This is a genomic window from Taibaiella lutea, assembly GCF_008629695.1.
GTDB lineage: Bacteria > Bacteroidota > Bacteroidia > Chitinophagales > Chitinophagaceae > Taibaiella > Taibaiella lutea.
Genome location: NZ_VWSH01000001.1, coordinates 1,589,448 through 1,647,118 on the forward strand (window position 1 = coordinate 1,589,448; position 57,671 = coordinate 1,647,118).

At 38.0% G+C, this 57,671-nt stretch carries 55 protein-coding genes (2 of these 55 cut by a window edge); 27 read left to right on the plus strand and 28 right to left on the minus strand.

Annotation, left to right across the window (positions count from 1 at the left end):
* The 3 genes from mqnC to F0919_RS06805 all read right to left on the minus strand — a co-directional run.
* Positions 1 to 103, minus strand: partial view of a cyclic dehypoxanthinyl futalosine synthase gene (gene mqnC, locus F0919_RS06795; protein ID WP_150031953.1) — the start only. It extends 1,019 nt beyond the left edge of the window; only the first 103 of its 1,122 coding nucleotides appear in the window; it begins with the start codon at positions 101 to 103; its stop codon lies beyond the left edge, outside the window.
* Positions 104 to 263: 160 nt separating this feature from the next.
* Entirely contained in the window at positions 264 to 1,169 is a 906-nt protein-coding gene (locus F0919_RS06800) for a helix-turn-helix transcriptional regulator (RefSeq protein WP_150031954.1), read from the minus strand.
* 120 nt (positions 1,170 to 1,289) lie between these two features.
* On the minus strand, positions 1,290 to 1,760 hold the full coding sequence (locus tag F0919_RS06805; RefSeq protein WP_150031955.1) for a hypothetical protein: 471 nt from the start codon (positions 1,758 to 1,760) through the stop codon (positions 1,290 to 1,292).
* Between the two features lie 249 nt (positions 1,761 to 2,009).
* On the opposite strand from F0919_RS06805, the gene F0919_RS06810 reads away from it, so the two are divergent.
* Positions 2,010 to 3,212, plus strand: coding sequence for an AI-2E family transporter (locus F0919_RS06810; RefSeq protein WP_150031956.1), 1,203 nt, complete (start codon positions 2,010 to 2,012; stop codon positions 3,210 to 3,212).
* Between the two features lie 85 nt (positions 3,213 to 3,297).
* On the plus strand, positions 3,298 to 4,155 hold the full coding sequence (locus F0919_RS06815) for a mechanosensitive ion channel family protein (RefSeq protein ID WP_150031957.1): 858 nt from the start codon (positions 3,298 to 3,300) through the stop codon (positions 4,153 to 4,155).
* Positions 4,156 to 4,264: 109 nt separating this feature from the next.
* Here the strand turns inward: F0919_RS06815 and F0919_RS06820 are convergent, their stop codons facing one another.
* Both F0919_RS06820 and fabG read right to left on the minus strand, forming a co-directional pair.
* On the minus strand, positions 4,265 to 5,254 hold the full coding sequence (locus tag F0919_RS06820; RefSeq protein ID WP_150031958.1) for a beta-ketoacyl-ACP synthase III: 990 nt from the start codon (positions 5,252 to 5,254) through the stop codon (positions 4,265 to 4,267).
* Between the two features lie 121 nt (positions 5,255 to 5,375).
* Positions 5,376 to 6,122: a 3-oxoacyl-[acyl-carrier-protein] reductase gene (gene fabG / locus F0919_RS06825; protein WP_150031959.1), complete on the minus strand. Its 747-nt coding sequence runs from the start codon at positions 6,120 to 6,122 to the stop codon at positions 5,376 to 5,378.
* A 142-nt stretch (positions 6,123 to 6,264) separates the two neighbouring features.
* Between fabG and F0919_RS06830 the strand changes: the two genes are divergently transcribed.
* On the plus strand, positions 6,265 to 6,948 hold the full coding sequence (locus F0919_RS06830) for a hypothetical protein (protein WP_150031960.1): 684 nt from the start codon (positions 6,265 to 6,267) through the stop codon (positions 6,946 to 6,948).
* A gap of 43 nt (positions 6,949 to 6,991) precedes the next feature.
* Positions 6,992 to 9,106, plus strand: coding sequence for a prolyl oligopeptidase family serine peptidase (locus F0919_RS06835; protein ID WP_150031961.1), 2,115 nt, complete (start codon positions 6,992 to 6,994; stop codon positions 9,104 to 9,106).
* A 91-nt stretch (positions 9,107 to 9,197) separates the two neighbouring features.
* Here the strand turns inward: F0919_RS06835 and hpt are convergent, their stop codons facing one another.
* The gene (hpt, locus tag F0919_RS06840) at positions 9,198 to 9,731 is read right to left on the minus strand and encodes a hypoxanthine phosphoribosyltransferase (RefSeq protein WP_150031962.1); all 534 of its coding nucleotides are present in this window, start codon (positions 9,729 to 9,731) and stop codon (positions 9,198 to 9,200) included.
* Between the two features lie 58 nt (positions 9,732 to 9,789).
* A complete protein-coding gene (locus tag F0919_RS06845; RefSeq protein WP_150031963.1) occupies positions 9,790 to 11,100 on the minus strand; it encodes a MutS-related protein in 1,311 nt (436 codons plus the stop codon).
* 185 nt (positions 11,101 to 11,285) lie between these two features.
* Here F0919_RS06845 and F0919_RS06850 point away from each other — a divergent pair, with 185 nt between their 5' ends.
* Entirely contained in the window at positions 11,286 to 12,287 is a 1,002-nt protein-coding gene (locus F0919_RS06850) for an NAD(P)H-dependent glycerol-3-phosphate dehydrogenase (protein ID WP_150031964.1), read from the plus strand.
* Positions 12,288 to 12,366: 79 nt separating this feature from the next.
* Here the strand turns inward: F0919_RS06850 and F0919_RS06855 are convergent, their stop codons facing one another.
* Positions 12,367 to 12,744: a DUF1634 domain-containing protein gene (locus F0919_RS06855; RefSeq protein WP_150031965.1), complete on the minus strand. Its 378-nt coding sequence runs from the start codon at positions 12,742 to 12,744 to the stop codon at positions 12,367 to 12,369.
* Between the two features lie 77 nt (positions 12,745 to 12,821).
* The gene (locus F0919_RS06860; protein ID WP_150031966.1) at positions 12,822 to 13,325 is read right to left on the minus strand and encodes a TlpA family protein disulfide reductase; all 504 of its coding nucleotides are present in this window, start codon (positions 13,323 to 13,325) and stop codon (positions 12,822 to 12,824) included.
* 278 nt (positions 13,326 to 13,603) lie between these two features.
* On the opposite strand from F0919_RS06860, the gene F0919_RS06865 reads away from it, so the two are divergent.
* From F0919_RS06865 to F0919_RS06905, 9 genes are all read left to right on the plus strand, one after another.
* Positions 13,604 to 15,211, plus strand: coding sequence for a DUF6029 family protein (locus F0919_RS06865; protein ID WP_150031967.1), 1,608 nt, complete (start codon positions 13,604 to 13,606; stop codon positions 15,209 to 15,211).
* A gap of 167 nt (positions 15,212 to 15,378) precedes the next feature.
* Positions 15,379 to 16,140, plus strand: coding sequence for a DUF4476 domain-containing protein (locus tag F0919_RS06870; RefSeq protein ID WP_150031968.1), 762 nt, complete (start codon positions 15,379 to 15,381; stop codon positions 16,138 to 16,140).
* A 281-nt stretch (positions 16,141 to 16,421) separates the two neighbouring features.
* Entirely contained in the window at positions 16,422 to 17,867 is a 1,446-nt protein-coding gene (gene sufB, locus F0919_RS06875) for a Fe-S cluster assembly protein SufB (RefSeq protein WP_150031969.1), read from the plus strand.
* A gap of 20 nt (positions 17,868 to 17,887) precedes the next feature.
* Entirely contained in the window at positions 17,888 to 18,094 is a 207-nt protein-coding gene (locus F0919_RS06880; protein WP_150031970.1) for a DUF2683 family protein, read from the plus strand.
* A complete protein-coding gene (locus F0919_RS06885; RefSeq protein WP_150031971.1) occupies positions 18,085 to 18,363 on the plus strand; it encodes a Txe/YoeB family addiction module toxin in 279 nt (92 codons plus the stop codon). Before F0919_RS06880 ends, F0919_RS06885 begins: the two co-directional genes overlap by 10 nt.
* Positions 18,364 to 18,435: 72 nt before the next feature.
* Positions 18,436 to 19,188: a Fe-S cluster assembly ATPase SufC gene (gene sufC / locus F0919_RS06890; RefSeq protein WP_150031972.1), complete on the plus strand. Its 753-nt coding sequence runs from the start codon at positions 18,436 to 18,438 to the stop codon at positions 19,186 to 19,188.
* A 71-nt stretch (positions 19,189 to 19,259) separates the two neighbouring features.
* A complete protein-coding gene (gene sufD, locus F0919_RS06895; protein WP_150031973.1) occupies positions 19,260 to 20,621 on the plus strand; it encodes a Fe-S cluster assembly protein SufD in 1,362 nt (453 codons plus the stop codon).
* 171 nt (positions 20,622 to 20,792) lie between these two features.
* Positions 20,793 to 22,511, plus strand: coding sequence for a gliding motility-associated ABC transporter substrate-binding protein GldG (gene gldG / locus F0919_RS06900; RefSeq protein WP_150031974.1), 1,719 nt, complete (start codon positions 20,793 to 20,795; stop codon positions 22,509 to 22,511).
* A gap of 64 nt (positions 22,512 to 22,575) precedes the next feature.
* Entirely contained in the window at positions 22,576 to 23,622 is a 1,047-nt protein-coding gene (locus F0919_RS06905) for a tryptophan 2,3-dioxygenase family protein (RefSeq protein ID WP_150031975.1), read from the plus strand.
* Positions 23,623 to 23,674: 52 nt separating this feature from the next.
* On the opposite strand, the gene F0919_RS06910 is transcribed toward F0919_RS06905, so the two are convergent.
* The 9 genes from F0919_RS06910 to F0919_RS06950 all read right to left on the minus strand — a co-directional run bounded on the left by F0919_RS06910 (position 23,675) and on the right by F0919_RS06950 (position 33,961).
* Complete coding sequence (locus F0919_RS06910; RefSeq protein WP_190277294.1) at positions 23,675 to 24,118, minus strand: hypothetical protein; 444 nt, start codon at positions 24,116 to 24,118, stop codon at positions 23,675 to 23,677.
* A gap of 21 nt (positions 24,119 to 24,139) precedes the next feature.
* Complete coding sequence (locus F0919_RS06915; protein WP_150031976.1) at positions 24,140 to 24,946, minus strand: DUF4249 domain-containing protein; 807 nt, start codon at positions 24,944 to 24,946, stop codon at positions 24,140 to 24,142.
* Positions 24,947 to 24,966: 20 nt separating this feature from the next.
* Positions 24,967 to 27,288, minus strand: a complete 2,322-nt coding sequence (locus F0919_RS06920; RefSeq protein WP_150031977.1) for a TonB-dependent receptor — start codon at positions 27,286 to 27,288, stop codon at positions 24,967 to 24,969.
* Positions 27,289 to 27,379: 91 nt separating this feature from the next.
* Positions 27,380 to 28,396, minus strand: coding sequence for a UDP-N-acetylmuramate dehydrogenase (gene murB, locus F0919_RS06925; protein WP_150031978.1), 1,017 nt, complete (start codon positions 28,394 to 28,396; stop codon positions 27,380 to 27,382).
* A gap of 212 nt (positions 28,397 to 28,608) precedes the next feature.
* Positions 28,609 to 28,968 (minus strand): DUF4288 domain-containing protein, encoded by a 360-nt coding sequence (locus F0919_RS06930; protein WP_150031979.1) that lies wholly within the window; start codon positions 28,966 to 28,968, stop codon positions 28,609 to 28,611.
* 213 nt (positions 28,969 to 29,181) lie between these two features.
* Entirely contained in the window at positions 29,182 to 30,366 is a 1,185-nt protein-coding gene (locus F0919_RS06935) for a hypothetical protein (protein WP_150031980.1), read from the minus strand.
* A 65-nt stretch (positions 30,367 to 30,431) separates the two neighbouring features.
* The gene (locus F0919_RS06940) at positions 30,432 to 32,222 is read right to left on the minus strand and encodes a carboxypeptidase-like regulatory domain-containing protein (RefSeq protein WP_150031981.1); all 1,791 of its coding nucleotides are present in this window, start codon (positions 32,220 to 32,222) and stop codon (positions 30,432 to 30,434) included.
* A 128-nt stretch (positions 32,223 to 32,350) separates the two neighbouring features.
* Positions 32,351 to 33,322, minus strand: coding sequence for a FecR family protein (locus tag F0919_RS06945; protein ID WP_150031982.1), 972 nt, complete (start codon positions 33,320 to 33,322; stop codon positions 32,351 to 32,353).
* A gap of 15 nt (positions 33,323 to 33,337) precedes the next feature.
* Positions 33,338 to 33,961 (minus strand): RNA polymerase sigma-70 factor, encoded by a 624-nt coding sequence (locus F0919_RS06950; protein WP_216629377.1) that lies wholly within the window; start codon positions 33,959 to 33,961, stop codon positions 33,338 to 33,340.
* A gap of 220 nt (positions 33,962 to 34,181) precedes the next feature.
* On the opposite strand from F0919_RS06950, the gene mscL reads away from it, so the two are divergent.
* The 5 genes from mscL to F0919_RS06975 all read left to right on the plus strand — a co-directional run bounded on the left by mscL (position 34,182) and on the right by F0919_RS06975 (position 39,154).
* A complete protein-coding gene (mscL, locus tag F0919_RS06955) occupies positions 34,182 to 34,616 on the plus strand; it encodes a large conductance mechanosensitive channel protein MscL (RefSeq protein WP_150031983.1) in 435 nt (144 codons plus the stop codon).
* A gap of 65 nt (positions 34,617 to 34,681) precedes the next feature.
* The gene (locus F0919_RS06960) at positions 34,682 to 35,446 is read left to right on the plus strand and encodes a geranylgeranylglyceryl/heptaprenylglyceryl phosphate synthase (RefSeq protein ID WP_150031984.1); all 765 of its coding nucleotides are present in this window, start codon (positions 34,682 to 34,684) and stop codon (positions 35,444 to 35,446) included.
* Positions 35,447 to 35,510: 64 nt separating this feature from the next.
* Positions 35,511 to 36,380 carry a tetratricopeptide repeat protein gene (locus F0919_RS06965; RefSeq protein WP_150031985.1) on the plus strand — a complete coding sequence of 290 codons (870 nt, stop codon included), beginning with the start codon at positions 35,511 to 35,513 and terminating at the stop codon, positions 36,378 to 36,380.
* Between the two features lie 537 nt (positions 36,381 to 36,917).
* Positions 36,918 to 38,474: an Rne/Rng family ribonuclease gene (locus F0919_RS06970; RefSeq protein ID WP_150031986.1), complete on the plus strand. Its 1,557-nt coding sequence runs from the start codon at positions 36,918 to 36,920 to the stop codon at positions 38,472 to 38,474.
* A gap of 149 nt (positions 38,475 to 38,623) precedes the next feature.
* Positions 38,624 to 39,154, plus strand: coding sequence for a hypothetical protein (locus tag F0919_RS06975; RefSeq protein WP_150031987.1), 531 nt, complete (start codon positions 38,624 to 38,626; stop codon positions 39,152 to 39,154).
* Positions 39,155 to 39,156: 2 nt separating this feature from the next.
* Here F0919_RS06975 and F0919_RS06980 read toward each other — a convergent pair whose 3' ends face one another.
* A complete protein-coding gene (locus F0919_RS06980) occupies positions 39,157 to 41,145 on the minus strand; it encodes an LTA synthase family protein (protein WP_150031988.1) in 1,989 nt (662 codons plus the stop codon).
* A 143-nt stretch (positions 41,146 to 41,288) separates the two neighbouring features.
* Between F0919_RS06980 and F0919_RS06985 the strand changes: the two genes are divergently transcribed.
* Entirely contained in the window at positions 41,289 to 41,858 is a 570-nt protein-coding gene (locus tag F0919_RS06985; RefSeq protein ID WP_190277295.1) for a phosphatase PAP2 family protein, read from the plus strand.
* 44 nt (positions 41,859 to 41,902) lie between these two features.
* Here the strand turns inward: F0919_RS06985 and F0919_RS06990 are convergent, their stop codons facing one another.
* The 4 genes from F0919_RS06990 to F0919_RS07005 all read right to left on the minus strand — a co-directional run bounded on the left by F0919_RS06990 (position 41,903) and on the right by F0919_RS07005 (position 45,100).
* Entirely contained in the window at positions 41,903 to 42,565 is a 663-nt protein-coding gene (locus F0919_RS06990; RefSeq protein ID WP_190277296.1) for an SdpI family protein, read from the minus strand.
* Between the two features lie 25 nt (positions 42,566 to 42,590).
* Complete coding sequence (locus F0919_RS06995; protein WP_150031991.1) at positions 42,591 to 42,845, minus strand: autorepressor SdpR family transcription factor; 255 nt, start codon at positions 42,843 to 42,845, stop codon at positions 42,591 to 42,593.
* Between the two features lie 102 nt (positions 42,846 to 42,947).
* Positions 42,948 to 44,021 (minus strand): oxygen-dependent tRNA uridine(34) hydroxylase TrhO, encoded by a 1,074-nt coding sequence (gene trhO, locus F0919_RS07000; protein WP_150031992.1) that lies wholly within the window; start codon positions 44,019 to 44,021, stop codon positions 42,948 to 42,950.
* Positions 44,022 to 44,107: 86 nt separating this feature from the next.
* Positions 44,108 to 45,100 (minus strand): tetratricopeptide repeat protein, encoded by a 993-nt coding sequence (locus F0919_RS07005; RefSeq protein ID WP_190277297.1) that lies wholly within the window; start codon positions 45,098 to 45,100, stop codon positions 44,108 to 44,110.
* A 149-nt stretch (positions 45,101 to 45,249) separates the two neighbouring features.
* Between F0919_RS07005 and F0919_RS07010 the strand changes: the two genes are divergently transcribed.
* Positions 45,250 to 46,134 carry a hypothetical protein gene (locus F0919_RS07010; protein ID WP_150031994.1) on the plus strand — a complete coding sequence of 295 codons (885 nt, stop codon included), beginning with the start codon at positions 45,250 to 45,252 and terminating at the stop codon, positions 46,132 to 46,134.
* On the opposite strand, the gene F0919_RS07015 is transcribed toward F0919_RS07010, so the two are convergent.
* The 3 genes from F0919_RS07015 to F0919_RS07025 form a co-directional block, all read right to left on the minus strand.
* Entirely contained in the window at positions 46,098 to 47,297 is a 1,200-nt protein-coding gene (locus F0919_RS07015) for a 3-deoxy-D-manno-octulosonic acid transferase (protein WP_190277298.1), read from the minus strand. The two genes, F0919_RS07010 and F0919_RS07015, sit on opposite strands and share 37 nt — an antisense overlap.
* A 65-nt stretch (positions 47,298 to 47,362) precedes the next feature.
* Positions 47,363 to 48,133 carry an MBL fold metallo-hydrolase gene (locus F0919_RS07020; RefSeq protein WP_150031996.1) on the minus strand — a complete coding sequence of 257 codons (771 nt, stop codon included), beginning with the start codon at positions 48,131 to 48,133 and terminating at the stop codon, positions 47,363 to 47,365.
* Between the two features lie 2 nt (positions 48,134 to 48,135).
* On the minus strand, positions 48,136 to 48,444 hold the full coding sequence (locus tag F0919_RS07025) for a hypothetical protein (protein ID WP_150031997.1): 309 nt from the start codon (positions 48,442 to 48,444) through the stop codon (positions 48,136 to 48,138).
* Positions 48,445 to 48,527: 83 nt separating this feature from the next.
* Here F0919_RS07025 and F0919_RS07030 point away from each other — a divergent pair, with 83 nt between their 5' ends.
* The 5 genes from F0919_RS07030 to ispG all read left to right on the plus strand — a co-directional run bounded on the left by F0919_RS07030 (position 48,528) and on the right by ispG (position 55,470).
* Positions 48,528 to 49,250, plus strand: coding sequence for an outer membrane beta-barrel protein (locus F0919_RS07030; RefSeq protein ID WP_150031998.1), 723 nt, complete (start codon positions 48,528 to 48,530; stop codon positions 49,248 to 49,250).
* A 2-nt stretch (positions 49,251 to 49,252) separates the two neighbouring features.
* Positions 49,253 to 49,696, plus strand: coding sequence for a lysozyme inhibitor LprI family protein (locus F0919_RS07035; protein WP_150031999.1), 444 nt, complete (start codon positions 49,253 to 49,255; stop codon positions 49,694 to 49,696).
* A gap of 143 nt (positions 49,697 to 49,839) precedes the next feature.
* On the plus strand, positions 49,840 to 52,188 hold the full coding sequence (locus F0919_RS07040; RefSeq protein ID WP_150032000.1) for a gliding motility-associated C-terminal domain-containing protein: 2,349 nt from the start codon (positions 49,840 to 49,842) through the stop codon (positions 52,186 to 52,188).
* A 32-nt stretch (positions 52,189 to 52,220) separates the two neighbouring features.
* Positions 52,221 to 53,342 (plus strand): LamG-like jellyroll fold domain-containing protein, encoded by a 1,122-nt coding sequence (locus F0919_RS07045; protein WP_150032001.1) that lies wholly within the window; start codon positions 52,221 to 52,223, stop codon positions 53,340 to 53,342.
* A gap of 127 nt (positions 53,343 to 53,469) precedes the next feature.
* Positions 53,470 to 55,470 (plus strand): (E)-4-hydroxy-3-methylbut-2-enyl-diphosphate synthase, encoded by a 2,001-nt coding sequence (gene ispG / locus F0919_RS07050; protein ID WP_150032002.1) that lies wholly within the window; start codon positions 53,470 to 53,472, stop codon positions 55,468 to 55,470.
* A gap of 59 nt (positions 55,471 to 55,529) precedes the next feature.
* Here ispG and F0919_RS07055 read toward each other — a convergent pair whose 3' ends face one another.
* A complete protein-coding gene (locus tag F0919_RS07055) occupies positions 55,530 to 56,540 on the minus strand; it encodes a dipeptide epimerase (protein ID WP_150032003.1) in 1,011 nt (336 codons plus the stop codon).
* Between the two features lie 106 nt (positions 56,541 to 56,646).
* On the opposite strand from F0919_RS07055, the gene F0919_RS07060 reads away from it, so the two are divergent.
* Positions 56,647 to 57,354 carry an outer membrane beta-barrel protein gene (locus tag F0919_RS07060; protein ID WP_150032004.1) on the plus strand — a complete coding sequence of 236 codons (708 nt, stop codon included), beginning with the start codon at positions 56,647 to 56,649 and terminating at the stop codon, positions 57,352 to 57,354.
* Positions 57,355 to 57,432: 78 nt separating this feature from the next.
* Here F0919_RS07060 and F0919_RS07065 read toward each other — a convergent pair whose 3' ends face one another.
* Positions 57,433 to 57,671, minus strand: the final stretch of a protein-coding gene (locus F0919_RS07065) for a RapZ C-terminal domain-containing protein (RefSeq protein ID WP_150032005.1). It continues 1,225 nt past the right edge of the window; the window shows 239 of its 1,464 coding nt (coding positions 1,226-1,464); its start codon lies off the right edge, out of view; its stop codon occupies positions 57,433 to 57,435.

Below are 57,671 nucleotides of genomic sequence, written 5' to 3' on the forward strand. Positions count from 1 at the left end.
AAGCAATTTCAGCAAGCGGTGCATGTTCAAACATATAGGCTCCTTCTTCTGCAGAAAGAAACTCAAAATTGAGCGCACGTCGATATAGTTCGGAAAGATTCATTGTCGCAATTTATCTGTAAAAATTTCACCGGTCATTCAGTGAAACGCTGTTGAAAAGCAAAGTTAAGATAAAAATGCGCTGAGGCATGAAAGATTGACAATAGGCCTATCGATATTAATTCTTATCAGAATATCATTAAACAAGAAAAATATAAATATTCCTAATAATATTGTTCTGCTCCTTTCAAAATTGTCTTTAAAGATTTCCGCAATTGCTGTGGTTGTAATACTTCCACCTCATCGCCATGTTTCAGGATTTCCATTACAAAGTCATGGGTAATGAATAATAATAATTTCACCTGTAATTCCTTTTCGTCTTCTTTAATAATTTGCTGGGAAATGTGTAGCGGAAGGCTTTTGATATATTTGCCTTTATTACCTTTAAACGAAAGAATAATTTCTTCCGGTTTTGCATTGGTTTCAGAAGGTCTCACAATACCAAAACAATGTTCAAAATAAGTATTTACATTAAAATTCTTATCAGCCTTGAAACGCTGTTTCGTTGTTTCCGGATAACTCATTCTATCCAGAGCAAAAATCTTTATGGTATTATCCTTCAGGTCCTTTGCCAGTAAATACCAGCGACTTTCAAATTCTTTTAGTGCCAACGGTTCTGCCCTTCTTGCCGTTGCATCGCTGTTATCATATTTTTCGTATTCAAACTTAATGATGAATTTCCCTTTTAATGCCTGCATAAGCTCACTGAAATGTTCCATGCCTTGCGGACGTCGCTTTTCAAGATGTACAAAATCGGCAATACTTTCCATCATATTCAAAGCAAGGTAAGTATTGTAAGTATCGGCAATTCTGCCGCCAAAATCATCCTGAATTTCTTCTTCTTCCAGGTAATATTTGTTCAGCGATTTATTATAACCGATTTCCCTTTTGAACATGGAAAGGATTTCATTTTTATCTCTTATGAATGTTCGTTTTGAAAAACTGAAAGCATAGCCATGTGTCTCGCATTCCAGCTCATAATAATCCTGAATTTCCTCCAGGCTTGCAGGCGCTTTCTGAAGTTTACGGAGAATGCATTGATGACGAAAATAATAATCGGTATGCGACATAGTTTTTGCAATTGTATAAATAAAAACAAAGTTCAAATCTAACAATAAAAAGAAAGAAAAGCCGACAACCCCTCCTCGGGTGCCGGCCTCCTGATGACAGGAATTTAATGGGGTTAGGGTTTAATTATAAATAATATCAGCAGGGCCCATCAGGCCACCTAAGGTTTTATATTTACTTTCAAAATGATTGGTATTCCAATGGCTGCGAATCCAATTCAACCATGATTCAGATTTGTTTTTATCCATTAACGGGGAAGGATGAAAAGTATTTTCTTTCTCGAACTGCGCAGCAATAGCTTCGTCAAAAAACAAGTCGTGCAGGCAAAGTATATGTTGCTTTTCATAGTCTTCATTCTTTCTGAACCGGAACAGCGTTTTATGCCTCAACTTACCACTGAGTATATATTTAGCTTCGGTATAGTAGATTACATTATCTGTGTTTTTATTTTCAAAAAGATGAATGGTCAATTCCAAAGCCTCTCCGTTTCTGACACAGTAAAAATGCCTTGGGTGGGTAACCGCTCTGAAACCTAACCTGCTGATTAAATCCTGAGAAACGTTGATTGTTTCGTAAACTTGCATTGTCTCCATATTGAATATGTTTTAATGGTGAATACTTTGTTTCATTTGATAAATCAAAGGTAGTTTTGCTGTACGCCATTTTGCGGCGTAGTAAAATAAAAGTAGTATTCAGGGAAAAAATTATTCCTATCAGGTGTCTTTGGTCAACTATTTGTAACAAACTGTGTTTCTTTGGCTTTATAAAACATTCATATCAAAACATACTACTCTTCTTTTATTTAATTAGCTTTATGCAATACACGTTCCAAACCGAAGCTCATGGGATTTTTTACATTTAAGAAACAACGGCCCTCCAATGAGGAAGCCGAATTAACAGTTCAGCCCAGACCCAGGAATTTCCCGTTTTATATAAAGGCGCCACTTGTCCTGATTGGTCTTTACCTGTTCTTTTATATTCTGTCTTTATTACAGGATATTTTAGTTCCGTTTGCATTTGCAGGTCTGATTGCAATATTGCTGAATCCGCTTTACAACAGGCTGGAGAAATGGAAGGTGCCTAAGATACTTGCAATAATCTTAACCTTACTGACGGCTATTATTGTTCTGGCGGGGGTTATGCTTTTCCTATCTACCCAGATTATTCAGTTTGGCGACATGTTGCCCCAGTTGAAACAAAAGTCATTAGGGCTGTTGAATGAAGCTCAACAATGGGTAAGCATGAAGTTCAATATTCCGCTGGACAAACAGATGAAGATGCTCAATGATACTTTAAATAACAGCAAAGGTTATCTGGGGCAGACTTTAAATACTGTTTTTGGTATCGTAAGTTATTTTGTACTGATACCGTTGTATGTGTTTTTATTACTTTTCTATAAGCCGTTATTACTGAATTTTATTTTTGAAGTATTCAAAGAAGATAATAAAGAACAGGTAGCCGACATTTTACAGGAAACGAAAAGTGCCGTTCAAAGTTATATTGTAGGCCTGATGATAGAGGCTTGTATCATTGCAACACTGAACTCAGTTGCATTGATGATTCTGGGTGTAAAATATGCTATTCTGATTGGTGTTATAGGTGCTATCTTAAACGTTGTACCATATATCGGCGGAGTTATTGCAATAGCCATTCCGGTACTTATTTCTTTTGTAACGAAAGATGACGGTCTTACAACGCCGGTTTTAATTGTAATTGCCTACCTGGTCATTCAATTCATAGATAATAATATTGTTGTGCCGCGTGTAGTATCATCAAAAGTATCTGTCAATGCGCTTGTTTCCATAGTTATTGTTTTGCTTGGCGGAACGCTCTGGGGAGTCAGCGGGATGTTTCTTTCCATACCTTTTGTTGCAGTGCTGAAAATTATTTTTGACCGCATAAATGAACTGAAGCCCTGGGGCAAATTATTGGGAGAAGAAATGCCAAAAAATATCCCTCATAAGGTGGTTATTAAAGAAGAGCAGGGAAATGAGAATTCAGAAGACAAAACTCAAACTAATGATACAAAGGAAAATATGGAGTAGTTAAAAAAATATTTTAAAATTTTATGAGTTTGGCATAAAAGTTGTAGTGGTATATCTGTATTATTTTCACAAAATCATAACTGATATGACTTATTTACAAATCACACAAAGTTTACCTACTCCAAACGGTGTCGTAAACACAGGAAAAGAGTGGCTTACGAGCCTCCAGGTCTTAGCGCTTGATTACGGGCCCAAGATAATTGGCGCGATCTTAATTTACATAATTGGTTCCTGGTTGATAAGGAAGGCCAATGGGGTATTACAGAAGTTATTTGCGACGAAAAATTTTGATGCCACTCTTCAGCGTTTTCTGCTTTCGGTTATAAAAGCAGCCCTTACTATTTTATTGTTCCTTGTTATTGTAAGTAAAATCGGGGTTGACATTACCGGTTTTGCTGCATTATTGGCGGGAGCAGGCCTGGCAATCGGCGCAGCACTAAATGGTTCACTCGGTAACCTTGCCGGAGGAGTAATGATTATGATATTCAAGCCGTTCAAAGTACATGATATGATTGAAGCGCAGGGAATGACAGGCATCGTACAGGAAATAGGTATTTTTAATACCACTATGCTTTCGCCGGAAAATAAAGTCATCATTCTTCCAAATGGCGGCTTGTCAACAGGTGTGATTACAAATTATACAACCCACGGAAATTTAAGAGTGGATTTATCTATGGCGATTGCATTAGATATGGATATTGATAAAGCCCGTAAAATAGCAACTGAAGCTATGTTGCAGCATCCAAAAGTACTTACGGCACCATCACCGGAGGTGAGTGTCCTGAAAGTAGGAGATGGCATGGTTTCTCTTGCTATACGGCCATATACCTTGCAGGCAGATTATTGGGATGTTTATTTCGGCGTTCAGGAGCGTGTCAAAAAAGCCTTTGATGAAAACGGAATAGCAGCACCTATACCGACAAGGGTTCTTATCAATAAATAATTGGTTTAACAGAACGATAGCTTGTGCTTTTTGCAACAGGGCAAAATAAAAGAGAGGTTAGTTGAATGTTCAACTAACCTCTCTTTTATGATCGAATTAAATTATTGACTTAGTAAGCCCATTTAATATAGGTAGAACCCCATGTAAACCCACCGCCAAAAGCAGCAAGAATAAGGTTATCGCCTTTTTTCAATTTACTTTCCCACTCCCATAAACACAATGGAATAGTACCGCTTGTGGTATTACCATAACGCTGAATATTCAGCATCACTTTTTCTTCCGGCAAGCCCATTCTATCTGAAGTCGCGCTGATGATGCGCAAGTTAGCCTGATGTGGCACCAGCCAATCAACATCTTCTGCGGTAAGTCCGTTACGTTCCATTATTTCGGCAGAAACATTGGCCATATTTGTAACAGCAAATTTAAAAACCGTTTGTCCTTCCTGATAAATATAATGTTGCCTTGCCGTAACAGTTTCAATAGAAGCCGGCATTTTAGAACCTCCGGCTTTTTGGTGTAAATGCACCCAACCTTTACCGTCGCTTTTCAATATAGAATCCAGCACGCCATTGCCTTCCTCGTTTGGCTCTAACAACACAGCACCAGCGCCGTCGCCAAAAATAATACAGGTAGAACGGTCAGTATAATCTACTATAGAACTCATTTTATCGGCACCAACTATAATCACTTTCTTATTACGGCCGCTTTCAATAAATTGAGCGCCTGTATTCAGGGCGTATATAAAACCACTGCATGCAGCACTTACATCATAACTGAAAGCGTTAGTCAAACCACAATTGGCAGCAACAAGGTTTGCCGTAGCCGGGAATTGCATATCGGGTGTTGTAGTTGCGCAAATAAGCAAATCGATAGATTCAGGATCAATGTTCTTTTTCTTCAAAAGATCTTTCACGGCTTCTGTGGCCATGAAAGAAGTTCCCAATCCCTCACCTTTCAATATTCTGCGCTCTTTGATGCCCGTTCGGGCTGTTATCCATTCGTCTGTGGTGTCGACGATCGTTTCTAATTCCTTATTGGATAAAATATATTCCGGCACATAGCCACCGACAGCTGTAATTGCTGCGTGCATTTTTCCCATTCAATAATTTATTTTAATAGCAGACAAAGGTAGTCTAAAATGAAATTCCAAGTTATAAATCAAAAATTCCAAATCTCAACTTCAAATTGCTTGTCCCTATTTCTAATTTCCAATTTCAATATTATATATTCATCCCGCCGCAGGCGCTCAACACCTGACCGGTCATATAAGCACTCATATCGGAAGCCAGGAATAATGCAACATTTGCAATTTCTTCAGGCTTGCCAAAACGCTGTAACGGTATTTTTTCAAACCACTGGCTTGCATCGCCTTCTTTTAAATAATGTGTCATGTCTGTTTCTACAAACCCCGGAGCAATAGCATTGCAACGTACATTACGGCTACCCAATTCCTGTGCAACCGATTTTGTAAAACCAATAATACCTGCTTTGGAAGCGGCATAACTGCTTTGACCTGCATTACCTTTTACACCAACTATGGAGCTCATATTGATAATACTGCCGCTGCGGGCTTTCATCATGGTACGGATTACCTGTTTTGTAAGATTGAAAACAGATTTCAGATTTGCATGCATTACTTCATCCCACTGGTCGGAGGTGACACGCAATAATAAATTATCGCGGGAAATGCCTGCATTATTTACACAAATATCAATAGCACCAAATTCTTTTACCACATCGTTTGCCAAAGCTTCCGCCGCCGCAAAATCCGCCGCATCACTTTTATACGCTTTTGCTTTTACCCCCATTGCCGTTAATTTATCTTCAAGGGCTTTTGCTTTTTCATCAGAAGATAAGTAAGTGAACGCGACATTGGCGCCATGTTCAGCAAACTTCAAAGCAATGGCTTCACCGATTCCACGGCTGCCACCGGTTACAATAGCGGTTTTATTTTCGAGTAGTTTCATTTAGTGGATTGTTTGCAAAATTAACTTCATAAGAATGACACATATCAAAGAATAATCATCCTTTCTGTTTCAGGCCGCTAAAATAAACCATAAAATTGAAAATCGTACTTTTGGAAGAAATCAGCCAATATCCGAGCCTTACATGAAAGTAGTTTTCTATAGCCTTTTATTCGTTCTTATTTCGAAAGCTGCTTTAGCACAAACATACGATCCGGTCAAATTATTTGACATGGGGTCCTGTGCCGAAGTCATAACATACGGTACTATTTCAAAACTTGATGATAAATACTATTACCTCGATTGTATCATTAATAAAGGGAAAATAAGTACGCTTAAAATTCAAAAATATATTGGCCGTTCCGGTTCTTTCCGATATACAAAATATGAAACGGGCCAAAAGCTTTTTGTTTTCCTGAAAAAAGTAAACGGCGAATATCAGTTATACAGCACGGGTATTGAATCTGAAATTCCCGTTATCCATGATTCTCTGGTGATTGATATGAATTGCTTTCTTCCAAAGACGGCTGAAAGCCTTGCACCAAAAGGATATACAGCTGAATATAGGAAAATACAAACATTTACGGTTGGTAATAAAACAGTATTCGGCTTAAGGTTTTCGCCTAAATATTTGTACGAATCTATTACGGCTTTTAACAATTGCTATCAGGTAATTTTGAAAAGACCTAATACTTTCCCGAGTTTTTTCTGTTTCAATTTTTTCAACAGGCTGACAAGAGAACGTACAGATATGTCCAAACGCAAATCGAAACTGATGAAACTCATGTTTATGGACATGGAAGAAGCACAACTCAAAAACTGTAAGTAAATTTGACCCAATAATTTATTATTCCGCAAAAAACAAACAAGGAATGAACAAAAAAATACTCCCGCTATTCGCTATTGCAGCCTGTAGCAGCTTACAAATGAATGCACAATTAAAATACCCTGAAACCAGAAAGGTAGATCAAACCGATAATTACTTCGGTAAAAGTATTACAGATCCTTACCGGTGGCTGGAGAACGACACCGCAGCAGAAACAACGCAATGGGTGAAGGATGAAAACGTTGTTACGCAACTATATTTGTCCAAGATTCCTTTCAGACAAAAAATACACGAGCGATTAACTAACTTATGGAACTATGAACGTATTTCCGCACCAACAAGGGAAGGAAAATGGCTTGCATTTTACAAAAATGATGGCTTGCAAAACCAATCAGTCTTATACGTAAAGAAAGGCTTTGAAGGCGCACCGGAAGCATTCATCAATCCAAACAACCTTTCCACCGACGGAACTGTTGCGTTGCAGGCAACGGCATTTTCAAAAAATCAGAAATACTTTGCTTTTGCTACCTCATCATCCGGCAGCGATTGGCAGGAGATCAATATTGTTGACTTTGAGAAAAGGACATCGCTGAAAGACAAACTGCAATATGTAAAGTTTACCGACATCAGCTGGAAGGGTGATGAAGGTTTTTACTACAGTGGTTATGAACGTCCGAAAGATGAAGCAACAAAGTACAGCGCCAAGACAGAATACCAGAAAATATATTTCCATAAAATAGGTACTGAACAGAGCGAAGATGTATTGATCTATGAAGACAAAGAACATCCCTTGCGTTACGTTGGCGGTGGCCTTACAGAGGATGAACGTTTCCTTGTATTAAGTATTTCTGAAGGGACGGATGGCTCTGAAATTAAAATAAAAGACCTGAAAGATAAAAATGCGACAGGGTTTATAACTATTGTGCCCGGATTCAAAACCAATGCTGCAGTAATTGACAATATTGGTGATAAGATTATAATACAAACTAATTTTGAAGCGCCGAACAATAAGGTCGTTCTGCTGGATCCGAAACATCCTGAAGCAAGTAACTGGAAAGTATTGATTCCTGAACAAAAACAAACATTACAAAGTGTAGGAAGCGGAGGCGGAAAACTTTTTGCAAACTACCTTAAAGATGCATGTACGGAAATAAATCAATACAACTACGAAGGGAAACTGGAGCATGTGGTTGAATTGCCGGGCCTCGGAACCGCAACCGGTTTTGGTTGTAAGAAAGACGAAAATTCATTCTTCTATACCTTTACTTCTTATACTTACCCGCCAACGGTTTTTAACTATAATATTAAATCAGGCAAATCAGATTTATATGCCAAGCCACAGTTGAAATTTAATCCGGACGATTTTGAAACAAAAAAGGTATTCTACCCAAGTAAAGATGGCACACAGGTTCCGATGTACATTACTTATAAAAAAGGATTAAAACTGGATGGCAATAACCCTACAATGTTGTATGCTTACGGCGGTTTCAACATCAACATGACGCCTGCATTCTCCGTTTCCAATATTGCATTTATGGAAATGGGCGGTGTTTATTGTGTTGCCAATATCCGTGGTGGCGGTGAATATGGCGAGGACTGGCACAGAGCAGGTATGCTTGCTAATAAACAGAACGTATTTGATGATTTTATAGCAGGTGCAGAATATTTGATCAGAGAAAAATATACAAGTACACCTAAGTTAGCTATTAAAGGCGGCAGTAACGGAGGTCTTTTAATAGGCGCTTGTTTAACCGAACGTCCCGATTTGTTTGGCGTTGCTATTCCACAAGTGGGTGTTTTAGACATGTTGCGTTACCACAAATTCACTGTTGGCTGGGGATGGGCTGTAGAATATGGCAGCAGCGACAACGAAGAGCAATTCAATTATCTGATAAAATACTCTCCGTTACATAATATCAAAAAAGGTACTTGTTATCCGGCAACTATGATTACAACTGCCGATCATGATGATCGTGTGGTTCCTGCGCATTCATTTAAGTTTGCAGCAACGCTTCAGGAAGCGCAAGGATGCGATAAACCAACTTTGATTCGCATTGATAGCAAAGCGGGGCATGGAGCCGGCAAACCGACTTCCAAATCTATTGATGAACAAACTGATATCTGGAGTTTTGTACTTTATAATATGGGCGTGAAAATCTAACCCTGAATTATATATCTCCATAAATAAAAATCCTTGCTCTTACTGAGCAAGGATTTTTATTTTCTTGTAGAATCTGCATTTCGTAATCAATCTATCCTAACTGGTATATTCCGGGAATATTCCGGCCCAGCCCATCATAATCCAGACCGTAGCCAACAACAAACTTATTAGGGATTTCAAAACCTGAATATTTAGGATGAACAGGAAATTTCAATGCATCCGGTTTTGTCAGCAATGCGGCAACTTCAATAGATGCAGGACCCTGATGCTGTAGCTGTGGCAAAAATTCGTGTAGTGTTTTTCCTGTATCGATAATGTCTTCCAATAAAATCACATGACGTTGGTGCAACGATTCCTCAAGGCCAATCGCAGTGATGACATTGCCTGTAGATGTTGTCCCTTTGTAGGATGCGAGTTTGATGAAAGATATTTCGGCATCTATATTTAACCGCCTGAATAAATCGGAAGCAAAAATGAAGGATCCGTTTAACACAGCAATAAATAAAGGCCTTTTGCCTTCATAATCTTTACTAATCTGAGAAGCAATCTCTTTTATCTTTTCTGCTATATCGGCAGCGGAAATATATGGTACAAATGTTTTATCGTGCACTTGAATAGCATCCATCGTCATTAAATTTATCTGCAAAGAAACGGGAAATTAAAAAAGCTTTCAATTTGGATTATTATGCTTTCAATAAATCTAGCACACCTTCATTTCTCAAAACGAGGTAACCTATCCTGTCTTTAGATACGCCTTCCTTTAATTGATAAGTAAAAGTATATTGGCCATTGGTTGTGATGTCGGTGTAGCAATAGCGGAACCAAACATTAGGTTGTGTTTTCAGGTTTTCGGAAAGTTCATTCAAATGCGTCGAAAGTGCCATTAAATTATCCTTTTGTTTCAACAATCCATCTATCACAGCTCGGCTGCATTCATAAGCATCATGTACATTAGTGCCTTTAAATAGCTCATCCATCAAAACCAGATAATAGCGATTCTTGTTTAATTTTTGTGCGGTTAATTTCATGCGCTGCACTTCTGCAAAGAAGTAACTTTCACCCAGAAAGATATTATCCTCAACCTGCATATTGGTAACAATGCCTTCCAGAAAACTTATCTGCATTGACTTTGCCGGGACACCCATTCCTAAATGCGCCAATAAAGCGCCAACGCCCATCGCTCTTATCAAAGTACTTTTACCCGACATATTTGCTCCGGTGAGAAACAGGAAATTTTGTTCTTTCGAATAATTAATATCATAAGCCACCGGATTTTTCAGTAACGGATGATGCAATTGTTCTGCCTGATATTGCAATAATGCAGACGGTTTCAGCTCCGGCATTGTCCAGCCCTTTTTCAAAGTAACGTTTGCCATTGACTGTAATGCATCCAGTTTTGCATAACGGTCGATCATCTGCAATACTATGTGCTTTATCTCCCTTCTTGCCTTGTAACTCAGTTCCAATAACTGTGGTTGTGGTGCATTGTCAGATGTATTTACAAGTTCCCTGCATAATGGCAATGCTATTACTTCTTTAAAAGATTCTAAAATAACAGCGATAATTTTTGGTGGACGGTGCTCCAATAAAACAACCAATTCATTACATCCTTTTAAAAAGTCAATGAGATGTGAAATGGAAAAACGCACAAAAGAATAAGCATTTCTATTGAATAATTTTTGCATGACGGAGTTCATGAAAAGACCTATTGAATTGCTTTTACCGTGAAAAGCATCGGCAGATTCATAGAATTTCTCAATCATTACCAATGTCCCGTTTGAAATTTTAGATGTCCATGCATCGGGATATTGCATCCAGAATTTTACAGCGTCTTGCTGTTCTCTTAATTTTTCAAAGTCGGAGGGAGGCATCTGAACTATTTTCTTCAAAACATCACTGCCGGCCTGAGTCGTACATTGATTTATAAGTGCAAACACAGAATGCTCTCCTTGTAAAAAAGAAAGGTCATGTAAGGTTGTTTTATCTAATATCACACTGCTGATTTGAAAGCCAAAAGTAAAAATTTAAAAACGGATATAATGTAGACACGGAAAATATCATATTTCATATCATCTTTATTGTTCTTATTTCATCTCGCACAAGGTTGCTATTATAGAGTTTTACGTGTGGTTTTTGATTTTAATTTCTACATTTGGCCTTTGAATTTTAAACTAAAGAAATGTTTGGCATTATAGGAAATGGGAGCTGGGCTACAGCATTGGCAAAAATGCTTACTGACAATGGCAACACTATTCATTGGTGGATGCGAAATGAAAGTTCTGTTACTCATTTATTGCAAAAGCATCATAATCCGCAGTATCTCACATCGGTTTCATTTGCTGCAGATAAAATAAAGCCAACTACAAATTTACAGGCGGTTTTGGATGCGTCTGATATATTGGTGTTCTGCGTTCCGTCTGCATTTGCAATGGATATACTGCATGCCATTCCAAAAGATGCACTTAAAAACAAAACTGTCATCTCCGCTATAAAAGGCATTTTGCCTGAAAAATATGTTTTATTGAATGATTACCTGGCCAGTGAATTTGATTTTGAATTGGACCAATATGTAGCTATTACAGGACCTTGCCATGCCGAAGAAGTGGCACAGGAAAGGCTTTCCTATCTTACTTTTTCAGGATTGGATGATGCTGCAACCATAAAGTGTGCCCGGGCATTTGGTACCGATTATATTCGCACAACTTCCAACCATGATCTCTGGGGTGCACAATATGCGGCCGTTTTAAAAAATATTTATGCTGTTGGCGCAGGCATAGCACATGGTATTGGGTATGGTGATAATTTCCTTAGTGTGTATAATACTAACTGTTATCGTGAAATGTACCGTTTTCTGGAACTGCAATTTGAAAAGGTACATCCGTCAAATGAAGTGCCCGATTTCCATACAAGCGCCTATCTGGGCGACTTGTTGGTAACATGTTATTCACCTCACAGCCGTAACCGCGCTTTCGGGACTTTGATTGGCAAAGGTTATTCGGTAAAAGCTGCAACAACCGAAATGAGCATGGTTGCAGAAGGTTATTTCGCAGTAAGAGGCATGAAAAAGATTGCAGCGGAACTAAACATTGAAATGCCGATTATGCAATGGATACATGATACGCTTTGGGCACAAACATTACCTGCAGAGGCCTTTAAAGAAATAGAGAAACTGCTCTCTTAGAAAGAAAAATTGATAACGCTAAAAAGCCAAGATGTTATAAAACAATCGTGGCTTTCTAATTTGTTACTATTTAAATTAATCAATGCGATGTTACGCCGAAAAACAAGCTGTAAGCTATTATACAAAGAACAATAAAAGCAATAATGGTGTACATCCTGTCTTTTTCCAGCCAAAAACCGATCATGGTAAAAAGGACTCTTGCAATCGGAATGACAATCAAAACAATGACACCTAATTCCATAATGGCACTGCTGTTACCGCTCATTAATCTTTGGTAAAAATCTGCAAATTTAAAAGCATTTTCTGCCTTGAAAGTGCTGTAATGTATCGTCTCGTGACCATATTGAAACATGTAAAGTACAATACCGATCACAACAATCGTCATTGCAGTCAGTACTCCGACACGAAGCAGATTACCAATAAACGACTGCAAATCTTTATCCTGAAATGATTTCATAATGGCAAAAATAACAAATCCTTTTCCGCAAAACAGAAAAGGATTTGATGGTTCTTTTGTAAATATTTTTTAGAAAATTATTTAGCTGCGATTTCTTTCATTTTTGTAAAAAGAATTTCTTCGCCACCAGCTTCGTAACCGCTTTGCATATAGGCGATTTTACCATCTTTGCCTACAATGATACTAAAAGGAACATTCTGAAAATTCAAAGAACGCTTTAAATCGGAATTAGGATCCTGATAATAAGGAAAATCCCAGCCCTGAGATTTTGCGTAAGCCTTAACCTGAGCTGTAGCGCGGCTATCATCGACAGAAACGGTTACATAATTAAAATCAACTTCTTTTTTCCAGCTTTCCATATTGTTTCTAACGGCAATAATTTCTTTTTTACAAGGAATACACCATGTCGCCCAAAAACTTACAAGTGTAACTTTGCCTTTTTCAAAAGATTGGTTAAATGGAATAGAACTACCATTCATCTGCTTTACCGGAGTGTTTGGTAAATCCATCTCCGTAGCATTTTGTGCATTTGCACTAAACCCGAAAATTGCCATCGCAGCAATTGCAATTAATTTCTTCATACCTTTAGTAATAATTTATTTTCGATTTTCAATTAAAAAATACGCCCTGAAAAACAATCAGCGTAAGAGCAAATATACGTTTTTATAAATTGGATTTACACCAATAGAAGTGCTATATTAACACTTACTTTACGCAAATTGAGGTTATTGCTTAAAATCAAGATGATAATGGTCTTTCATTAAAATAAGAGTAATAAGTAAAAAACAAAGTAAAAAAAATATACCTTAGCGTCCATATTTTCAGTTTGATTAAAATTTCCACTCATTGTTTAATACTAATGAAAAATAAATTTTTACGCCTTTCTGCATTATCTGCAGTTTCATTATTGGCATTTTCAGAAGCAAAGGCTCAAAACGGAGGCTCCTTTTCGGGTGATTTGATGATGAATGCCAATTTTTATCAGAGAGATTCTGCCATCGGAGCAGATAACGATTTATATAACCATTATTTAAGTGGTGGCGAAGGATGGCTAAGCTTAAGATATTCCAATTATGGATTTACGGGATTCTTAAGATTAGATGTTTTCGGAAATTCAAATCTGAAAGATCCGAGTGCAGGAACAGGCTTTACCGGTTTTGGCATCGGAGCCTGGAATATCAGCAAAGAAGTAAAAGGACTGACCATTACCGGTGGTTATATTTATGACCAGGTTGGTAGCGGGATAATTTTCCGTTCTTACGAAGACAGAGGTTTGCTTATTGACAATGCGTTGAAAGGATTGCATTTGAAATATCAACTGACCAATAACATTACATTGAAAGCATTTACCGGTCAGCAAAAAAATTATTTTGAAACCTACCAACCTATTATAAAAGGTTTTAGTGCGGAAGGTGATTTTCAATTAAGCGATAACGTACATATAACGCCGGGAGTTGGTGCCGTGAACCGCACATTGGATGAAACGAGTAGAAATGAAATAAAAAGTACGGTGGTGACTTATGATTCTGCAGAAATATTCAACCCTGTTTATAATACTTATGCATTTACGGGATACAATACTTTGACAGCAGGAGATTTCACATGGTATGTGGAAGGCGCTTATAAAACACATGAAGCCATTTATGACCAAAGTGGGAATACTTTGGTTGATAAACCGGGCAATGTTGTTTTTACAACCTTAGGCTATGCGCGTAAAGGGTTTGCATTAAACATTACGGCAAAACGCACTGAGAATTTTATCATGAGAGTTTCACCTTTTGATAATGCGCCCAACAGTGGTATGGTTAACTGGCAACCCGTTACGGCACAAATTCGCCCTCAACGTCTGATTGCACGTTATACGCCTGCTACTCAGGATTTAAGTGAAAAGGCATTTAATGCAAACATGATAGTGTCTCCCAATAAAAATCTGGATTTAAATTTCAGCTTTACTTATTTAAATACGCTGGAAGATGTAGGCCTGTATCGTGAAGGTTACTTTGAAGCAAATATCCGTAGCGTTAAAAACTTTTTGATTGATGTTGGCGCACAATATATGTACTATAACAAAACCTTTTATCAGGGGCATGGTGATATCATAAAAGCATTTACGCCATTTACTGAGATAACTTATTTGATTGATGACAAAAGATCTTTAAAACTTCAGGCGCAATACATGAATACCAAACAGGATAACGGTAGCTGGGCTTTTGCAAGTCTTGAATACGCAGTTGCCCCTAAATGGTCATTTGCATTGTCAGATATGTATAATGTAAATCCGGAAGACGCTGCGCAACAGTATAAAGGCAAACATTTTTACAATATATTTCTTGCACGTACCCAAGGCGCACATCGCATTTCGCTGGCTTACGTAAAACAAGTTGATGGTATTAACTGTACCGGTGGTGTTTGCCGCTATGAGCCCGGGTTCAGTGGTTTCAAAGTGATGATTACTTCAAGTTTCTAATATCTGCAAATTCTTATAACAATGCCCGGACCAAAATTCCGGGCATTGTTGTTTCAAAGGGTATATTCTTTAATTATTATCCAATAAATCATTCAGATTTACGTTTTAACTTTACATGAAACTAAAAGTCTAAGTTTAATTGCTCAAATTATAAAAAATCAATTCAGATGAAACGGATATTAATGCTGATAATGGCTTTATTCTTTATCGTTCCGGCACTTTTTGCAGGAGCAAGGAGCACTATCAGAATTAGATTAAGTGATGGGAGTCCATTAATGGTTAGTATTAATGGCCGCGATTTTAAAAAAATCGGCAGAACAGTTACTATTGGCGACATTCCAGGGAAACGTCAATATTTACAGGTTTACAGATACAGAATGTATGCTGACGGGAAAGGTGGCAAAGCCGAGCTGGCATATAGCGGCAATATCAAAATCGAAAAGGGCGGAACTTACGATTGCATTGTAGATTTGAGAACCCAAAAATTAAGAATGAAAGAAGTTGCTTCTTTACAGCCTATTGCAAATACCCCGCCTTTTAATCCTAACCTGAGTCAGCCATTAGATCAGACTGAAAATCAAACTGATAATCAGGTCCAGAATGAAAATACGGATAATGACACTCCTTTAGAATTACCGGTAACGCAAGAAGTAAATCCCGGGCTTTCATCTTTGAAAAAATCGATGGAAAGTGTTGATGCTGATAGTAAAAAACTGGCTATAGCTTTGGCTTATACCAATAAAAACACTTTTAATTCACAGGATGTGAGCAATATTGCAAGCTGGATATTTTTTGATGACAATAGATTAAAGTTTGTAAAACAAGCTTACGCAAAAGTCAGCGATAAAAGCAATTTCGCTATTGTAGCAAATGTGTTTACACTGGACGACAGCAAAAAGGACTTTAACAGTTTCCTGAATCAACAATAAAACTAATTAAATGCCCTCTTTTGAGGGCGTTTTTCGTAATAGGCATTCCGGCTGATTACTTATCTCCTGAAACGGGCTTATTTTCAATTTTCAGCTGAAATTTATAAAAATCCGCACATAGAAAGCATTTATCATAAATCTTGGTAAATGCCGCTTTTTGGTTGTAACTTTGCAGGCTTATCAGGGGTAAATAGGGTTGTTTTCAACATTTTTGGCTTCGTAAGATTCCATTAATCTTGCTGAAACAACAAATGTAATTGCCTCTGTAGGATTGTGAAATTATGGAAAATAGTACAGAATTTTTAGAAGAGATAACCGGTAAGGAGTACGAACATGGGTTCATTACCGATATCGAACAGGATATATTGCCGCCGGGCCTCAACGAAGAAACCATTCATTTTATTTCCAAAAAGAAAAATGAACCGGAATGGCTGTTGGAATGGCGTTTGAAGGCTTTTCGTGCCTTTCAGAAAATGGAAATGCCTGCATGGCAAAACTTTAAAATGCCCGAAATGGATTTTCAGGCTATCTCTTATTATGCCGCGCCCAAACAAAAGGCAAAATTAAACAGCCTTGATGAAGTTGATCCCGAATTATTAGCCACTTTTAAAAAATTAGGCATCTCCTTAAATGAGCAAAAAGCACTGACTGGCGTTGCTGTGGATGTAGTATTTGACAGTGTTTCTGTAGCAACGACTTATAAAGAAGAATTAAAAAAATTAGGTATTATTTTTTGTTCTTTCGGGGAAGCGGTTCAGGAACATCCTGATTTGGTAAAACAATATCTGGGAACTGTAGTACCGCATTCTGATAACGTGTTTGCAGCTTTAAATGCAGCCGTTTTTTCTGATGGGTCCTTTGTTTATATTCCAAAAGGTGTTCGCTCGCCTATGGAATTAAGCACTTACTTCCGTATCAACGCAGCTAATACAGGCCAGTTCGAACGTACCCTTATCATTGCTGATGATGATGCTTTTGTAAGTTATCTCGAAGGCTGTACGGCTCCTATGCGGGACGAGAATCAATTACACGCGGCGGTTGTTGAAATCATTGCCAATAAAAATGCAGAAGTAAAATATTCAACTGTTCAAAACTGGTATCCCGGCGACAAAGATGGGAAGGGTGGTGTTTTTAATTTTGTAACCAAACGCGGTGCCTGTCGTGGTGCCAATTCGCATATTTCCTGGACACAGGTAGAAACAGGTTCTGCCATTACATGGAAATATCCGAGCGTAATTTTGCAGGGCGACAATAGTTATGGTGAATTTTACAGCGTAGCAGTTGCCAAAGGCAAACAAATTGCTGATACGGGAACGAAAATGTATCATATCGGTAAAAATACCCGTAGCCGTATTATTTCCAAAGGTATCTCTGCCGGAAACGGTCAGAATAGTTACAGAGGTTTGGTTCAAATCGGCGCGAAAGCAGATAATGCAAGAAATTTTACCCAATGCGATTCTATGTTGATTGGTGACAGATGCGGTGCACATACATTCCCTTATATCGAATCGAAAAACAGTACTGCAACATTAGAGCACGAAGCAACGACTTCCAAAATCGGTGAAGATCAGATTTTCTATCTGAATGCCCGTGGCATTGATACGGAGAAAGCCGTTGAATTAATTGTAAATGGTTTTGCGAAGGAAGTTTTAAATAAATTACCAATGGAATTTGCTGTGGAAGCACAAAAGCTTTTGGCTATTTCTCTGGAAGGAAGTGTGGGTTAATTTTTAAGTTAAATTTTATTATGGAAACGATATTAGCGCATCCGGAAAACCAAGAGCAATTGGAAGCCATAAAAGCTTTCTTGAAAGCTCTGAAAATAAAATTTGAATCAAAAAAGGAAGAAAAACCAAATTATGATCCTGAGTTTGTAAAAATGTTGCTGGAAGGGAAAAAGCAGATTGAAGAAGGAAGAGGGGTCAAAATTTCTTTGGAAGATTTATGGAAATAGAATTTTCGGATAAAGCGAAAGACGATTTATTATTTTGGAAAAAATCGGGAAATAAAGGGGTACAAAAGAAAATTTCTGAGTTATTGGAAGATATTGTCAGACATCCATATTCAGGCATAGGTAAACCGGAAGCATTGAAAGAAAACCTATCCGGACTTTGGTCCAGAAGAATTACAAAAGAAGACAGGTTGGTTTATAGCATCATTTATAAAGTTGAGAATGATGTCATTTCTGTTCTTTCGTTGAAAGGTCATTATGAAGGACTATAAAAATAAAAAAGTAAATAAGGTTTGAAATTCAAATCTCAAATCTAACATCTCAAATCTAATATCTATTTATAAGTGTTATCAATAAAAAATCTCCATGCCGGAGTTGAAGAAAAGGAAATATTAAAAGGATTGAACCTTGAAGTTAAACCGGGCGAAGTTCATGCTATAATGGGACCAAACGGTGCAGGTAAAAGTTCTCTGGCTTCTGTACTTTCAGGACGTCCTAATTACGAGGTAACAGAAGGAAGTGTGATGCTGGACGGCAAGGACCTTTTAGAAATGTCTCCCGAAGACAGAGCTCGTGAAGGTGTATTTCTGGCATTCCAATATCCGATTGAAATTCCGGGCGTATCCAATATCAATTTCCTGAAAACAGCTATGAACGAAATGCGTGCTTATAAAGGCTTGGAGCCCTATACCGCAAAAGAATTTTTAGCTTTATCCAAAGAAAAACAAAAGTTGGTTGAGTTCGATGCCAAATTGGTAAACCGTTCTTTGAACGAAGGTTTTTCGGGTGGAGAAAAGAAACGCAATGAAATTTTCCAATTGGCAATGCTGGAACCGAAACTGGCTATTCTGGATGAAACGGATTCAGGTCTGGATATTGATGCATTGCGTATTGTAAGCCGCGGTGTAAACAAATTGCGCAGCGATAAAAATGCCTTTATTATCATTACCCACTACCAGCGTTTACTGGATTATATCGTACCGGATTTTGTACACGTTTTGAGCGATGGTAAAATTGTGAAGACAGGTGGCAAGGAATTGGCTTTGGAACTGGAAGAAAAAGGCTACGACTGGATTAAAGAAGAAGCTGTAAGTTAGTACTGAGTGTTCGTATAAGATTTTAAACAACACTACATAATACCAATACAGTGCATACAACACAAACAAAAATGATTAATCAATTGGAAACGCCGTTATATGAGAGCATAGTTGCCAAATTTGAAATTGCAGCCCTTCAAAGCCGCAATACTCAAATCGGTGATTTGCGCCAGCAGGCGTTTGATATATTTAAAGCATCAGGTTTTCCTTCTCCCAAAAATGAAGAATGGAAATATACCAATGTACTGCCTTTTCTGAAAGATGAATTTGAACTGGAAATTAGCCAGGATGAATTATCCGAAGCCACTTTTGATAAGGTTGCAAAGATGGTGACAACTCATATCGAAGCTATTCAAAATTCTATCAAAGGCGAACAAAAAGGTGCTTATCGTTTGATTGCGGTAAATGGAAAGTTTAATGAAACGTTGTCCATCCTTCCTGAAGCCGGTAAAATAAAAATTCAGGCATTATCTGCCGCAACCGAAGAACCTGCATTTATTCAGAATTTCGGAAAGATAGCAACAATAAAGGACAATGCTTTTGCGGCTTTGAACACTGCGTTGTTTCATGATGGCTTATTCATTGAGGTACCTAAAAATGTTTCTTTGGACAAGCCGCTGCATGTAATCAATGTTTTACTAGCTGATGCAAATGTATTTATACAACCACGTAATTTGTTTGTGATTCATGCAAATGCCTCTTTGGAAATTATTGAAACAACTATTACAAACGAAGCCGGTCATACCATCTTTGCAAATGGCGTTACGGAAATTGCAGTAGCTGAAAATGCACATTTACATCATTACGATATCCAAACAGGACATAAAGGGTTACGGTTGGTGCAAAGAACAGAAGCTACACAAGAGCAACACAGTAATTACAGCAATTACACATTCACGCTACCGGGAACGGAATTGGTACGGAACAATCTTATCCTACATTTGAACGCCAAAGATCTGGAAAGTCATTTATATGGTTTGTATCTGACTGCAGATAAGCAATTAGTGGACAATCATACTGAAGTACACCATAAAATGCCGAATGGCGAAAGCAACCAGCTTTATAAAGGTGTATTGATGGATAATTCCAAAGCAGTGTTTAATGGCAAAATATATGTGTATGAAGATGCACAAAAGACCAATGCTTTCCAGCAGAGTAATAATATCCTGTTCAGCGAGAAAGCTACGGTAAATGCAAAACCACAATTGGAAATTTTTGCTGATGACGTGAAATGCAGCCATGGTACTACCATTGGTCAAATGAACAAAGAATCTTTATTCTATCTGCAAAGCCGTGGAATCAGCGAACAAACGGCCAAGAATATGATGGTAAATGCATTTGCATTTGATGTAACACAAAAGATAAAAATTGCCCCTGTACGCGTTTATCTGGAGAAATTGATTGCAGCCGAGATGGAGAAAAATGTTCATTAACCTATAACGGAATACGATTCAATAAATAAAGGGCAATATCCTCCTGTGATATTGCCCTTGTTATTAATCATGCTTACTTTTATTTAATTATCAGAGTTTATAGCTTAATTCTAAAAGTAAAATTAGCTTTTCCACAATGCTTTCAATATTTTTGCCTCATTTAAGAAAGCAATGTCTGCAACCAATTCAACTATAAATAAAAGAAAGGCCGCCCCCGGCAAAAAATTAATAACCGTAATTGCTATTTTAATTGCGGCCAATATTACTGCCTGGTTTTTTTATGGACAGATAGACCTCACTAAAGATAAACGATACACCATAACGGACGCCACACAGCACATGCTGAAGGGCCTGGATAAGAAAATGGAGATTACGGTCTTCTTGGACGGCGATGATTTACCCGCCGCATTTCAAAGCCTGGCCAACAGCACAGATGCTATGTTGCGTCATTTCAGGGATATCAGTGACAATAAAGTCACCTATCATTTTACAGATCCTTTAGGCAGTGATACGGCTGCCTTGCAAATATTAAAGCAGTATCACATGACCGGTCTTCCGGTTACTGTCAGCGAGGGGAAAAAAGGAACTTCGCAAAAAATGATTTTCCCCTGGGCTTTGGTAAGCACCGTTGATGCTAAAGGCAAGGCAATTGACTATCCTGTTTTTCTTCAGGAAACTAACACTTTAAATTTCAACAGACATACCTTATTGAAGTCTGAAATTTTGCTCGAATACAATCTTGCAAATGCTATCCACCAATTATCAAAAAGTGAAAAAACAAATGTAGCATACCTTTTGGGGAATGGCGAACAGTTTGATTCGCACATTGGCAGCATGGCAATGACTCTGGCACAGGCATACAATTTTGATACACTCGATATTAACGGGCAAAATAGTATTCCGTCAAAAATCAAAACGGTTATTATACAAAACCCCACAGTTCCTTTTACAGATGAACAAAAGTTCAAACTGGACCAATATGTAATGCATGGCGGACATATTTTCTGGAGCTTAAATATGGTTACCGGTACAATTGACAGCCTGCGTAGCGGACAGTTTTCTGCAATGCCAATAGATGTAAATCTCAACAACCTGTTGTTTAATTACGGTGTAAGAGTTAATACAAATATGGTGGAAGACGCAGTCGATCATGCTTTTGTTCCGCTGGAAGCGCAAAGCAAGAAATCGGAGACCACAATGTTCCCCTGGGTTTATTTTCCGGTTTTAAATCCGGGAAGCGATCATCCTATTGTAAAAAATCTGAATGGTGTTTTAGCGCGCTTTGTCAGTAGCATTGATACGGTTGGCAGTAATGCCGCTATTCAAAAAACTGTATTATTATCATCGGGCAGATACAGTAAATCGGAGCCTACACCAATGCCTGTTATTCTGGAATCTGCGATTGTACCGCCCAATCCTGCAGAATATCCGCAACATAATTTGATAGCCGGAATATTACTGGAAGGCAATTTTAATTCTGCCTATAGCTCTAATCGTCCGGTGGCATTGAGCGATTGGATTACTGCCTCCGGCGTTAATATAAAAGATCAATCCGGCCCTGCAGGAAAAATGATCGTATTGAGTGATGGAGATATATTGACAAATGACTTTGGTCAACAGTCCGGGCCATTGCCGATGGGTTCCTTTATATTAGATCCTTCTTATAAATTCGACAATCAGGCATTCCTGCTGAATTGTATGGAATATCTGAATGACGATGAGAATCTTTTGGAAGCAAGAAATAAAAATTTTGATAACCGGATTCTGGACCCCAAAGTAGTGGAAGATGAAAGAACTAAATGGCAGTTCATTAATATAGGATTACCTGTTATTGCCATTTTAATATTCGGTGCTGTTTTCTTTTTTATACGCAAAAGAAAATATGCCTGAAACAATGTAACAAAATAGCTTTCAGTCTCGTTTAGTTGATGCCTGAATCGCCAAATATTATTGTATGGAAAAGAAACAACGACCGCCTGTTTATTACAGTGAATATCTACAGCTTGACAAAATATTAAATGCTCAAATGCCTGAAAGTGCAAAAGAAGGTATCAAAGCAGATGATGAAATGCTGTTTGTAATCATTCATCAGACGTATGAGCTTTGGTTTAAGCAAATTCTACATGAGCTTGACATTATCAGGGAAATTTTCAGACAACCTAATGTGGCCGATAATTCACCTGATATATATAATTCAGTTCATCGTTTGAAACGTATCTGTACTATTCTTACGGTATTGGTCGATCAGATTTCGATTATCGAAACTATGACCCCGCTTGACTTCCTTGATTTCCGCGATCTGTTGCGCCCCGCCTCGGGTTTTCAAAGTATTCAGTTTAAAATGATTGAAGCCGCGTTAGGTTTGAATTACGAAAACAGGTTTGGTCAGGAATATTATCTTTCTCAGTTGAACCAGACTGACATCGACAGAGTGAAAAAAGCAGAAGATGAAGAATCGTTACTTGTGTTGCTGAACAGATGGTTGGAACGCATGCCTTTTAGCAACGATGAAGCTTGCTGGTCGGGTAATGCCGGTGAAAATGGCAATCATCCATTCTGGGATTCTTACCGTAAAACCTATGCAGAAGGTTTATCTCCGGTAGAGCAACAGAATCTGGCAACATTCGATAAGCTGTTCATGAATGAAAATGAATATCCTTCAGACAGAAGATTAAGCAGCAAAGCAAGCCGCAGCGCCTTCTTTATAATGTTGTACCGCGATTTTCCATTACTACAATTACCGTTTGAATTGTTGAGTATGCTTCTTGAAATTGACGAATTGTTGTCACTCTGGCGACACAGGCATATTCATATGGTACAACGCACCATAGGCAAGCGTGTAGGAACCGGCGGAAGCACAGGGGCAGGTTACCTTAAATCTGCAGCAGACAACCATGCTATATTTAAGGAAATTGCAGAACTTACCTCATTCCTGCTGCCAAGACACGAAATTCCTGAATTACCTGCTAAGCTGAAGGACGCTTTGAGCTATAACAGATAATCAATTTAGCAGTTATAAACAGAAGCCGCGCCTGTAATAGGTGCGGCTTCTGTTATATTGTATTAAGTGTCTTTTTATTTTCTTCCGGTATGTTTTTCTTTGTAGCCAAAACATATAAAGAACCAATAACCCAGCTCAGCCAGAAAAGATAAAAGCCAAGATGAAACTTTTCTTTCATGAGTTTATGCGTAAACGTAGACTGAAAGTCATTGTAGGTAAAATAAAGACCTGCGATACCAATTAGTAAAAAAACAAGTATCGTAACAAATGCAGCCTTTCTGGATGCTTTTCTTTTTACCATCCATTGAATAATCAGCACAATAACCTGGACAACAAATAAAATGATAGCTGTTTGCCACCAGGATTTGAACACTTTATACTGAGGCATAAACCAAGTAACACCAATACGTCCAATCCAGGACATCTTGGAAATCAGGAATCCGGAAATAACAGAAAGGACAGCTTGTAATAAAAAGATATACGGACTGAGTTTCATTATGTTTAAGAATCAAAAATATTATGGTGCAATAATAATCTTAGTTTGTGTATTCTGTGCACTGAAATAACCCAATGCATCTCCTTTAATATTACTGACAGGATTTGCCGGTGCAGCAGAGCCTTGCCCGCCAGAAGCACTTTGTTCAAAGCTAAACCAATATTGGTAAGTAGGACGATCAATGCCTAACAGATCGATTCTTATTTCGTCGCCGGATTTTATACTGTCCACGTCATTTTGGTCAAAATATAAAGTGGATTCAAAACGTTTGCCGTCACTGTAATCATCATCCAGAATAAAATTTCCTTTTGTACGCTTGCCATTCACATATTGAATACAACGATAATTATTTTGTGTATCAACAGGGTCTTGCAGCATAACTGTTGCAAAAGTATAGTTATTGCCAAAGAAAGATTGTGTTTCTGCATAAGCGCTGTCGAATGGCACCAAATAAGGCATGGTAGAAACGGCAGTATAAGACTTGCCATTCAGAACTACAGAAAGCTCGTAAGCCTTACCATAATTACCTTTCAAATCCGAATCGACATATACACCTTGTGATGTTTCATGAAGTGTAGACAATAATTGGCCATTAGAGGAAATAGTAACTTGTGCGCCACTGATTCCTGTAAAAGAATTATCATCATAAAACTCTTTAGTTTGGGACAGTTTCACAACGCAACCGCCTTTTTGGTCAGTAAGCACCGCGTCAATTACAAGTTTTTTATCAGTTTCTTTCAGGTTAACATTAATCACCTTCTGACAGGAAACTGTTGATAAGACTAAAAGCGCTGCTATTAAATAATGATATGATTTTATAAACTTCATAATCTGTTTCAATATTTTATTTAGAATTTAAAATTGTAGGAAATGGACGGAATGAACTTAAACAATGCAATTTTCACTGCTTCTGTTTTATTCGGATCGTCTTTATTGTCACGGAAGACGATGGTATAAGCATTCTCACGTCCATAAGCGTTGTATAAACTGAAAGCAAGCTCGCTGCTCCATTTTTTCCTTTGAGCCAGTTTGCAGGTCGCGCCTAAATCCAGGCGATGATATGCCGGCATCCTGTATGCATTTCTGTTGGTATAATAATAAACTGTTTGTCCGTCAACCTGATATTTGCCTGCGGGGAAAGTAATTGCGTCTCCTGTATAATAAACCCAGTTGGCACTCAATGTCCATTTGCGGGAAAGCTCATAAGAAGCAACTATAGCAAAATCATGCGTTCTGTCCTGACGGGCATTATACCATTGGTTATTATTGATGCCGTCAATCTGTCTTTCTGTTTTTGATAAAGTATAGCTTATCCAGCCCGATAACCTTCCCACTTTTTTCTTAAGTAAAAATTCAAGACCATAAGCGCGGCCTTTTCCAAAAAGCAATTGACTTTCAATAGCATTGGAATTTAAATAAACATTTGCGCCATCACGATAATCAATCTGATTTTGCATGGTTTTATAATAGGTTTCTACTGTTAATTCATACTTGTCATTCGCAAAATCCCTGTAATAGCCCAACGAAACCTGGTCGGAAATTTCAGGCTTAATAAGATTGGTACTTGCCAACCACTTATCCGTAGGACTTGAAGAAGTTGAATTGGAAATCAGATGCAGGTTCTGCGTATTCCTTGCATACGAAGCTTTTAAGGAAGAAACCGTATTCAGCATATAACTTGCAGATAACCTTGGTTCAAGATTCAAATATGTTTTAATAGCCTGTCCGCTATTATAATGCATCGTATCATTTACATTTCCGTTGGCATCCAATCCATAATAATCACCGGGCCCAAGAATAGTGAATGTTCCCAATCGCGCGCCGTATTCCACATTCAGTTTATTACTTACTTTCCATGCATTGCTTGCATAGATAACATTTTCCAGGGCATATCTGCTTTCCAATGCCGTGCTGTTAAGGCTTGTTAAATCATTGGATTTTACTTCACCCGGTTTGATATCATGATGGATAAGGTTGTATCCAAATTTGATAGTGTTATTATTATTCAGATACCATTGTATTTCTTCTTTAAAATTCAAATCCTGAATACGGGACTTGATGTCGAAGTCATAGGCGCCCGATTTAATAGAAATATTATAATTGTAATTGCTGAAGATTAAAGAAGTGTTGGAGAATAAATTGTTGTTGAAAATATGGTTCCATCTTAATGTTCCTGTTGCATTGCCCCAATCCAGACCGAAGCCTTCTCCATCACCGAAACTTGCGCCCAGCTTATCTTTCCCGAAATAACCCGATAAATACAATCTGTCTTTATCTCCCAGAATATAATTGACCTTTGCATTTAAATCATAGAAATACAAAGAATTGTCTTTATACTCGTTAGATAATTTCAGGAACATATCAGCGTATGTTCTGCGGCCGGTGATTAAAAAAGAAGATTTATCTTTTTGTATTGGTCCTTCTACATTTAATTTGGCAGAAATCAAGCCGACACCACCGCTCACATCAAAATCCTGATTATTACCGTCATTCATTTTTATATCCAATACCGATGATAAACGTCCACCGTATCTTGCAGGCATACCACCTTTATAAACAGTAATGTCTTTTAATGCATCGGAATTAAAAGTAGAGAAGAACCCTAACAAATGCGAAGCATTGTAAACAGGCGCTTCGTCCAATAAAATTAAATTCTGATCGGCAGCACCACCCCGTACAAACATGCCGGCATTACCATCGCCTGCGGATTTAATACCTGGCAATAACTGAATAGCCTTCATTACATCTTTCTCTCCGAACAGGACAGGTATGTGCTCAATTTCTTTCATGGAAAGCTTCTCCACGCTTGTTTGGGCGCTTTTTAAGCTACGACCGCCTGTGCTTTCTGTAATAACAACTTCTTGCAAACTACTGGATCCATCTTCCATTTTAATATTGATGGTAGTGTCTTTTGTAATGGTCAGCGGCATTTTTATTGTTTCCATTCCAACCGATGAAATCTCCAGAACATACGTACCTGAAGGAACATTCAAAGAATAGAAACCATATTCATTACTAACTGTTCCGGCAGTTGAATCGGCTTTCACGGTTGCACCTATGACAGTTTCGCCGTCTGATTTGGATTTAATAATTCCGCCAATGGTGACTTTTTGGGCATAAGTAATACTTGCTGATACTAATAACAGTAATCCTGAAATGTATTTTTTCATATTGTTTTTTGAATCGGGAATTCGCTTCTTATATCCCAGACAGGTTCATTGAGCTTTACCCCTATCACTGTAAAAAAAATTATGGGAAATATTATACAATCTGAACTTCACGTTCGAGATCAATATTAAATTTATCATGCACAGATGCCATTATCCTTTCAGAAAGTGCTGCAATCTGCGCTCCTCTTGCTTTTGAATAATTGACCAATACCAATGCCTGATGTTGATGAACGCCGTAATCATTCTCCCTGAAACCTTTCCAGCCACATTGCTCTATCAGCCAGCCTGCCGGAACTTTAGTAATAGTTTCATTGATTTTATAACCCGGCATATCCGGATATTTCATTTTCAATTGTTGATATTGCGAGGAGGGAATCTCCGGGTTCTTAAAAAAGCTGCCTGCATTGCCAATAACTTTTGGATCCGGCAACTTCGAACTTCTGATGCTGATAACCGCATCTGATATTGCTTTAATAGAAAGTTCCGTAATCCCTTTAGCATCCAACTCCTGCTGGATATTCCCGTAACTTGTATTATAAACGGGTACTTTATTCAACTTAAAAACAACGGAAGTAATAATAACCTTTCCTTTTAGCAATCTTTTAAAAACACTATCTCTGTAGCCAAATTGACAAGCTTCGTTATTGTACTCTTCAAAAGTTCCTGATTCTATATTAAAAAAACGAACACTTTCAATCACATCTTTTACTTCTACACCATAAGCACCGATATTCTGCATCGGCGCTGCTCCTACAGTTCCCGGAATTAATGATAGATTTTCGACGCCGGCATAATTATTATCAACGCAGTATAAAACAAATAAATGCCATACTTCTCCCGCACCTACTTTAAGCCATACATGCGCATTATCTTCCTTTATCTTTTCAATCCCTTTTATTTCATTCCGGACAACCCATGCAGAAACGTCTTTGGTAAACAAAATATTGCTTCCGCCTCCTAAAACAAAGATGCCTTGCTTATAAGCGTCCTGATTTTTCAATTCCAACAATTCTTCTTCCTTTCTTACAGAAGAAAAATAAGCTGCTTCCACATCCATGCCAAAAGTATTGAATGGGTATAAGCCAAAATGTGCTACTGGTTCAAACATTGCAAGATGTATAATTGAAAATTTATACGATGAGATTATTTTAAAATCAGTTGCGAAATTAGGTTAAATTCAGGAAGCGCAAACATTAACGCTACTCTAAAGAATGAATGGTTCTCATGCACATTGACTGCAAAAAAATAGAGGCCATGATTTACATGGCCTCTATCAACACACACTAATCCATCACAAAAACAACCACTTCACCCATATTTTTAAGCAGAAAGCGCAATTTGCATTTGAAGGCTTTCCAAACGCTCCCTTAATGTAATCATATGCTGTCTTGCATCCTGTGCAGTAGACATTGCGTATTGAAAAGTTCCGTAACCTTTTACTTCTCTTGGTTCATCAATAGTTTGAAAAAGCCCGATGCCTATAAACTCCCATTGCGCAAATGCTTCATCATCATTTCTTAAATCCAGTTCTTTTGATGCCAGAACCAATGAAAACTGATAAGCTTCCCTTTCTGAAGAGGCTTTTATCATTTTCATTTGTTTGTCAAATTGATAAACATCCGATTCATTTTTATTATGAATTCTGTAAATCAATTCAGTTAAAAACCATCCTTCATTCATATAATTTGTTTTATTCTAAATAATTTTCAGGCTACTTATTAATGCTAAACGCCTGTTTCATTATTTTATTTTAACTGCTCCGCCTATTAAATAACTATTAACAAACTGCAGCCTTATTAAACCCATTGATGCTTTCATAGACGAGAAAAAGCATGCAGGCCTTGGTTAATAAAATGATAATAAATGGCCTGAAAAGCTATAGTTTATATCAATTTAAAAGCGAAACTGAATGCCTGCCACGCCGCCGATAAATAATCCATTGAATTGTTCTCCTTTCTTTTCATTCCATAAATAGTGATCTTCGCGGATATCTTTCTGGTCGCTTTCATAACCCATATAATTGAAACTTGGACCTGCAAAAAGTTCTATGCGATTACCCAGTTTTAATCCCGCTGTGATTCTTGCAGTTGATTTAAAATAAACATCATCTTTCAAATCAGATAAGGAAGAAAAAGTAAGTTCCGTGTTGAATCTGAAATATTCCCCGATTGGAAAATGCGCTCCCAAACCTGCCTCTAAAACATAGCGAGCATTGTCCTCTTTAAAATTATAACCTGCACCCAATATGCCGTACAAAACTTTACCACCTGAGCGTAAGGAGACAAGAGAAGTTCCCATTTCATCCATAGAAACACCAATCATCTTCTCACCGTTTTTAATGATATTTACAATACCGATAGGATAATCACTTTCTTCCGCAATATTGACAAATCCTGCCAACTGTAACCCTTTTACCTTCTTAGCTACATTGATAAAACCTGCGATTTGTGTTTCGACAGTATCACCCAGATTTATAAAGCCTGCTACCTGAATAGCTTCTGATTTCTTTGTTATATTAATAAATCCGGCAAGTTGTACATCTGAAGAATCCGCTATATTCATGAATCCTGAAAGTTGTGCCCCATCTACATTACGGGCGATATTAGTAAGGCCTGACATTTGCAGTCCGCCGGCATTGTCAGCAAAATTTGCAATACCGGAGATTTGTGCACCCCTTGCGTCTTTGGAAATATTGCTGATACCTGCAAGCTGGACACCTTTGAAATTATTACCATTATAGTTGACGAGTCCTGCCAGTTGAAAACCATGTCCATTATATCCTACATGATTATAAAGACCTGAAATGATGGCACCGTCCGCATTGCCTTTAACAATAGAGCTGAGGCCCGACAAGCAGAATGCATCTTCTTGTCCCGAAACACCTGCCAAAAGATGGAATGAAATGCCATTCTCTGTATAAGGAGCCTGAATGCCATTGGAACTTAAAGGATAAATGAAACCAATGTGTGCAGGTCTTTTCAGCGTATCTTGTGCATGCGAAACGATGCTGAAACAAAATAGGATAAGCGCTATGCTAATTAGCCATAAAAGTCCTTTACTTACTAAATAACGTGTCATGTTTTAATGTCTTTCTAACAAGACACACAAACAGGATTTTACCCCCATGATTATTTGAAAAAAGATCAGAATAAGTCCAGGCCTATGTTCCACCCGATCCAGCCCGTTACATATTTACCCATTGAGAAAGAAGGATAACCATTTGTAAAGTCGTATTGGTAGCCTTCAACAGGAGTTGTCTGTTTGGAATAAAGAACCGAAAATGCAGGCCCGGCGTATATATCCGCATATTTGCCTAACTTGTATTTTAAATTGATCTGTAGTCTTGATAGCAGATTTTGATGAGCATCATTCCCGTTGTAAATGTATTGATGTGTCAATTCGGGATTAATGTAAAAACCTTTCTTTCCAATACGTCTATCGCTCCCTAACCCATAACCATAAGAATAAGCCTTCTTGTTTCTATCTAATTGCATACCTCCTAACAGCATACTGTATAGCTTCGCATTTCCTGATTTATAGGCAATGGAAAGCTGTTGCCACTCGCTACTGGAAACAGATAATTTGTGGTAGCCGTGTATCACGATATTGACTAAACCTATACTGTAGCCATCGCTTGAATCAGCAATATTTATCATTCCTATTTGTACACCTTTTAATTTTCGCGTATAGTTCAAAATGCCTGAAAGTTGCAGGCCATTCATTTCCTTCATGCTAAAATTTGTTGTACCGGCAACCTGCAAGCCTTCTGTTTTAGCAAGCGTTACATTCACTGTACCTGCCAACTGAACACCGTTCATATTTCTGGCAACATTAAATGTGCCACCAACAACCATTCCATGGCAACTTTGTGTATTTACACTTCCAACACCTGAAGCCTGAAAACCATATACATTGCTTGAGTAATTATAAATTCCTGCTACCTGCACTCCTTCTACATCCTTCATCACAATATTGGCCAAACCCGCAGCCTGACAGCCTTGCATGTTTTCCAAACCATTATTGTATAATCCGGCAACCTGTACGCCTTGTATCTCTCCCCCAACTACATTAAACAAACCCGCAAATTGTGCGTACCCCATATTTCCCTTGTCAATATTGAAAAGGCCGCCCAGTTCAAAACCTTTTACACCTGCAGTATAACCACCCAGCAAATTCAAAGAGAATTTATTGACAACCTGCGAACCCATACTTCCATGCGAACCCAAACCGGGCGTCAATGAAAACTGGACAGGTTGCTTAGTGAAGAAATTGCTCAGGTTCAGGCTGTTCATGGTTTGCTTGGAGGATATAAAAAGTCCTGCCAGCCAATTTTGTTCTACGCCTGAAATAACCACGGAATCAAGTTCATAAGCTTTTGGCTGTATCGGAATTTTAATAACTTCCTGTCTGCTCGCCGACATTAAAAGAACGGTATCTTTATAGGAAAGCTTACTAACGCTTATAGATGTCTGGCTTCTTTTTTCTTTTAATGGCAATTTAAAAAAACCATGTTCGTCGGTCATGGTAGCAATGAGTTGTTGCTGTTCGAAAACAGTGGCATATCCGACTGGTTCTCCCGTATTCATATCAATGACATATCCGCTCACATACCAATAGTCGGGCGATGTATTAGGCTGAATGATTAAATGGTTGGTACTTTCCTGATATTGGAATTGGTTGCCAAAAAGCGATTCCAATAAAAATTTCAATGATTTATTGTTAATTGAAATCGTAACAATGCTGTCTTCATTAATAATATTGTTATTGTAGGAGAAATAAAAACCGCCTTGCTTTTCCGCCATTTTAAAAACATCCGATACTTTTTTGTTTTTTGCATCGATAGACATTCTTTTCTCCAGGATACTTTGCGCATGTATTGTCGCAGCAAAACATATAAGGATAATGAACAATAATAATTTCGGGAATAGCTTCATTTGTTGCTTGTGTGAAATATCTTATTTTAAAGCATTTCATGCATTTTTGGTCTTTAAATAAATAAAAGATTAGCATAACTTCCGTTATGCTAATCTCCATCCTCACAAATCTTTTTCCGCTTCTATAATTACTTAAGTATAATTCTCCCGTCTCTCTGTTCTATGCTTAAATTGTAAGTTTCTGTAATGACTTTAAGAATATCAGTTAAAGATTCATTCTTAAATGTTGAACTATATGGTAAATTCCTGATTTTATCATTTGCAATAATTATTTGTACATCATAAGTTTTATTCAATGCATCGACCAATTCATACAAAGGTGTATTAAAACATTCAAACGTTTTTGTACGATAATAATTGTATAACAAGTCATTGTTTTTATCGACCTTCAGCTTAGTTGCATTTCTTGGAATAATCACTTTTTCCTTTGGCAGCAATTTAACGGACTCTTTGTCCATGCTGACTTTAACAACACCCGTTTCAACAATAACTGCCGTTTCCATACTATCTGCTTTTACGTTGAAAGACGTACCAACAACATGAACGTTTACTTTGCCGACTTTAATATCAAACGGTTTTTGTTTGTTGGGTGCAACATCAAAGAAAGCTTCTCCGTTCAGCGTTACTTCCCTTGTTTTTTCATTAAAATCTTTAGAATATACCAACGAAGAATGCTTGTTCAAGGTAATAACGGAACCATCCGGCAAACGCTCAACACGTACTTCATTTTCAGATGCCAGTGTAATTTCTTTATCACGAAACAAAACATTCATGCCAAACAAGCCACCCGCAATGATAATAAATGCAGCTGCGACTCTCATCCAGTTTAACCGTTTCTTCTCATGAACAAACGGAATTACATCAGACTGTTCATTAGCTGATGCTCTGGCTTTAAATCTTTTCCAGGCTTCGTTTTCATCTATCTCCTTTTCTGATTGTAAATTTTTGCTTGCATTCCATATTGTTCTAAAATCCTGATAATATTTTTCATTCTCCAGGTTTGCAGCACGCCAGGTATTTACTGTCTGATTTTCATCAGAAGTAGTTTCATTTAATAATTGTTTTATTAAAAGCTCATCCATTTGTTCATTTGTTTTCATTTTCCTGCGCTCCTTTTATTTAATAAAATCCTTAAATAAACAAATCAATACAATCCAGAGTGTCGGTAGATATGCTGCCAATTCTGCTCTCATTATTTTCAAAGCCTTTCCCATCTGGTTCTCTATTGTTTTCACTGAAAGCTGCAAACGTTCTGCAATCTCTTTATATTTCAACTCCTCATACCGGCTCAATTGAAATATAGTGCGGCATTGCTCCGGCAACTTATTCAGGGCTATTCTTATTTTTCCCTCCAATTCTTTTGTATCAATATCCTTGTGATGATTATTGGAAGATTCCGTCATGGTATGTTTCACAAAAGATACATGTGCCTGTTTCACCTTTTCATGTTTTAAAAAATTAATGGATTCGTTATAAACCGATCGGTAGAGATATGCCTGAATAGAACTGTTTATTTCAATATTTGCTCTCTTTTCCCATAATTTCAAAAACACCTGTTGCACCATTTCTTCCGCATGTTCATAATCTGTCAGAATGGAATTGGCGTAGGCATGTAAAGCCTTAAAATGCGCTTTGTACACATTTTCAAAAACTTTTTCAGAAATCCCCTGTTGGTTTAACTCCATAAATGGCGCCTGCTTATATGCCCCAAAGTTAGCAGGAAGTATCAATGTTTCCATTAATGATAAGATACCTTAAAGGCACATTACCCCCATGCGCTCCGAAAATTATTCGATTGCTGCTTTTATCAGAGAAATTAATTTTAGTAATTCTCATAAATTTAGTTCCACTATATAGCTTCTGTTTTGCAAAAACTATCCTAAGAAATGAAAATGCAATGCATCAAAGCTTTCATTTTAAGCCGGAAAAAATTACATTTGATAAACTAAAATTGCAATTATGGGATTCGTAAAGGAATTTAAAGAGTTCGCCGTAAAAGGCAATGTAATGGATTTGGCTGTCGGTGTCATTATTGGCGGTGCATTTGGTAAAATTATTGACAGCGTTGTCAATGATTTAATCATGCCATTGGTTTCGGGTATTATCGGTTCTCCTGATTTTACCAACAAATACTATGTCATTAAAGGAACGGTTCCTGAAGGCACTTCTCTTGCCGAAGCCCGAAAAATTGCAGACACAGCCATTTTTGCTTATGGTAATTTCATTACCGTATTCATTAACTTCCTGTTACTTGCGTTCGTTATTTTTATGATGGTGAAAGGCATGAATAGCCTGAAACGCAAACAGGAACAAGCTCCTGCTGCTCCGCCGGCACCTTCAAGCACGGATGTATTGCTGACAGAAATCCGTGATGAGTTAAAAAAGAAAAACTAAGTTTGCAATAATTTCCTGTATCCCCGGAAACGAAAATTTCCGGGGTTTATTTTAACTCTGAAAACATGCGAATAGCGACTGTATATCCACAATTCAAACAATTAAAAGCGGAAAACAAGAACGCCTTTGCAGTGCTGATTGACCCTGATAGCATTACACCATCATCTATTCAGCGCATAGCCGAATTGTGCAATGAAGCACAGGTTGATTTTGTATTCATCGGTGGAAGCATTATGGTTACAACGCATGTAGATATCTGTATTCAGGAATTTAAAAAACAGAGTAATATACCATTAGTATTGTTTCCGGGAAGTCCTTCGCAGGTTTCTCCATCGGCAGATGCTTTATTATATCTATCCCTGATTTCAGGCCGTAACCCCGATTTGCTTATTGGCCAGCACGTTATTTCCGCACCGGGTATTAAAGCCAGCGGCCTGGAAGTAATCAGTACCGGATATATGGTGATTGATGGAGGTGTGCCAACTACAGTTTCCTATATGAGTCATTCTGCTCCGATTCCTGCAAATAAACCTGATGTAGCGCTTTGTACTGCCTGGGCCGGAGAATTGCAGGGCAAACATGTTATTTACATGGATGCCGGAAGTGGTGCTCAATTTCCTATCAGCAAAGAAATGATTCACAAAGTCAGCTCTAATATTGATATTCCTTTAATTGTCGGTGGCGGCATCCGTACGCCTGAAAAGGTTTATGAAAATTGCAAAGCTGGCGCACAAGTAGTGGTTGTAGGGAATGCTATTGAAAAAGATTTGAATCTGATTAAGGAAATGAGCGTAGCCACGAAAGAAGGTATTGCAGGACAAATTTCCTGATATGGATTTTAATTCCCCCTACCATTAAAATTTGCTTCCGTAACTTCGCAGCAAATTTCAAAATTTGAAACCGGTACATTTTATAGCAATTTTTGTGGCATTAGGTCTTATTGCTGCATTATATTTTGGTGGGAACACCTTAAAGCCTAAAGAGAATAAACCTGCACCTGCTGGCCCTATGGCCGGTGGCGGCACACCCGGCGAAATGCAAGCCAGCATGGTTGATATTCCCGAACCTGCAAACTTTGATACTTTATTGGCAAATGCCAAAATGAAACTTTCACCGGCAGCACAAGCCGAAATAAGCAGGCAGGAAAATACGATAACAAGAGGCGATGTAAAAGAACAGAAAGTATTGGCTTTAGAGACTTTGGCTAAGCTTTGGCAGAATAATAAAAACCGTGCAATTGCAGCTTATTATTTCGCCGAAAGCGGAAAATTGGAAAATTCACAGAAAAAGCTGAACTTTGCCGCCCATTTGTTAGCGGAGGAGATGCATGAGGAGAAAAATCCGAATTACAAACAATGGATGGCAACAGTTGCTATAAGTTCTTTACAACAAAGCATAGCCTTGAATCCAAGTGATACAAGCCGCATTGACCTTGCGGATATATATATCAACGGAACAGGCGAAACAATGAAAGGAATTGAACAATTACTTACAATTGTAAGACAGGATTCCACAAATATTCCTGCCAATGTGATTTTGGGCAGAATGGCTGTTGAGTCGGGACAATTGGACAAAGCAATAGCAAGAGGCGAAACTATTTTGCGTGTAGATAAAAATAATATCGAAGCACATTTATTTCTTGCCGAAGCTTATAAAAGAAAAGGCGACACCCAAAAAGCAAAAGCGCTTTTTGAAGAAGCCAAAACTATCATGAAGAATCCGAGTTTCAGTAAAGATTTGGATGCGTACATGAAAACTTTTTAATAAAAATTAAAAAGTCAAAAATTAAAAATGAGGAAAGCAGTGTAAAAATCAGACAATAAATGTTGTTCTTTGATTTTACTTGCATTTTGAATTTATATAATACAATAACATTTATTAACAACAAAATTATTTGAGCTATGCCAAGTGGTAAAAAAAGAAAACGTCATAAGATTGCAACGCATAAACGTAAAAAACGTTTGAGAAAAAATCGCCATAAAAGCAAGAAGAAATAAAAACAGCCAGTTAAAGAACAGCACTTTTTATATTAAAACAGCTGCCTGATTTTTTACTGATTTGTGAAATGTTAACCCGGGATTTCCGACTCTCAGAGCGGGTTTCGGGTTGCATTTTTTTGTAGCCTTTCTGATGTGGCTACCCTTGCTTGTGTTATATTTTGCCAAAGAAAATACTCATTTTATTAAATTTTAATAGAGTGCGGACTTATTTAATTGGCAGAATAATTTGAGATGAATAAAGTTGATTGTAAAGCATTTGTTTTTACAATACAACATTTGACAGAACGACAAAAAAGATATCATGAACAAAGAAATGATTATCAATGCGTCGGACGATGGTGTGGAAATTGCGCTTTTAGAAGATAAGAAACTTGTAGAGCTTCATTACGAACATAACAATTCGGCATTTGCCGTAGGCGATTTATATCTTGGCAAAGTTAAAAAACTGATGCCGGGCCTGAATGCAGCTTTCGTGGACGTTGGTTTCGAAAAAGATGCATTCCTGCATTATACGGATTTAAGTCCTTATATAAAATCATTGTTGAAGTTTACTCAGCAATCCATAAAGTCGCAGGACCCAAATGGATTTGATTTTGGTAAATTCCAGAATGAGCAGGAAATTTTAAAGACAGGTAAAATTACCGATGTTCTAAACCAAAAACCGGAAATAGTTGTTCAGATTTTAAAAGAACCTATTTCATCAAAAGGCCCAAGGTTAAGTTGCGAGCTTTCTTTTCCGGGAAGATTTGTGGTATTGACACCTTTCAACAATTTTGTTTCTGTTTCCCGTAAAATACATTCGGGAGAGGAACGCAAGCGATTGCAAAAAATTGTGGAAAGCATCAAACCTAAGAATTTCGGAGTGATTGTAAGAACTGCCGCCGAAGGCAAGAATACTGCTGAGTTGCATGCCGACTTAATGGATCTTGCCGAACAATGGCGCAGTATTCAACTGAACCTGAAAGATGCCAAACCGCCTAAACGCATTATGAGCGAGCAGGCAAAAACCACATCCATCCTCCGGGATTTGCTGAATGAAAGTTTTCAGCGCATTGTAGTAAATGAAAAAGGAATTTTGCAGGAAACCAAAGAGTATATTTCCCGCATTGCTCCCGAAAAAGAAGAAATTGTACAGTTATACCAGAACGGACAGGGGATCTTTGACTTTTATGGTGTAACACGTCAGGTGAAAGCCGCTTTTGGCAAAACCGTAAACATGGGCAGCGGTGCTTATCTCATCATTGAGCATACCGAAGCGCTACATGTGATAGACGTAAACAGCGGCACCCGCGGCCCCGATGGAAACCAGGAGGAAAGTGCCCTGAAAACCAATCTGGAAGCAGCCGAGGAGATTGCCAGGCAGTTAAGATTGCGTGATATCGGAGGCATTATCATCATCGATTTCATCGACATGAAATTGCCCGATAACAAGAAAAAGTTATTTGAAGCGATGAGCGAATTTATGACGGGCGACCGCGCACGTCATACCATTTTACCGATTTCAAAATTCGGACTGATGCAGATTACGCGTCAACGTCTGAGACCTGAAATCAAGATTACAACTTCCGAGGTTTGCCCGAGTTGTAAAGGAACTGGTAAAATAGGGCCTTCGTTATTGATTACGGATGAACTGGAGAAAGATTTCCATTATCTGATCAATCAGGGTCATCGCAAATTGAAATTGCATGCGCATCCTATGTTGATAGCTTATATCAAAGACAAAGGATTCTGGCGTTCCCTGCAATGGAAATGGTACCGTAAGCATAACGTATGGTTGGAACTTTATACCGACAATAATTATCAGCTTACAGAATATTACTTCTTTGATAAGAAGACCGATGAGGTAATTAAATTGTAATTATTTCCAAGGTAAAGAAATTGAAAATGCCCGGCTCATCGCCGGGCATTTTTTTATTATTACAAAATACCTGTCAAGATTAAGGGAAGTTAAATATTATGAAAATAATAAGCATTTTATTACATTGCAATTCATAAACCTCTGTAACTATGAAAAAAGCAATACTCTCTTTATTTGCACTAACAACTGCCTGGGCTGTTGGTGCACAAGGTGTTTCCATCAAGACAAAAGACGATGGCAGGTTTTTATATGGCAATAGCATCCATTTTGAAGCCGGTGGACATGGTTTGGTATATTCTCTGAATTATGAAAGAAACATTATAAATACCAGGCATTTCAAAACCTCTATGCAAGTTGGCTTGTCGCTTTATCCGGGGGCCCTTGATTTGGTAAGTAATGTATGGATTCCCTATTCTATTAATCAATTATTTTCCCTGAACCAACATCATATTGAAACAGGTATAGGACTTGTGCTGACACAAAGCGCAAACGGATTTGCAGAAGGGCGGGGCATTAATAAATACTTCAATACTTATTATTCAGCAAAAATTGGTTACCGTTACCAGAAACCTAATGGAAGGATGACTTATAAAGTTCTGTTCACACCTTTATGGGAGAAAATATATAATTATACAGAATTTCATCCTTTGGGTGCTTTTTCTATCGGTTATAATTTTTAGAATCACTTCACTTTATTCTTCAGCAACATATATCGTGCCGTCTGGAAATAAGCTTCTGTAAGCTGATGATAAAACTGTTTGGAATCATCATGCAGATTTACGGGTTTATTATTAAGAATACTCCAGATCTGCGGAGGAAATTTGCCTGCAATATCATAATTATAAAACACATCATTATTTACAATTCCGATACGTTTCTTATCGGGATTGTAAATGAATGCCGCCTGTAATCCTTTATTTTCCTGAATGTTTTTACTCAATAAATCCCTTCCTAAAGTTGTGTTGCGATAAGCAACCTTTGCGAGTCCGGCAGCAGTAGGCAATACATCGCATTGACTCACCGGGAAATCATATTCCTGATGCTGAAAAATTTCAGGAGCATAGAACAGCAAAGGCACATGCATGCTTGTCAGTTCTTTTGTCCAGGCTTGCGGGAACATATTACCGGCATCACCACCAATACCATGATCTCCTACAAAAACAAAAATGGTATTCCTGAAATAACTTTCCTTTTTGGCGGCTTCTATGAATTTCTTAAAGCAGAAATCTGTGTAACGGAAGGCATTATATTCGTCTTCCGATTCAAAACCGAATTGATGCAGGCTGTCGGCAGTAATATGTTGAACTTTAAATTCAGCTTTATCTTCATCAGGGATGGTATATGGCCTGTGATTATCGGCAGTCTGCACAACAGCAATAAATGGCTTCTGTTGCTTTGCGAAAATTTTATTGGCGGCCAATAAAAGGTTTTTATCGCTTACACCCCATACATCCACTTTTGCAGCATCATAATCATCCTGTTCGTAAATATGCAAATCGTGAATACTATTTGTAAGGAAACCCCGGATATTAGCCCAGCTGAGGCTTCCGCCAATCATGTAATATTTTTCATAGCCCGAAAAGTCATTCATGATAGTATGTTGGTTTACAGCAGAAGGATTACGGCTTGAAGTCCTTGATAAATCGACATCGGGAATGCCCGTGACAGTTGTCCATACGCCGCGGGCCGTTCCATAACTTGGTGTAAAACATCTGTTGAAAAAGATACCCTGCTTACACATTTCATCGAAATAAGGTGTTGTGTTCAAGGGATTGCCATACATCGAGCTTTTATAACTGCTGAACGATTCGCAAATAACTACTACTACATTCCGTGCTTCACTCAATTGTGTATCTGGTTTTACGATGCGTTCAAAATTAAGATTGCTGCTGTCCGGTTCCGTTATGCCCAGATAAGTCACCATCAATGGATAAGCTGCTTTTACCTTTTTCAGATCATAAGTAGATTGGCGAAATTCCAGAGAGCTGGCGAAAGATTGAAAAGGATTCAGCGCGGCATTGGAAGCATAATCATTACCCATAGAAAAAGCGTCGCTCCAGCGTAAGGGATATTGACCGACGCGGCCAAAAATCAATAATGCAAGCAACAAGAAATAACCTATCCCATAAATACCTTTGGATTGCCTGGTTAGAACAATATTGTCCTTTTTTATTTTCCTGTATAATAGTTTTATTATGAAAAGAAATGCCAGCAATGCTATTACTATGGCAACTATTATTTTTATTACAGGATAAGTTTGCCACATCATGCTTGCAGAAGTCTCTGCATCTGCAACGTAATTCAACAAGCTTGCATTCAATCTTTCGTTCAGGTAAGCATAGTTAGCAAAATCTACAGCGTAAAAAATACCGATTATGATAATAAACACGCTCCATACGATCAAAGCAAACCTTTTACCTGCGCGTGTTTCAAAAGGATTCAAGAACGGAACAAGGCCTTTTAAAAATAAAATCAGACTGACGATTGCTATAATCCTTGCATCAAAGCGAAGCCCCAACCATAATATTTCAGCAACAGGGACAGGCTGACTTCCGGATGGTGCAGGAAATATATTCAGGAATACAATGCGCAAAACCGTCATTAAAAGAAGGAATAAAATGCCACAGCCCAAAAGCCATTTTATATTTTTAGGAACCGCAAATTGCTTCAATGAAATTTCTTTTTAGATAAAATAATACTGCAAAAATAGGCTTTACAGCTACACTATTTGTAAATTGCCGACTTATGTCCCCCTGTTTAACGTCCACTTTTTTATTTGCTGACAATATGTTGTCCCATCTCAAGGATTGGGACATGCGATGTTTCATTAAAATAAACGTGGACTGGACCGGTACTTTCGGCGATTTCCTGATGCCTTTGATGCGCGACCAGAGAGTCTGGTATCCGCTATATGCTTTATTGCTTACTTATGTTATAGTGAAGTTCAAATGGAAGGCTGTTCCGTTTATATTGTTTGGTGTAGTTACAGTGGCATTATCCGACATTATCAGCAGCCATTTTCTTAAAGATTTTATAGGAAGAATAAGGCCTTGTCATGAAGAACAATTAGTAGGTATCATGAAACTGCGGGTTGGCTATTGCCCAAACAGCGGCAGCTTCACTTCTTCACATGCGGTCAATCATTTTAGTCTGGCTACTTTCTTTTATCTCGCATTACGACCGTATTTCAAACGATGGGCATTGCTGTTTTTCCTTTGGGCAGGTTTAATAGCTTACGCACAAGTTTATGTCGGTGTGCACTATCCGGGCGATGTTTTGGGTGGTGCTGTCTTGGGAATGCTGATAGGAATTCTTACGGCTTATTTTTTCAGGCGCTATTTTAACTTTCAGAAAAATCCTTTTAAGAAAGAAGCCCGGATTTAATAATATTCTTTAGAAATCCCGAAATCATACAATTAAAAGAATTTTCAGGCAGATATTCTTTTCTTTTCCTGTCTCCAGATTATATAGGAATAGATAAAGGGAAAGAATGCAATTGACAATGTTACAATCAGGAAAATCTGATTCATCAGCACTTCATTGTTCAATATAAATGGCAATACAGCCAGAAACAAGCCTGCTACTACCCAGATTTTACCTGCAAGCTGATGCGTTTTCTTCCATACTATTTCATTTTCTAATGCCCACGGAGAGCGGATTCCGATGAAATAATTCGGCTTTAAAGCAGGAAAGAAATTACCCAATACGGCAAAAAATAATCCTATGCCTGCAAATAAGAAATTCCCGGTATGCCCTATATTCTGCTTATAAGAAATATAGATGGTAATACAGGCAATAGCGGTGATAAAAAGCAATACGATAAATCTTATTTTTTCAAATTTACCGCCCTGTTGTAATCTTTGCTTCGGATCAATTCTGGGAATAACGAGGAATAATAAGTACATCATCAGGCTTAAACTCGCAGGTATAAACCAAAGACTTTCCTTGCTACTCCAGCCATTCGCCTTTCCATCAATACCAAAATGTGTCGGCACCGTTTGCGGCAAAGAAGCATACACCCAACTTAAAAATACGTATGGAAGGATGCACAGCAACCAATAGAATATTTCTTTTTTAAAATGAATTTTCATCTTTATTGATTTTAGATAATTAAGGTTATTTCCGAAGTGATAATATCCATTCAAGAACATCGTCAAGCACAGTCGTATTAATACTATAAACTATAAATTGTCCTTTTTTTTCAGAACCAACTAAGTCTGCCTGTCTTAAAATCTCCAGATGATGCGAAATACTCGGCTTTGAAATATGGAACAAATCTGCAATTTCTCCTGCAGTCAAATCCTTCTCACGCAAGTGTTTCAGTATCTCGCGACGTATTGGATCATTTAATGCCTTAAATAGATTATTCAATGAATGATTAGATATTTAGACAAATGTCTAAATATTATCTGATAAAAACAAATGCCACATCGGCATTTTGATGTGGCATTCTTGTTATTCCTTATTATGCATTTACAAATTATCAGCAGCATCTCTTTCTTTGCGCCAATCTTCACGGTGCTTTCTCAGTGGATGATCTTTAGATTTGTTGAATATTTTTATACCGTTTTCGCGTCCGGCACGTAAGGCTCTTTGTTCTTCTTCAGGCAAATGATGTTCTGTCACACAGGCCTCGCTACAACAACCATCGTGTTTTACAGCACAGTCTTCACATTGAATAAATAACAAATGGCAACCGTCATTTTTACAGTTGGTATGTACATCGCAAGCCTTTCCGCATTGATGGCAATGCGCAATCACATCTTCTGTAATGCGCTCTCCAAGTCTCTCATCAAAAACAAAATTCTTCCCGATAAATTTCAACGGAAGATTTTGCTCTTTAGCCTTTCTTGCATATTCAATAATACCACCTTCCACATGAAATACATTTCTGAATCCGTTATGAAGCATATAAGCGCTTGCTTTTTCACAGCGAATACCGCCTGTACAGTACATTACAATATTTTTATCCTTATTGTCTTTCAGCATGTCTAATGCCATTGGCAGCTGTTCTCTGAAAGTATCTGACGGTACCTCTATTGCATCCTGAAAGTGTCCTACTTCATATTCATAATGATTGCGCATATCCACAAACACTGTTTCAGGATCATCAATCATTTGATTTACTTCGTCAGCTTTCAGATATTTACCAACGTTGGCGGGATTGAAATTGGGGTCGTCGATACCATCGGCAACAATCTGATTGCGCACTTTCATACGTAATACCCAAAACGATTTACCGTCATCATCTACCGCAATGTTCAAACGTACACCGTTCAATTCAGGAGCGGCATTAAACAGTGTTTCCTTAAAAGCTTCAAATTGACTTTCAGGCACGCTTGCCTGTGCATTAATCCCTTCGTGCGCAATATAAATGCGGCCAAAGACTTTTAAAGGTTCAAATTGTTTGTAAAGCGCATCCCGAAAGGCCTGCGGCTCATTGATGTGGAAATACTTGTAAAAGGAAACTGTAGTACGCGGCTCGGTTTCTGCCAACATACGTGCTTTCAGCTCCTCATTAGAAATACGGTTGTGTAACACTGGCATGGTGCTCTTCCTTATTTGATTAGAGGTAATTAAATTATCGCCGCAAAATTAAAGAAAAATAAATAAACGTCAATTGGAGGTAAAGATTACTTCAGCCTTCTCAAACCATCCATCGCATCTTTTAAGTTAGGATTGAAAACCAAGGATTGGTTATAAGCTACGACAGCACTATCTTTCTGATGCATCGTTTCAAAACATTGCCCTTTATAAAAATAGGCTTCTGCATCATTTGGCTGGCTTTCAATGGCCATATTAAAATGACGCAATGCCTTTTCTGTATTTTTTTCCTGATAAAATATTTTGCCTAAAGCTATGTACGCATCGGTATAATCGCGATCTCTGAGAATACAGTCAGTGTAGAATTCCTTTGCTTTAGGAATATCTTTTCTATCCGCATAAAAAGAAGCCAAATCATACAAAGGTGTCACATCCATTGTATCAAGCCGGAAAGTCTGTTGATATTGAGGAACAGCCATGTCATTATCTGACTCGCTGTATAAAGTTGCCAATCCGTAAGAAGCCTGATAATTAAGTGGATCGGTTTTTAAAACAGCAAGCAATGTATTAATCGCAGATGCTGTATCCTTCTGAGCTGCAAAAATTTCCGCCTGCATTAACATTGCCCCGGCATGTTGTGGTGCAGCAGCCAAAATCTGGTTTACCTGATGCTTGGCATCTTCTACTTTATTATCAGCAAGAAATGCTTTGGCCAATAAAATTCTTGTGTTCACATTACCTGAAGAAACTTTCAGGTTTTCCTGCAAAGCCTTTATGGCCGCATCGGTGTGACCTAATTGCAAATTCAGATAACCAATGGTAAAAGAATATTGCTGATTATTTTTATCTAAACTTTGTGCCTTTATTACATCAACCAAAGCAAGGCTATCGTTGTTAATCTGAGAAAGTGCTTCGGCACGACGGAAATATAATGCTGCATCATTCGGATTTTCCCTGATTGAATCCGTTAATGGCTGGACGGTGGGATTATGATAAGCGGGATTTGTTTCTTCAGGCTGCGATGAACCGCAGGAAACAAGTATCATTCCAAGAATAAAAAAAGGTGCAATTATTTTCAGCATAATTTTGGAAACGTATTTCAATTTTGAACCAGAGCAAAAGTAAGATAACCGCATTAATCAGGCATGGCAAATATTAACCAGCTTTATACATTTTCGTTGTGTCATTTAAAATTCATATTCAATAACTTAGCAAAAAATAGCTTTAATAAATGGAACGTGTAAAAATATTCGTACAAAAAATTCAGGAGTTATATTACAGCAAACACCCCAAATCGGCCATAGACATAGATTTGATGCTGGATTATACAAGGGTTATGTATATTGATTTATTGGAATGGAGAAAAGAATTCACAGAACCGGTTCAGTCGGATGTTAATACAGTAATGCAGGAACATGCTGCAACAAATAATGAAAACGAAACGGAACAGCAGTCATCTGTTCAAACACAGGAAACGAAAGATGAACCCGTAAATGAAAATATAATTCAGCCTGCAACAAAAGAAGAAACGGAGCCTGCAACAAATAATTCAACAGAAACAGAAGAAATTACACAGCCGGAAACGCAGGTTGAAAATATTCCCACGCAAGAAGAAGAAAAGGAGCCCGAACCTGAATTGGTTCAGGAATTTCCGGAGGAGGAAAGCATTGCTGCTTTATCGCAAGAGAACACAGGCATTAGTTTTGAAGCACCTGCTCCTGCAGAACATTTTGTAGCAATTGAAGACACACTTGTTGAAGAAGCTCCGGTAGAAACACAGACGGCTATTGAAATTCCGGCTCCTACACCTGCCGAAATTCCTTTGCCTGAAATAAAAAAGTACGAGCCTGCAAAGCTGTTTGACAGCATTGTTGAAACAAAAGACATCAGGACTTCTATCGGCATTAATGATAAATATCTTTTTTTAAATGAGTTGTTCAATAATCATAAATCCAATTATGAGGAGACATTGGACAAACTAAATCAGATAAAAACATTGAACGAAGCCAAAGACTGGGTAAAAACAAAAGTCGCAGCCAATTTACATTGGGATGATAATGACGGGACGGTTAAAGGTTTTTATGCCTTATTGGAAAAACATTTTTCTGCCAGGTAATCCATAATTCTTTTGGTAGCACCTAACTGAGCCAAAACATACATCTTTGCGTTGTTGCTTAACTGCAGCAACGCATTTTTATTATTTAAAATAGCATTTGTAAATTCGTTTGCACTCGAAATGCTTTTGGCTGCATTGATTTCTATCATCTCAACAGCTTCTCTGTAACGGTCATACGTCGGACCAAAGAAAATAGGTTTACCAAAAACAGCGGGCTCTATAACATTGTGGATCCCGCTGCGTGTAAAACCGCCGCCAACCCAGATAACATCCGCATACTTATATAAATAGGACAATTGTCCCATTGTATGTATGATACAAACACGGCTCCTTCTGAAATCTTCTTCATTTGTTGCCCATAAACAACTTTCACAGGGAAACAAGCCCTGGATTCGTGAGATATTGACATCATTTATTTCATGCGGCGCCAATAAAAGTTTGTATTCCGATGGCAGAGCTTTCAAAGTCTTTTTTAATAAAGCCTCATCATCAAACCATGTGCTTCCGGCAACTATAAGTTTATGGTTTTCTTTAAAAACTTCTATTGTCCTGAAAGATTTATCCATCTCCAGCACTCTGGCAGAACGGTCAAATCTTGTGTCTCCTGCTATTTGTACATTCCTGATTTGAATATTATAGAGCAATTTTGCAGATGCTGCATCCTGTACAAAGATTTGCGTATAAGCCTGCAACATTGCCCGATACAAGCTCCCATACCATTTAAAAAAAGGATGACGTGGCTGAAATATAGCAGAGAAAAGGATTACAGGGATTTTACGACCCTGAAGGGTTTTAAGATAATGATACCAGAATTCGTATTTTACAAAAAGAACACAAACCGGGTTTATAAGTGAGATAAATTTTTCTGCAGTCCTTTTACCATCCAAAGGAAGGTAAAAAATATGATCTGCATGCTCATAATTCTTTTTAGCCTCAAATCCTGACGGTGAAAAAAAAGTAAGCACTATGCTGTATTCAGGGTATTGTTCTTTAATGGCTTCAATAATAGGGCGGCCTTGTTCAAACTCTCCTAATGATGCACAATGAATCCATACTTTCTTTCTTTCATCATTTTTAAGATCTGTTTCAACACGTTTTAATATACGCTTTCTTCCTTGTACAAATAATTTTGCTTTGGCATTGAATAATGAAGCGAGGCGCAAGCCAGCGCCATAACATGCAATGCCGATATTGTACAGAAAAAGCTGGATAGGAAAAATATTATTGGTTAAATCTTAATGTCAATATGTAAACCATCATAAGCCATAAACATGCCTGCGGGCAAATCTGCTTCCAATGTTGCATGTAAGCCAAGTTGATGGCTTGCATGGGTAAAATATGTTTTGGCAGCTCCTATCTCTTTTGCCAGCTCTATTGCTTCACTCAATGTAAAATGAGAAACATGCGGTTCATGCCTTAATGCATTTAACACTAAAATTTCAGTCCCCTTAAGTTTTTCAATTTCTTCCGGTGCAATGTAGTTGGCGTCCGTTATATAACTGAAATTTCCGATCCTGAAACCATAAACCGGTAACTTATAGTGCATAACATGGATTGGTTGAAACGTAACATCTCCAATAGTAAAAGGTTCGCCGGTTATGGGGATAATATTTAAAACCGGAATACCTGGATATTGAACGCCATTAAACGCATATTGAAATTCTCTGCGAAGGACCTCTTCTGTATACTTATCGGCATATAAATCTATGCCGCTATTTTGCCAGTAATTAAAAGCTCTTACATCATCCAGGCCTGCAACATGATCTTTATGACCGTGTGTAAAAACAACTGCATCTAAGGTAGGAACTTGTGCACGCAACATCTGATAACGAAAGTCAGGACCTGTATCAATAACGATACTTGTATTTTCTGTTTTAACCCAGATGGATGCTCTTAAACGGTTATCTCTTGTGTCCGGGGAAGTACACACGTTACATTTGCAGCCAATAAATGGAACACCTTGCGAAGTTCCGGTTCCTAAGAAAGTAATTGTAGCCACGATTATAAATCCATTTTGGTTTGTACCGGATTGTTGTTTTCTCCGGTATTATTCTCGAGTAGTTGCTTGTACCATTTAAGCATTTCGCCACTCAGCTCATCTTCATTCACCTGCAAGGTTGGTAATATTTCTATTAAAGCATTGATTCTGCCTTCTACATTCAGGAAGCGATTAATGACGGCAATACGCTTATCTTCCAATACACAGAAGCCGGAATTGAAATTGCCTTTCTCGTAGCGCACACGGTAACGTGCCTCTTCAAAGAGTTGTTCCAACTTTTTTAATGTGTTTGGTGTATATTTGAAGCTCATTGCTGCGTTATCTTTTTGAATAGCTGACAGTAAAATTAATCAGGCTTTTTAAATCGGTAAAAATATTATTCCGTATTAACTATATGATATTAAAGACCAAAGATTTCAGAAACAAGGCTGAAATCCCGAAGGATAAAGGTAACAAAATACTTGCAATCCTTTTGTTTATATTATCGATTACCGCTTCGCAACTGCATGCGCAGGATTACAAACCCGAATATCATAACATGAGTGCAGGTTTGATAGGTGGCATTGATTTTGCGCAGGTGGATGGCGACGGTTACAAGGGTTATAACAAAATGGGCATTACCGGTGGCGGCGTGCTTTTCATGCCTTTCGGGCAATTGGAAAATTTCCCGATAGATGCTACGATTGCATTGAGTATGGAAGTATTATTTACACAAAAGGGTTCAAAAGGCAACGATCCTGTCCCCGGTATATTAAGCCAGAATATTAATATGCAGTATGCCGAGGTCCCTTTTCAACTGAACTTATATCGTGGTCCCCGCAAATCCGGTTTTGGCATGGGGCTTTCCATCGGATATTTGGCCATAAGCGAAGAAACTATTGTAACAGATCAGGGCGTATCATTGAAGAATGGCAATCCGTTTAATAAATTTGATTTGAATTATGTGCTGACGGCTAATATCCATTTATGGAACGGCCTTTTCCTCAGCCCTAAATTTCAATATTCCCTGCTTTCTGTACGGGATAACAATAGTATGTATGGCGGCCGCGATCAGCAGTTCAATAATGTAGTGGCATTAAGGTTGATGTATTTATTTAAAAATGACAGTAATAATTAGAAATGAAATATTTAAAGATAGTTTTTGCCATAGTTATATTATTCAGTGCTTTACAAGCTAAAAGCCAAAGCAATTATTCAAGTGCTTTGAGTGGTTTTGAAAATGAATACCAGAATTGCCTTGATAAAGGAGACAATATGCTGGGCTGTTCGCAACAATATTATCAGCAATTGGATGGCCTGTTGCAGTCGGTTTTGAAGGATTTGAAAACCAGCATGAAAGTCAGTCAGAGAACAACATTCAGAAATGAACAAACAGCCTGGACCCAAAAGAAAGAAGCTTATTTCAGGCAATTGCCTAAAAGTGTAAAGGAAGATAATGAGGATTTATCGGGCGCAGATCTGCAAATGGTAATACTGGACAAAAAGTCGGAATTTTTGATTGAAAGGATAAATGAGTTAATTGGAATGGGGGGAGATATTGGAGATTCCGGAGACGGCAATTAATCTATTTATATTTTATAATAACGTTTACAAGAAAAACAATCCGTTATCAAGATATATTAAGTAGTAATGTATTATTGGTCCTATTTTTGGCATACCCTAAATCTGGTTAGTCATTTAAGATTAATAAACATATCTATTTGCCCGTGAGAAAAATTATACTCTTCATCTGCTTCCTCTTTTTATCTTTCTATACAAACGCTCAGCCAACTTGCAATGGTGTACTTGGAGCACCTATTGTGAATGTAAATTTTGGACAAGGAAATAGTACTCAAGCCGGTTATAGCCCCTTCTCTGCATATGCACCCGGGTTAACTACCAATACAATCCTTCAGCCATCAGGGTTTTTAAGTGCTGCCAATACTTCCGGGTTAGTAAAAAATGGTACTACATTTGGTTCAGCCCCCCAATGGTTAGCAACACCCGATCATACGGGAAATAGTTTTGGCCTGTTTATGGGTATCAATATGCCTGACAATATTGGAGACACAGTAGTTGAATATATAATGACCGGCCTTTGTCCGAATACAACTATGCAATATTCTATCTGGTTGGTAAATCTTATGGCTCCAACACATCCGATGGTTGTATCAGGCAGTTCCTTAATTCAATATCCCAACATGATAATGCGTATTATCGACGCATCCAACAATGTAATTGGTACTTTTAATACAGGAAATGTACCTACAGATGGGCTGTGGCATCAATATGCCTATCTTTTTAATAATGGCACAAGTTCTACAGTAAGACTTCAATTAATCAATAACACATCAGGTTCAGATTATGGCAATGATGTTGCTTTAGATGATATAACGGTCAGGCCTTGTGTGCCTGATGCCGACATTTTGCCGAAAATAGATACTACTTTTTGTAAAACCACATCTTTAACATTCACTGGAAATATTACCTCCAATGTATATAATCCGGCCAATTATCAATGGCAGTATAGTACAAATCAGGGGAATACCTGGACCAATGCCGGAGTTCCGTCAACCAACAATACATTCAATTTCGTTTTCTCCACAACTAATGCGCCAACTGAATATTGGGTTCGTTACTTAGTTTCACCGGGAAACACATCAGCAACTACAAATTGCCATGCCACTTCTGATACTTCCAAAATCAGGATAGATACGATTGCCCCTTTTCATTTACCTCCGGATACAACTATTTGTTCAAACATCAGTTTGAATTTAAGTGCAGCAAATGTAAATGCCTCAAGCTACCTTTGGAATACCGGCGCCACAGCTTCAAATATTAATATAACCACTGCCGGAAACTATTGGGCCATTGCCTCTTCACAATATGGCTGTAAAGAATCGGATACTATAAATGTTACTGTAACTCAGGTCAATAACCCTGATCTTGGAAATGATACCGTTTTTTGCATTGGCACACAATACAATTTAAATGTTGGCAATACGAATGCAAGCAGTTATTTATGGAATACCGGAATTACGGGCCCTGACATTACAGTAAATGCAAGCGGAGATTATTGGGTCAAAGCATTTTTCGGTAATTGCAGCAGTTCAGATACTATTCATATTGATTTCAACCCGGCACCCGAAGTTAATCTGGGAAATGATACATCATTCTGTTTATTGGAATCTTATACTTTAAATGCCAGTACTGCAAATGCAAATGGTTATTTATGGAATACCGGAGCTACAACGCCTGCTATTCAGTTAAACACAAGTGGTTTATATTGGGTTAGGGTAAGTTACCTTAACTGTTTCAATACCGATAGCATTCAGGTCGATTTCAAGCAATATCCGATACCTTATCTTGGCAACGATACTTCCTTTTGTGAGGGTTTTCAATACACATTAAACATTAGCGATATAAATGCTGATAGCTATTTATGGAATACGGGTGCAACAGGTACAACCTTACAAATAAATACACCCGGAGATTATTGGGTTAAAGCTTCTTTTGACGACTGTTTTACATCTGATTCTGTCCATATTGATTTTAATGAATATCCCATTGTCGACTTAGGTGCGGATACAATGATTTGCGAAGGCATAGAAATTACACTTAAAAGTTTTAAAAACTACCCTGACGCAGTTTATAAATGGAATGGCAATGCCGATTATAATCTTCCCGGCCTTTCAGTTGAAACAGCAGGTAAATATTGGCTTACAATTACCAATTCGCCTGATTGCACAGGTAGCGATTCTATAGAAATAAAAACAAGTAAATGTAAATGTGATTTGATGGTTCCTAATGCATTTTCACCTAATGGTGATGGGATAAATGAGGTCTATCTGCCAAGGCTTATTTTTGAGGGATGCCCCTTGGATCATTATAGAATGTACATCTACAACAGATGGGGACAAAACGTTTTCTTTACTACAAATCCCCTTAAAGGCTGGGATGGATATATGAACAATATACCTGCAGATGTCGGCACATATATGTATTACATTAGTTTTCAGGATTGGACTTCTGGTCAGGTCAAGTCTTACAAAGGAGATCTAATGCTTATCAGATAATTATTATTTTAATTAACCTTCAATATTCAAATATGAGAATATCATTTACCCTATTTTGCCTGCTATTATGCTCAAATATTAATGCCCAGACTATTTATCCGAGCGGCGTTACAAACTGTATAGCACGATATGATTTCAGTACTACGCAAACGACTGTTACAAGCTTACAAGACGTTAGTGGAAATAATAATAACTCATACGTGGTTCAGGATATTGTTCCTACTACAAGCTGGAGGAATTTACCAAATAAAGCAATGCTTTTTAATGGTTCAAGCAGCTACGCAATCATTCCCGATGCTGCTAGTTTAAGGACTCAGGCCGTGACTATGGTAGCTTTAGTTAAATTAAATGGCTTTTATGATGGTGATTGCCAATTTTCACAAATACTTACTAAGGGTTATCCGGGATATATACCAGGGCAGTATGCTTTAGCACTAACGGACGATGTATATGACCATGATTGCCACAGTTTCAGCTCGACACATCAACAACTTATTGGATATTTTAACGAATCATACACTACTCCGGGTATGCAACCGAACCCAGGCAATTATGTCAGCACCGGGAAATGGTATTTTCTTGCAATATCTTTTGATGGGCCAAATTTGAGTTACTATCAGGTACCGATGGATGCCGGTTTCCATTACAATAATATTGCACCAATCTACTCAGCTTCAAATATTCCGAATTCTATGGGTGTAAATACACAGGATATTACCATTGGAAGAACATTTAATCCTCCTTTTCCATACTGGTTTAACGGAGCAATGGATGAAATTGTATTATTTAATAAGATCCTGAACACGAAGGAAATTCAAAGCGTATATGATTATTTATGGAATGATGGTGCACCTGCAACAGTTTCAACAGTTGATATAAAAAATCAGATTTCAGATTTTGTGCTTTATCCAAATCCCGGTAATGGCTCCTTTACAATTACAGCAAATACAACTTTTGATAATGGCGAATTACCTTATCAAATAATAAATACATTAGGACAAGTTATTTATAGTGGCTTACTTACTGCCGATAATGGAATTATAAAACAAAATATCAGCATACCAAAGGATGTTGCTAAAAGCGGTACTTATGTATTTGTTGTAAATCAAGCAGGTATAAAAGTTGTAAAGACATTTACGCTATTGAAGAATTAGATAATTTTTTTCGTGAAGGAAGAGGAGGGCTTTAAAAAATGCCCTCCTCTTTGCATTAAGGTTAATTTAAAAAGAAGGTAACATTGACGCTCTTCTATTTCATAACTTTGCCTCTTATTGAAGCAATATGCAGGATTACGCGGCGTCATTGACGCAATATGAAAGATTGAAAACACGTGAAGTAAATGTGGGTGGTTTGTTGATAGGTAATTACAATCCTATTCGTTTGCAAACTATGACCACAACAGATACGATGGATACCACTGCTACTGTGGCTCAGACCATCCGTTGTATTGAAGCAGGTGCAGAACTGGTGCGTATTACAGCACCATCCAAAAAAGAAGCTGAAAATTTATTGAATATAAAGAATGAGCTAAACCGCCTGGGTTACCATGTGCCGTTGGTGGCTGATATTCATTTCACACCTAATGCCGCAGAAATTGCTGCACGTATTATTGAAAAGGTACGTGTCAATCCGGGCAATTATGTGGACAAGAAAAAGTTTGAACAGATTGAATATACCGATGCGGAATATCTGGAAGAAATTGAACGTATCAGGGAGCGCTTTACGCCACTGGTAAAGATTTGCAAGGAATATGGAACGGCAATGCGCATCGGCACCAACCATGGTTCATTAAGCGACCGCATCATGAGCCGCTATGGCGATACGCATATCGGTATGGTGGAAAGTGCGATGGAGTTTTTACGTATTGCGCGTGATGAAAATTACCACAATATCGTATTGAGTATGAAAGCCAGTAATCCGCAGGTTATGGTGCAGGCTTACAGATTGCTTACCGGCACTATGTTTCAGGAGTTTGATGAATGTTATCCTTTGCATCTTGGTGTTACAGAAGCAGGTGATGGTGAAGATGGCCGCGTGAAAAGCGCTGTGGGCATGGGAACCTTATTGGAAGATGGTATTGGCGACACTGTTCGTGTAAGCCTGACGGAAGAACCTGAAGCTGAAATTCCGGTATGCAGGGATTTGGTAAAACGATATCCACAGGCGACTGATATTCCTTCTGAAAACTCCAATGAAAAGATTACTGTAAATACTCAAAAATATAATACTTCATTTGCTGTCGGAAATATCGGAGCGGGGCATGTTCCGGTAGTTATTGCTGATTTTAGTAAAGTAGAAAATATTACGCCGAAGTCACTGGAAAGCATTGGTTATACTTATGATGAAGCAACTGACAAATGGAGCATAAGTGATTTAGCTGCCGATTATATTTTCACCGGCAAACCTGAATTATCTTTTGCATTGCCCGGAACATTAAAGGTTATCACCTGGCCGCAATATTGGGCTGAATCTACTGACCAGACAAAGTATTTCCCCATTTTCTCAGATGCCGAATTTATGGAGGCCGATGCTGAAAGCGATACATTGAACTTTGTAATGATAGATGCAAGTGGTGCTGAACCATTGCCTTCAGAGATATTGGAAGATTTGTCAAAAGACAGAACCGTTGTAATCTGCCTGAGCAGTACCGATAAAAATGCCATGCAAAGCATCCGCAAAAGATACTGGGAACTGGCAGCTGCCGGGGTTCAGAATCCTACTATTATTATTACTGACAGCAATTGGAAAACTGCAGATGAACATCTTATTCATTATGCTACAGAAGCCGGCGCTTTGTTGCTGGATGGATATGGAAATGGTGTTTGTTTCGGAATGACAGCAAATGCCTACAAAACCTTCTCTGCTTCTTTTGAACAAGAAACATTATCCGGAAGAAATTACAATACCAATGCAAATATTGAGCAATTTGTAAACTCAACAGCATTTTCCATATTGCAGGCCACACGTACCAGAATTTCCAAAACCGAATATATCAGTTGCCCTTCCTGTGGGCGGACATTGTTCGATTTACAGGAGACAACCGCCATGATCCGCAGCAGGACCAATCACCTGAAAGGAGTGAAAATAGCTATTATGGGATGTATTGTAAATGGTCCGGGAGAAATGGCTGACGCAGATTTTGGTTATGTTGGCAGTGGTGTGGGGAAAATCACACTTTACAAAGGCAAAGATGTTGTGAAGAAAAATGTGGATAGTGATGTTGCTGTCGATGAATTGATAAGTTTATTAAAGGAAAATGAAGCATGGGTGGAACCTGCGTAGATTTACACTTTTATCAAATGGCAGATGGGATTAACTTTCCATCGGCCATTTGATAAAAATTACATGCTCACCCCCATTCCCGGCACCATAGGCACACTAATTAATCCATTATCATAAGTCAGCCCTTTCCCAATATTTTCAGCGAGTAATAGAGGCCCATCAATATCAGCATAATTTGCCAAAGGCAATAAATGAGCCAGTGCCGTAGCGCCGACAATAGTTTCGCACATACCACCCAGCATAATTTTTTTCTTTGCCTTTTTAGCAGCCCTTATCATATTAAGAGCTGGCGTAATACCGCCACATTTTGATAGTTTTATATTAATACCGTCATACAGTTCCAAACACGCTTCCGCATCTTTTTCTTCCCTGCAAGCCTCATCTGCAATTATCGGAATCTGTGTCAGTGTTTTGAGCTTTTTCATGCCTTCAATATCATTCCTGTCCAATGGCTGCTCTATCAGTTCAATCTTCATTTCTTCGAGTAACGGAAGTATTTTTTCAAGTTGGTCAATAGTCCAGGCCTCGTTCGCATCAATCCTTATAATGGCATCGGTAGCTTTCCGCAGGGCTTCCAAAGAAGATAAATCATTTTCGCTACCAACTTTTAATTTATATATAGGTGATGGTTTAACTTTCACCCGTTCCGCAATCTCTTCAGGACTATTGATGCCAATTGTATAATCCGTTAAAGGAATATTTTTCCATTGCAGGCCAATAAGTGAATACAATGGACGACGGTTCAATTGCGCATATAAATCCCAGCCCGCCATGTCCAAAGCCGATATCAGAAAATTTTGCCCGGGAAACAAATGATGCAGAAAATGCCAGAATCGTTCAGGGCCATTCAAGGCATATTTTTCTAAAACCGAACGATTTTTTTCGAGCAACACAATCATTTCATCCACATCTGCGTTATAGTACCCGATTGAAGTTGTTTCGCCGTAACCAACCATGCGGCCAAGGCTTAAAGACAATATCAGCGTAGGTTGATGCGTTTTTAGACCTTTGGAAATGGCAAAGGGATATTCAAAAGGGAGATCGTATGATTGATATTTTAATTGCAACATGCGGATTGTTTGATGCAAATCTCTATAGAACCGGACAAACGAAGAAAAAAATTTATTTTTAAGCCCGCGCAACCATTATCTTTGCGCCTCAATTGTTATAGTAAATATGAAGAAAATCATTGGAATGCTGACTTTGGCCTTAGCTTTTATGTCAGCAACTCATGCACAGGAGAATCCTGAAAACCCTGTGAAAAAAGTTATTAAACCATCGCGCGATTTTGTAATGTTTCAGCTTACTTATGAAAACTGGTACAATACACCCGATTCTGTAAACATCGGCGGGATTGGCCGTGGTTTTAATGCTTATTTGTGTTATGATTTTCCGATTGCAAAATCCAATTTCAGCTTTGCAGCAGGTCTTGGCGTAGGAACCAGCAATATTTATTTTAATAATCAATTACTGGTATTGAATAATCCGACAGGCATTGCCACATTCAGAAATGTGGATTCAGGTGGTGTAAACAATTATAAGAAAAGTAAACTGACAACTGCCTATCTTGAAGCACCTTTTGAATTTCGTTTTTTCGGTGATAAATACAATCGCAACCGTGGATTCAAAATGGCTATAGGTGCACGTGTCGGCATGTTGATAAATGCACATACCAAAAATAAAAACTCTTTAACCGGTCCGGTCATTACAGAAAAAGTTTCATCAAAAACTTCTTTTCAGACCTGGCGTGTTGCCCCTACTTTCAGAGTCGGATGGGGTAATTTCTCCTTATATGGTTCAATGAATATCACACAATTGTTCAATTCCGGGCAAGGGCCTGAAGTGTACCCTTATTCTATAGGACTATGTGTTACAGGACTTTAATCTGAAATTTCACAAAGTCACAAATATTAAAAAATCCCCGGCAGAAATACTGTCGGGGATTTTTCTTTTAGAAAATTATTATCTGCGTTTCATGGAATGTTGTTCCTGTTCCATGTGAATAACAGAAGATTCAATACCATATTTTTCCTTGATGTGCCGAGCCATACATTCAGCTGCAAAAACAGAGCGATGTTGTCCGCCTGTACAACCAAAAGAAATACTCAGATGGTCAAACCCTCTCGTTATGTAATCATCTATAGAAATATCTACTGTTGAAAAAACACTTTCCAGAAACTGAGGCATGAGTGTTTGGGTCA

Coding starts and splice junctions, on each gene's coding strand:
- F0919_RS06800 (WP_150031954.1), bottom strand. CDS start 1,169: ATGTCGCATACCGATTATTATTTTCGTCATCAATGCATTCTCCGTAAA.
- F0919_RS06805 (WP_150031955.1), bottom strand. CDS start 1,760: ATGGAGACAATGCAAGTTTACGAAACAATCAACGTTTCTCAGGATTTA.
- F0919_RS06810 (WP_150031956.1), top strand. CDS start 2,010: ATGGGATTTTTTACATTTAAGAAACAACGGCCCTCCAATGAGGAAGCC.
- F0919_RS06815 (WP_150031957.1), top strand. CDS start 3,298: ATGACTTATTTACAAATCACACAAAGTTTACCTACTCCAAACGGTGTC.
- F0919_RS06820 (WP_150031958.1), bottom strand. CDS start 5,254: ATGGGAAAAATGCACGCAGCAATTACAGCTGTCGGTGGCTATGTGCCG.
- fabG (WP_150031959.1), bottom strand. CDS start 6,122: ATGAAACTACTCGAAAATAAAACCGCTATTGTAACCGGTGGCAGCCGT.
- F0919_RS06830 (WP_150031960.1), top strand. CDS start 6,265: ATGAAAGTAGTTTTCTATAGCCTTTTATTCGTTCTTATTTCGAAAGCT.
- F0919_RS06835 (WP_150031961.1), top strand. CDS start 6,992: ATGAACAAAAAAATACTCCCGCTATTCGCTATTGCAGCCTGTAGCAGC.
- hpt (WP_150031962.1), bottom strand. CDS start 9,731: ATGGATGCTATTCAAGTGCACGATAAAACATTTGTACCATATATTTCC.
- F0919_RS06850 (WP_150031964.1), top strand. CDS start 11,286: ATGTTTGGCATTATAGGAAATGGGAGCTGGGCTACAGCATTGGCAAAA.
- F0919_RS06855 (WP_150031965.1), bottom strand. CDS start 12,744: ATGAAATCATTTCAGGATAAAGATTTGCAGTCGTTTATTGGTAATCTG.
- F0919_RS06860 (WP_150031966.1), bottom strand. CDS start 13,325: ATGAAGAAATTAATTGCAATTGCTGCGATGGCAATTTTCGGGTTTAGT.
- F0919_RS06865 (WP_150031967.1), top strand. CDS start 13,604: ATGAAAAATAAATTTTTACGCCTTTCTGCATTATCTGCAGTTTCATTA.
- F0919_RS06870 (WP_150031968.1), top strand. CDS start 15,379: ATGAAACGGATATTAATGCTGATAATGGCTTTATTCTTTATCGTTCCG.
- sufB (WP_150031969.1), top strand. CDS start 16,422: ATGGAAAATAGTACAGAATTTTTAGAAGAGATAACCGGTAAGGAGTAC.
- F0919_RS06880 (WP_150031970.1), top strand. CDS start 17,888: ATGGAAACGATATTAGCGCATCCGGAAAACCAAGAGCAATTGGAAGCC.
- F0919_RS06885 (WP_150031971.1), top strand. CDS start 18,085: ATGGAAATAGAATTTTCGGATAAAGCGAAAGACGATTTATTATTTTGG.
- sufD (WP_150031973.1), top strand. CDS start 19,260: ATGATTAATCAATTGGAAACGCCGTTATATGAGAGCATAGTTGCCAAA.
- gldG (WP_150031974.1), top strand. CDS start 20,793: ATGTCTGCAACCAATTCAACTATAAATAAAAGAAAGGCCGCCCCCGGC.
- F0919_RS06905 (WP_150031975.1), top strand. CDS start 22,576: ATGGAAAAGAAACAACGACCGCCTGTTTATTACAGTGAATATCTACAG.
- F0919_RS06910 (WP_190277294.1), bottom strand. CDS start 24,118: ATGAAACTCAGTCCGTATATCTTTTTATTACAAGCTGTCCTTTCTGTT.
- F0919_RS06915 (WP_150031976.1), bottom strand. CDS start 24,946: ATGAAGTTTATAAAATCATATCATTATTTAATAGCAGCGCTTTTAGTC.
- F0919_RS06920 (WP_150031977.1), bottom strand. CDS start 27,288: ATGAAAAAATACATTTCAGGATTACTGTTATTAGTATCAGCAAGTATT.
- murB (WP_150031978.1), bottom strand. CDS start 28,396: ATGTTTGAACCAGTAGCACATTTTGGCTTATACCCATTCAATACTTTT.
- F0919_RS06930 (WP_150031979.1), bottom strand. CDS start 28,968: ATGAATGAAGGATGGTTTTTAACTGAATTGATTTACAGAATTCATAAT.
- F0919_RS06935 (WP_150031980.1), bottom strand. CDS start 30,366: ATGACACGTTATTTAGTAAGTAAAGGACTTTTATGGCTAATTAGCATA.
- F0919_RS06940 (WP_150031981.1), bottom strand. CDS start 32,222: ATGAAGCTATTCCCGAAATTATTATTGTTCATTATCCTTATATGTTTT.
- F0919_RS06945 (WP_150031982.1), bottom strand. CDS start 33,322: ATGAAAACAAATGAACAAATGGATGAGCTTTTAATAAAACAATTATTA.
- F0919_RS06950 (WP_216629377.1), bottom strand. CDS start 33,961: ATGGAAACATTGATACTTCCTGCTAACTTTGGGGCATATAAGCAGGCG.
- mscL (WP_150031983.1), top strand. CDS start 34,182: ATGGGATTCGTAAAGGAATTTAAAGAGTTCGCCGTAAAAGGCAATGTA.
- F0919_RS06960 (WP_150031984.1), top strand. CDS start 34,682: ATGCGAATAGCGACTGTATATCCACAATTCAAACAATTAAAAGCGGAA.
- F0919_RS06970 (WP_150031986.1), top strand. CDS start 36,918: ATGAACAAAGAAATGATTATCAATGCGTCGGACGATGGTGTGGAAATT.
- F0919_RS06975 (WP_150031987.1), top strand. CDS start 38,624: ATGAAAAAAGCAATACTCTCTTTATTTGCACTAACAACTGCCTGGGCT.
- F0919_RS06985 (WP_190277295.1), top strand. CDS start 41,289: ATGCGATGTTTCATTAAAATAAACGTGGACTGGACCGGTACTTTCGGC.
- F0919_RS06990 (WP_190277296.1), bottom strand. CDS start 42,565: ATGAAAATTCATTTTAAAAAAGAAATATTCTATTGGTTGCTGTGCATC.
- trhO (WP_150031992.1), bottom strand. CDS start 44,021: ATGCCAGTGTTACACAACCGTATTTCTAATGAGGAGCTGAAAGCACGT.
- F0919_RS07005 (WP_190277297.1), bottom strand. CDS start 45,100: ATGCTGAAAATAATTGCACCTTTTTTTATTCTTGGAATGATACTTGTT.
- F0919_RS07010 (WP_150031994.1), top strand. CDS start 45,250: ATGGAACGTGTAAAAATATTCGTACAAAAAATTCAGGAGTTATATTAC.
- F0919_RS07025 (WP_150031997.1), bottom strand. CDS start 48,444: ATGAGCTTCAAATATACACCAAACACATTAAAAAAGTTGGAACAACTC.
- F0919_RS07030 (WP_150031998.1), top strand. CDS start 48,528: ATGATATTAAAGACCAAAGATTTCAGAAACAAGGCTGAAATCCCGAAG.
- F0919_RS07035 (WP_150031999.1), top strand. CDS start 49,253: ATGAAATATTTAAAGATAGTTTTTGCCATAGTTATATTATTCAGTGCT.
- F0919_RS07045 (WP_150032001.1), top strand. CDS start 52,221: ATGAGAATATCATTTACCCTATTTTGCCTGCTATTATGCTCAAATATT.
- ispG (WP_150032002.1), top strand. CDS start 53,470: ATGCAGGATTACGCGGCGTCATTGACGCAATATGAAAGATTGAAAACA.
- F0919_RS07055 (WP_150032003.1), bottom strand. CDS start 56,540: ATGTTGCAATTAAAATATCAATCATACGATCTCCCTTTTGAATATCCC.
- F0919_RS07060 (WP_150032004.1), top strand. CDS start 56,647: ATGAAGAAAATCATTGGAATGCTGACTTTGGCCTTAGCTTTTATGTCA.